The 57,671-nt window shown below is 42.9% G+C and carries 54 protein-coding genes and 2 tRNA genes (1 of these 56 running past the window's edge); 23 read left to right on the top strand and 33 right to left on the bottom strand.

The features are described 5' to 3' along the window. The 3 genes from HOL16_07175 to HOL16_07165 all read right to left on the bottom strand — a co-directional run. Positions 1-215 carry the 5' end (the start) of an ATP-dependent Clp protease proteolytic subunit gene (locus HOL16_07175; protein MBT5390462.1) on the bottom strand. It extends 421 nt beyond the left edge of the window, so the window shows 215 of its 636 coding nt (coding positions 1-215); its start codon is at positions 213-215; its stop codon lies beyond the left edge, outside the window. Positions 216-294: 79 nt separating this feature from the next. After that, positions 295-1,647 (bottom strand): trigger factor, encoded by a 1,353-nt coding sequence (locus HOL16_07170; protein ID MBT5390461.1) that lies wholly within the window; start codon positions 1,645-1,647, stop codon positions 295-297. Between the two features lie 46 nt (positions 1,648-1,693). Beyond that, positions 1,694-1,778 (bottom strand) — tRNA-Leu (locus tag HOL16_07165). A gap of 280 nt (positions 1,779-2,058) precedes the next feature. On the opposite strand from HOL16_07165, the gene HOL16_07160 reads away from it, so the two are divergent. Continuing rightward, on the top strand, positions 2,059-2,556 hold the full coding sequence (locus HOL16_07160) for a hypothetical protein (GenBank protein ID MBT5390460.1): 498 nt from the start codon (positions 2,059-2,061) through the stop codon (positions 2,554-2,556). 29 nt (positions 2,557-2,585) lie between these two features. Here the strand turns inward: HOL16_07160 and hflX are convergent, their stop codons facing one another. The 9 genes from hflX to dusB all read right to left on the bottom strand — a co-directional run bounded on the left by hflX (position 2,586) and on the right by dusB (position 12,226). Continuing rightward, complete coding sequence (gene hflX, locus HOL16_07155) at positions 2,586-3,827, bottom strand: GTPase HflX (protein ID MBT5390459.1); 1,242 nt, start codon at positions 3,825-3,827, stop codon at positions 2,586-2,588. A 72-nt stretch (positions 3,828-3,899) separates the two neighbouring features. Beyond that, a complete protein-coding gene (gene hfq, locus HOL16_07150; GenBank protein MBT5390458.1) occupies positions 3,900-4,154 on the bottom strand; it encodes an RNA chaperone Hfq in 255 nt (84 codons plus the stop codon). Between the two features lie 119 nt (positions 4,155-4,273). After that, positions 4,274-4,957, bottom strand: a complete 684-nt coding sequence (locus HOL16_07145; protein ID MBT5390457.1) for an HAD family hydrolase — start codon at positions 4,955-4,957, stop codon at positions 4,274-4,276. Continuing rightward, complete coding sequence (locus HOL16_07140) at positions 4,954-5,796, bottom strand: D-amino-acid transaminase (protein MBT5390456.1); 843 nt, start codon at positions 5,794-5,796, stop codon at positions 4,954-4,956. Before HOL16_07140 ends, HOL16_07145 begins: the two co-directional genes overlap by 4 nt. 29 nt (positions 5,797-5,825) lie before the next feature. After that, positions 5,826-7,199: a Trk system potassium transporter TrkA gene (trkA, locus tag HOL16_07135; protein ID MBT5390455.1), complete on the bottom strand. Its 1,374-nt coding sequence runs from the start codon at positions 7,197-7,199 to the stop codon at positions 5,826-5,828. A 17-nt stretch (positions 7,200-7,216) separates the two neighbouring features. Beyond that, on the bottom strand, positions 7,217-8,626 hold the full coding sequence (locus HOL16_07130) for a sigma-54-dependent Fis family transcriptional regulator (GenBank protein MBT5390454.1): 1,410 nt from the start codon (positions 8,624-8,626) through the stop codon (positions 7,217-7,219). 3 nt (positions 8,627-8,629) lie between these two features. Next, positions 8,630-10,867, bottom strand: a complete 2,238-nt coding sequence (locus HOL16_07125; protein MBT5390453.1) for a PAS domain-containing sensor histidine kinase — start codon at positions 10,865-10,867, stop codon at positions 8,630-8,632. A 44-nt stretch (positions 10,868-10,911) separates the two neighbouring features. Continuing rightward, positions 10,912-11,211: a Fis family transcriptional regulator gene (locus HOL16_07120; protein ID MBT5390452.1), complete on the bottom strand. Its 300-nt coding sequence runs from the start codon at positions 11,209-11,211 to the stop codon at positions 10,912-10,914. A 25-nt stretch (positions 11,212-11,236) separates the two neighbouring features. Beyond that, positions 11,237-12,226, bottom strand: coding sequence for a tRNA dihydrouridine synthase DusB (gene dusB, locus HOL16_07115; GenBank protein MBT5390451.1), 990 nt, complete (start codon positions 12,224-12,226; stop codon positions 11,237-11,239). Positions 12,227-12,440: 214 nt separating this feature from the next. On the opposite strand from dusB, the gene HOL16_07110 reads away from it, so the two are divergent. The 7 genes from HOL16_07110 to HOL16_07080 all read left to right on the top strand — a co-directional run bounded on the left by HOL16_07110 (position 12,441) and on the right by HOL16_07080 (position 18,309). Beyond that, positions 12,441-12,938, top strand: a complete 498-nt coding sequence (locus HOL16_07110) for a phosphatidylglycerophosphatase A (GenBank protein ID MBT5390450.1) — start codon at positions 12,441-12,443, stop codon at positions 12,936-12,938. A gap of 49 nt (positions 12,939-12,987) precedes the next feature. After that, positions 12,988-13,077 (top strand) — tRNA-Ser (locus HOL16_07105). A 469-nt stretch (positions 13,078-13,546) separates the two neighbouring features. Continuing rightward, complete coding sequence (locus tag HOL16_07100; GenBank protein ID MBT5390449.1) at positions 13,547-13,759, top strand: cold-shock protein; 213 nt, start codon at positions 13,547-13,549, stop codon at positions 13,757-13,759. 128 nt (positions 13,760-13,887) lie between these two features. Then, on the top strand, positions 13,888-14,829 hold the full coding sequence (locus HOL16_07095) for a phosphotransferase (GenBank protein MBT5390448.1): 942 nt from the start codon (positions 13,888-13,890) through the stop codon (positions 14,827-14,829). Between the two features lie 94 nt (positions 14,830-14,923). Further along, positions 14,924-17,386: an AsmA family protein gene (locus HOL16_07090; protein MBT5390447.1), complete on the top strand. Its 2,463-nt coding sequence runs from the start codon at positions 14,924-14,926 to the stop codon at positions 17,384-17,386. Further along, positions 17,383-17,679, top strand: coding sequence for a hypothetical protein (locus tag HOL16_07085; GenBank protein MBT5390446.1), 297 nt, complete (start codon positions 17,383-17,385; stop codon positions 17,677-17,679). Before HOL16_07090 ends, HOL16_07085 begins: the two co-directional genes overlap by 4 nt. A 168-nt stretch (positions 17,680-17,847) precedes the next feature. After that, positions 17,848-18,309, top strand: coding sequence for a hypothetical protein (locus HOL16_07080; protein ID MBT5390445.1), 462 nt, complete (start codon positions 17,848-17,850; stop codon positions 18,307-18,309). On the opposite strand, the gene HOL16_07075 is transcribed toward HOL16_07080, so the two are convergent. The 4 genes from HOL16_07075 to gloB all read right to left on the bottom strand — a co-directional run bounded on the left by HOL16_07075 (position 18,306) and on the right by gloB (position 24,764). Next, complete coding sequence (locus tag HOL16_07075) at positions 18,306-18,890, bottom strand: hypothetical protein (protein MBT5390444.1); 585 nt, start codon at positions 18,888-18,890, stop codon at positions 18,306-18,308. The two genes, HOL16_07080 and HOL16_07075, sit on opposite strands and share 4 nt — an antisense overlap. A gap of 260 nt (positions 18,891-19,150) precedes the next feature. Then, positions 19,151-20,392, bottom strand: coding sequence for an MFS transporter (locus tag HOL16_07070; GenBank protein MBT5390443.1), 1,242 nt, complete (start codon positions 20,390-20,392; stop codon positions 19,151-19,153). Next, positions 20,376-23,870 (bottom strand): transcription-repair coupling factor, encoded by a 3,495-nt coding sequence (gene mfd, locus HOL16_07065; GenBank protein MBT5390442.1) that lies wholly within the window; start codon positions 23,868-23,870, stop codon positions 20,376-20,378. Before mfd ends, HOL16_07070 begins: the two co-directional genes overlap by 17 nt. Positions 23,871-23,987: 117 nt before the next feature. After that, on the bottom strand, positions 23,988-24,764 hold the full coding sequence (gene gloB, locus HOL16_07060; GenBank protein MBT5390441.1) for a hydroxyacylglutathione hydrolase: 777 nt from the start codon (positions 24,762-24,764) through the stop codon (positions 23,988-23,990). Positions 24,765-25,280: 516 nt separating this feature from the next. Here gloB and HOL16_07055 point away from each other — a divergent pair. Together HOL16_07055 and HOL16_07050 are read left to right on the top strand one after the other, a co-directional pair. Then, complete coding sequence (locus tag HOL16_07055) at positions 25,281-26,612, top strand: MFS transporter (GenBank protein MBT5390440.1); 1,332 nt, start codon at positions 25,281-25,283, stop codon at positions 26,610-26,612. 46 nt (positions 26,613-26,658) lie between these two features. After that, a complete protein-coding gene (locus tag HOL16_07050; GenBank protein ID MBT5390439.1) occupies positions 26,659-27,354 on the top strand; it encodes a class I SAM-dependent methyltransferase in 696 nt (231 codons plus the stop codon). A 12-nt stretch (positions 27,355-27,366) separates the two neighbouring features. Here HOL16_07050 and HOL16_07045 read toward each other — a convergent pair whose 3' ends face one another. Beyond that, positions 27,367-28,209, bottom strand: coding sequence for a hypothetical protein (locus tag HOL16_07045; GenBank protein ID MBT5390438.1), 843 nt, complete (start codon positions 28,207-28,209; stop codon positions 27,367-27,369). Between the two features lie 162 nt (positions 28,210-28,371). Further along, entirely contained in the window at positions 28,372-29,979 is a 1,608-nt protein-coding gene (locus tag HOL16_07040) for a hypothetical protein (protein ID MBT5390437.1), read from the bottom strand. 133 nt (positions 29,980-30,112) lie between these two features. On the opposite strand from HOL16_07040, the gene HOL16_07035 reads away from it, so the two are divergent. Continuing rightward, positions 30,113-30,514 carry a hypothetical protein gene (locus HOL16_07035; protein MBT5390436.1) on the top strand — a complete coding sequence of 134 codons (402 nt, stop codon included), beginning with the start codon at positions 30,113-30,115 and terminating at the stop codon, positions 30,512-30,514. 522 nt (positions 30,515-31,036) lie between these two features. Here the strand turns inward: HOL16_07035 and HOL16_07030 are convergent. Then, positions 31,037-31,324, bottom strand: coding sequence for a succinate dehydrogenase assembly factor 2 (locus tag HOL16_07030; protein ID MBT5390435.1), 288 nt, complete (start codon positions 31,322-31,324; stop codon positions 31,037-31,039). Between the two features lie 101 nt (positions 31,325-31,425). On the opposite strand from HOL16_07030, the gene HOL16_07025 reads away from it, so the two are divergent. After that, positions 31,426-32,388 carry a DMT family transporter gene (locus HOL16_07025; GenBank protein MBT5390434.1) on the top strand — a complete coding sequence of 321 codons (963 nt, stop codon included), beginning with the start codon at positions 31,426-31,428 and terminating at the stop codon, positions 32,386-32,388. A gap of 31 nt (positions 32,389-32,419) precedes the next feature. Here HOL16_07025 and HOL16_07020 read toward each other — a convergent pair whose 3' ends face one another. Beyond that, the gene (locus HOL16_07020; GenBank protein ID MBT5390433.1) at positions 32,420-32,557 is read right to left on the bottom strand and encodes a hypothetical protein; all 138 of its coding nucleotides are present in this window, start codon (positions 32,555-32,557) and stop codon (positions 32,420-32,422) included. Between the two features lie 51 nt (positions 32,558-32,608). On the opposite strand from HOL16_07020, the gene HOL16_07015 reads away from it, so the two are divergent. Beyond that, complete coding sequence (locus tag HOL16_07015; protein MBT5390432.1) at positions 32,609-33,127, top strand: TlpA family protein disulfide reductase; 519 nt, start codon at positions 32,609-32,611, stop codon at positions 33,125-33,127. An 8-nt stretch (positions 33,128-33,135) separates the two neighbouring features. Here the strand turns inward: HOL16_07015 and HOL16_07010 are convergent, their stop codons facing one another. Then, positions 33,136-34,476: a TldD/PmbA family protein gene (locus HOL16_07010; protein MBT5390431.1), complete on the bottom strand. Its 1,341-nt coding sequence runs from the start codon at positions 34,474-34,476 to the stop codon at positions 33,136-33,138. A gap of 14 nt (positions 34,477-34,490) precedes the next feature. Continuing rightward, entirely contained in the window at positions 34,491-35,405 is a 915-nt protein-coding gene (locus tag HOL16_07005) for a 4-hydroxybenzoate octaprenyltransferase (GenBank protein MBT5390430.1), read from the bottom strand. A gap of 64 nt (positions 35,406-35,469) precedes the next feature. Here HOL16_07005 and HOL16_07000 point away from each other — a divergent pair, with 64 nt between their 5' ends. Both HOL16_07000 and HOL16_06995 read left to right on the top strand, forming a co-directional pair. After that, positions 35,470-36,192 carry a 16S rRNA (uracil(1498)-N(3))-methyltransferase gene (locus tag HOL16_07000; GenBank protein MBT5390429.1) on the top strand — a complete coding sequence of 241 codons (723 nt, stop codon included), beginning with the start codon at positions 35,470-35,472 and terminating at the stop codon, positions 36,190-36,192. 33 nt (positions 36,193-36,225) lie between these two features. Then, positions 36,226-37,635, top strand: coding sequence for a glutamate--cysteine ligase (locus tag HOL16_06995; protein MBT5390428.1), 1,410 nt, complete (start codon positions 36,226-36,228; stop codon positions 37,633-37,635). Here HOL16_06995 and HOL16_06990 read toward each other — a convergent pair. Next, on the bottom strand, positions 37,568-38,338 hold the full coding sequence (locus tag HOL16_06990; GenBank protein MBT5390427.1) for an NAD kinase: 771 nt from the start codon (positions 38,336-38,338) through the stop codon (positions 37,568-37,570). The two genes, HOL16_06995 and HOL16_06990, sit on opposite strands and share 68 nt — an antisense overlap. A gap of 243 nt (positions 38,339-38,581) precedes the next feature. Between HOL16_06990 and HOL16_06985 the strand changes: the two genes are divergently transcribed. The 4 genes from HOL16_06985 to HOL16_06970 all read left to right on the top strand — a co-directional run bounded on the left by HOL16_06985 (position 38,582) and on the right by HOL16_06970 (position 40,717). Beyond that, the gene (locus HOL16_06985; protein ID MBT5390426.1) at positions 38,582-38,851 is read left to right on the top strand and encodes a type II toxin-antitoxin system Phd/YefM family antitoxin; all 270 of its coding nucleotides are present in this window, start codon (positions 38,582-38,584) and stop codon (positions 38,849-38,851) included. Next, a complete protein-coding gene (locus tag HOL16_06980; protein ID MBT5390425.1) occupies positions 38,848-39,123 on the top strand; it encodes a type II toxin-antitoxin system RelE/ParE family toxin in 276 nt (91 codons plus the stop codon). The genes HOL16_06985 and HOL16_06980 overlap by 4 nt, the downstream gene beginning before the upstream one ends. Positions 39,124-39,252: 129 nt before the next feature. Further along, positions 39,253-39,918, top strand: a complete 666-nt coding sequence (gene rpe / locus HOL16_06975; GenBank protein ID MBT5390424.1) for a ribulose-phosphate 3-epimerase — start codon at positions 39,253-39,255, stop codon at positions 39,916-39,918. A 19-nt stretch (positions 39,919-39,937) separates the two neighbouring features. Next, positions 39,938-40,717, top strand: coding sequence for a methyltransferase domain-containing protein (locus HOL16_06970; GenBank protein ID MBT5390423.1), 780 nt, complete (start codon positions 39,938-39,940; stop codon positions 40,715-40,717). Between the two features lie 127 nt (positions 40,718-40,844). On the opposite strand, the gene HOL16_06965 is transcribed toward HOL16_06970, so the two are convergent. The 7 genes from HOL16_06965 to HOL16_06935 all read right to left on the bottom strand — a co-directional run bounded on the left by HOL16_06965 (position 40,845) and on the right by HOL16_06935 (position 48,916). Further along, a complete protein-coding gene (locus HOL16_06965) occupies positions 40,845-42,440 on the bottom strand; it encodes a hypothetical protein (protein ID MBT5390422.1) in 1,596 nt (531 codons plus the stop codon). A gap of 205 nt (positions 42,441-42,645) precedes the next feature. Next, positions 42,646-42,900 carry a BolA family transcriptional regulator gene (locus HOL16_06960; GenBank protein ID MBT5390421.1) on the bottom strand — a complete coding sequence of 85 codons (255 nt, stop codon included), beginning with the start codon at positions 42,898-42,900 and terminating at the stop codon, positions 42,646-42,648. Positions 42,901-42,927: 27 nt separating this feature from the next. Further along, positions 42,928-44,901: an RNA polymerase sigma factor RpoD gene (gene rpoD / locus HOL16_06955; protein MBT5390420.1), complete on the bottom strand. Its 1,974-nt coding sequence runs from the start codon at positions 44,899-44,901 to the stop codon at positions 42,928-42,930. 57 nt (positions 44,902-44,958) lie between these two features. Continuing rightward, positions 44,959-46,803 carry a DNA primase gene (locus tag HOL16_06950; GenBank protein MBT5390419.1) on the bottom strand — a complete coding sequence of 615 codons (1,845 nt, stop codon included), beginning with the start codon at positions 46,801-46,803 and terminating at the stop codon, positions 44,959-44,961. Positions 46,804-46,835: 32 nt separating this feature from the next. Continuing rightward, positions 46,836-47,312: a GatB/YqeY domain-containing protein gene (locus HOL16_06945; protein ID MBT5390418.1), complete on the bottom strand. Its 477-nt coding sequence runs from the start codon at positions 47,310-47,312 to the stop codon at positions 46,836-46,838. Positions 47,313-47,460: 148 nt separating this feature from the next. Then, entirely contained in the window at positions 47,461-47,808 is a 348-nt protein-coding gene (locus HOL16_06940) for a helix-turn-helix transcriptional regulator (protein ID MBT5390417.1), read from the bottom strand. Between the two features lie 64 nt (positions 47,809-47,872). After that, a complete protein-coding gene (locus HOL16_06935; GenBank protein ID MBT5390416.1) occupies positions 47,873-48,916 on the bottom strand; it encodes a bifunctional nicotinamide-nucleotide adenylyltransferase/Nudix hydroxylase in 1,044 nt (347 codons plus the stop codon). A gap of 341 nt (positions 48,917-49,257) precedes the next feature. On the opposite strand from HOL16_06935, the gene HOL16_06930 reads away from it, so the two are divergent. The 3 genes from HOL16_06930 (at position 49,258) to HOL16_06920 (ending at position 54,264) form a co-directional block, all read left to right on the top strand. After that, entirely contained in the window at positions 49,258-52,539 is a 3,282-nt protein-coding gene (locus HOL16_06930; protein ID MBT5390415.1) for a tetratricopeptide repeat protein, read from the top strand. A gap of 291 nt (positions 52,540-52,830) precedes the next feature. Beyond that, on the top strand, positions 52,831-53,304 hold the full coding sequence (gene greA, locus HOL16_06925; GenBank protein ID MBT5390414.1) for a transcription elongation factor GreA: 474 nt from the start codon (positions 52,831-52,833) through the stop codon (positions 53,302-53,304). A 3-nt stretch (positions 53,305-53,307) separates the two neighbouring features. Then, positions 53,308-54,264, top strand: a complete 957-nt coding sequence (locus HOL16_06920; GenBank protein ID MBT5390413.1) for a hypothetical protein — start codon at positions 53,308-53,310, stop codon at positions 54,262-54,264. Between the two features lie 25 nt (positions 54,265-54,289). On the opposite strand, the gene HOL16_06915 is transcribed toward HOL16_06920, so the two are convergent. Then, entirely contained in the window at positions 54,290-55,531 is a 1,242-nt protein-coding gene (locus HOL16_06915; protein MBT5390412.1) for a sodium:proton antiporter, read from the bottom strand. 123 nt (positions 55,532-55,654) lie between these two features. Between HOL16_06915 and HOL16_06910 the strand changes: the two genes are divergently transcribed. Continuing rightward, complete coding sequence (locus tag HOL16_06910; protein MBT5390411.1) at positions 55,655-55,936, top strand: hypothetical protein; 282 nt, start codon at positions 55,655-55,657, stop codon at positions 55,934-55,936. 257 nt (positions 55,937-56,193) lie between these two features. Here HOL16_06910 and HOL16_06905 read toward each other — a convergent pair whose 3' ends face one another. Both HOL16_06905 and HOL16_06900 read right to left on the bottom strand, forming a co-directional pair. After that, on the bottom strand, positions 56,194-56,733 hold the full coding sequence (locus HOL16_06905; GenBank protein MBT5390410.1) for a hypothetical protein: 540 nt from the start codon (positions 56,731-56,733) through the stop codon (positions 56,194-56,196). 326 nt (positions 56,734-57,059) lie between these two features. Continuing rightward, positions 57,060-57,431 (bottom strand): hypothetical protein, encoded by a 372-nt coding sequence (locus HOL16_06900; protein MBT5390409.1) that lies wholly within the window; start codon positions 57,429-57,431, stop codon positions 57,060-57,062. Between the last annotated feature and the right edge of the window lie 240 nt (positions 57,432-57,671).

Here is a 57,671-nt window from a genome sequence, read left to right as displayed (position 1 = left end):
CCCCCAGGAGAGTTTATGTACAATGAAATATCCTTATTGGGATTTTCAGACTCTAAAAATAATAGCTGAGCACATACAACACTCGCCGTATTTTCATCCATGGCCCCAGGGCTGGTCAGGAAAATAATACGCTCTTTCAATAAGCGTGAATAAATATCAAAGGCCCTCTCACCGCGATTGGTTTGTTCAATAACGGTTGGCACCAAAGTGTTCATAGTATGTGTCATAGAGACTCCCTTTTCTTATGTATTTGTTACCCTATACCTTACCAGGTACATAGAGTTGGTCAACTCCCTACTCTTCTGAAAATCCACTTAGGGGGTCTTCTGATAGTTCCTTTGTCAACTCTGCAACTTCAACTTCACGTTCTTTAAGCTTTGCATTCTTGATAAGGTAATCAATAACCTTTTCTTCGAACAAAGGAGCTTGAAGCGAGGCAAGAGCACGAGGATTATCTTTAATCTTGTCAAAGATTTCCTGTTCCTGTCCAGGATACTGACGCACATGCTCCATAAGAGCCTGCTGCAACTCATTTTGAGAAACATCAATTTTGTTTTTCTTCCCAATATCCGCCAAGACAAGACCCAGCTTCACCCGACGCTCGGCAATAGATCTATATTCATCCTTAAGCTTTTTCTCACCCTTTTCCTTCATCTCTTTCTTAAAGGCATCATCCTCTTTTGCAAGATTTGAGAACTCATCCCAGATGTTCTTAAATTCGGCATCAGCCATAGTGGCAGGAACCTCAATGTCGTAGGTTTCAGACAACTTGTCCAATATTTTACGTTTGAGATGGGATCGGCTCAAGTGATCTAAATCTTTCCCCATCTGAGCTTTCACATCTTCCCGAAGCTTTTTGAGATCCTTGTACCCCAAAGCAGATGCAAACTCATCATTTACCTCGTGGGAGGACATTTCAGAGACTTCCTTCACGGTCACATCAAAGGCTGCTCCTTTGCCCGCAAGGCTCTTTTCCCCGTATTCTTTAGGAAAAGTCACTTCAACAGTTACCTTATCGCCCTTTTTAGCACCCACCAGTTGATCTTCAAAGCCTGGAATCAAGTTTCCAGACCCTATTTCAATAGGAAAATCTTTCGCCGTGCCGCCCTCAAAAACCTTCCCATCGAGGGAGCCGACAAAATCTATCAGCAAATGGTCGCCCTTTTTACTGCTGCGCGCTTTTTTTAAGGGCACAGGCTTTTTGTTTCGCTCGGCCAGCGCCAAAAGCGATTCTTCCACTTTATCTTCAGAAATGGGAACCGTTAATTTCTCCAAATTGAGTCCTTTTAAATCAAAGTCTTCAATTTCAGGAAGGGTTTCCACAGTCACTGTGTACTCCAGATCTTGCTCTGGACTAAAAAGATCTACCTTGATGCTCGGTTGCGTTGCCGGTATAAGCCCTTTTTCCTGAAAAGCTTTCATGGAAGTTTCCTTGATAACGTCTTCCAGGACTTCCGTATTCACCGTGTTTCCGTACCTCTGTTTCAAAAGCGTGAGAGGAACCTTTCCCTTCCGGAAGCCAGGAACATTTACAGACCCACCCAGTCCTTGTAATTTGGCTTCAATTCTTTCTTGGATCTCGCTTGAAGGAACTACGATCTTATACGTATGTTCCAGTCCTTTTGAATTCACCTCGGTAACTTTCATAAAATCAGTTCCATTTCTTCGTTAACTACAATGGTCAAAATATTCGTGGTGCGGGCGGAGGGACTCGAACCCCCACAACTTTCGTCACTAGAACCTAAATCTAGCGTGTCTACCAATTTCACCACGCCCGCGGAAGATCGATTATACCCCCATACCCATGGTTTGCAAACTCTACATAGCACAACAACTTGTCAAGAAAAAGGGATCAATTTGGGAAAACGTTTGTGACACGGAAAGATCCTAAAATTGACCCGCTAGTGGTATTGCTGTTAGTATGAAAGAGAATATTAAAGTAATTCCAGTTGATCAGGATTGAGTAATAAAAAGCTAGGGGATGGTACATAATGAATATATTTTCACGGAATTTCTGCGTAGTAGCAGTGCTAATGCTTTCGTTTTTTGTAACAGGTAGTGTTTGCAAGGCCGAAGAAAGAGATGCATCCTTCCCCCGACACGAGAGCAGCGAGCAGCGAGCAGCGAGCAGCGAGCAGCGAGCAGCACAAATTAGATGAAAGTTATCGTGAGTGCAAAAAATTAAATCCTCATTATACAGCGAAGAGATGTTGCACTAAGACTGCTCGCTTAACAAGCTCCCAAAAATCTCATGAGGAAACAATAAATAACTTTCTTACTGCGCTTAAAAAGATTGATGGTTGTCAGCCTACGTATATTAAAATGGAAGAGGGTATTGCTGAATGCCTCACAGATGAAAAAATTCGTCAGGATGTGGCTCAGATTACAGAAGACATGACAAGTAAAGTGAAGCATTGCTTTGCAAAATATAACCGCGGGAATAACATAAAAAGACACCTGCGATATGCGGGGAAAGTAGACCGATGTCTCGAGGAAGTTCTTCATAAGGAAATAAGATACGACCCACTACTAAGTTGCATAAAAAAGGTGTTATAAAGAGCTCTTGTTACCCACTTACCTCCGCGTTAGCTCTCGCCGTGAGCAACCATTTGGGAAAAGCGTCCCCAGTTTTTGGGGGAAATTCGTACTTTGAGATGCAATTGGGCGCCCTTTTCCTCTCGCTCTAAGACGTGGGCATTTGCATAGAGCCAGGCTAAGCGCTCTCCCTCTTTGGCATTCAGGGTGACTTTATGCACTTTTTCGCCTTTGATCATATGATCATCGATGCATTTTAATAAGTCGGAACAGCCTTTGCCGGTCATGGCAGATAGAAAAATGCGATCCTTAGAGTTAGAAGTCTTGGTTGGCTGTTCAGCCTTTGGCAACAGGTCGATCTTATTGAGCACCGACACTTCGTGCTTGATCATCTCTTGCCCAACGCCAAGCTCCTTCAAAACGTTATCAACATCCTTGGCTTGTTGCTCGGCATCGAGATGGGAAATATCCCGCACATGCAATAATAAGTCGGCTTCTGTCACTTCTTCCAGGGTCGCCCGAAAAGCCTCCACCAACTGGGTCGGGAGCTGGGAAATAAAGCCCACCGTATCAGACAGGATGATTTTATTGCCAGAGGGAAGTATTACTGCCCGCATGGTGGGATCCAGCGTGGCAAAAAGCTGATCCTTTACATACACATCTGAGCTGGTCAGCCGATTAAACAGAGTCGATTTCCCCGCATTGGTATATCCTACAAGGGCCACAATGGGATAAGGCACCTTTTGACGGGCCTTTCTTTGGAGAGAGCGCGTCTTGCGAATGCGTTTCAGATCCCGATCCAACCTTCGAATGCGCGTATCGATGAGCCGACGGTCCACTTCTAGCTGAGTTTCACCAGGGCCCCCCAAGAATCCGAATCCTCCCCGCTGCCGCTCTAAGTGAGTCCAGGAACGCACCAAACGACTCCGCTGATAGGTAAGCGCTGCTAATTCGACTTGCAGCACCCCTTCCCGTGTTCGCGCCCGCTCGCCAAAGATCTCTAGAATAAGCCCAGTTCGATCAATCACTTTGCACAGTAGAAATCGCTCTAAGTTACGCTGTTGAATGGGCGTTAAGGACGCATTTACGATGAGCAAAGGAATAGACTCTGCCGAAATCTGCTCTTTCATTTCTTCCAAGACACCAACACCAAGCAGTGTCGAGGGACGCGGCCTGGACAGTTTCACGAGCCGTGCCTCCTCCACGCGCAAATCAATGGCTTCAGCGAGGCTAATGACTTCTTCTAATTGGGATTGAGCGTCACGCAAACAGGATCCACGTCCACGATCCATATAAGTTGAATAGGAATGAACGACAAGGACAGCCTTATTCTGCTGTCCTTTATCTAATGGCATCTAGGCGTTTTATTCCTGTTCCCCTTCGTCTTCATCAGATGCTTTGTACATCTGAATAGGAACTGTGGGCATGATTGTTGAAATCGCATGCTTATAGACAAGCTGGGCATGCGTATCCCGACGCAATTGCAAAGAGAAATTGTCGAAACTAGTTACAACACCCTGAAGCTTAATACCATTTACCAAGAAAACGGTCACAGGTGATTTATTTTTACGGATGTGGTTCAAAAACACATCTTGTAAGCTTTGTTTTTCTGAAGACATATTTTTTCCCATATCTCCTTGTTATTATACTTACCTGTTATCTTAATATTCCATCATATGAGGGAAAAATCAACAGACTACTACGAGTCTCGCCGTAAAATATACGAGCGAACCCCCTTTTAACAAAAACTAGAGGGGCTTTGCAAGACATTTATTAGCTCTTTTGGAGAATTTATAATAAGTCTCGGGGGATAAACGAATTTATTTAAATCGTCCACCTCATTTATGTGGGAAATTAAAATTGGAGTGCATTCGGCGTTGTGGGCACACTCCAAATCCACGGAACGGTCTCCCACATACCACACAGGATCCTTTTCGGGACTATACCCTACCCCAGCAAGGGCGTAATCTATGGGAACACGGGAAGGCTTGTCCTTGGGCGTATCACAAGATCCAACAATTGACCCAAAATAGGAACCTAACTGGAGATGTTCCACTTCTTTTCGAAGATAATCCCCATTTTTATTGCTTACAATGCCTGTGTATATACCTTGTTCTTTCAGATATTTTAAAAGGGAGTCCGCACCTGGAACCAATTTTAGCTCCTCCAGATGGTCCTGTTCATAGAGTTCATAGAACTTTTTTTCTGCCTGTTTGGACTTATCTTTAAAAACTGTTGGGAAGAAGTCTCTCAGTGAATGGCCCACAACACTCCCAAGATTTTTCCAGTCATGTGCCTCTTTTCCCATGGCAACGTACGTTTTACTAAGAACATCAAAAATGACATTTTCCACATTCACAAGGGTGCCATCCCAATCAAAGAGGATGGCTTTGGGAAAGGGTATTTTTTCTAACAAGTTCATATGGCTTCCATCCATTTAAAATAAGCTTCCCTCAGTTGATGCGTTATGGGTCCCCCTTCTCCGGTCCCGATCACGCGTTCGTTGATCTGAACAACCGAGCGCACAAACTGGCTAGATCCACTTATAAACGCTTCCTCAGCATTTTCGGCCTCTTCCACGGTAAACAGCTTTTCTTCCACTTTAAGGCCCAGCTCCTTTATAAGGTCCAAAACAACTGAACGGGTCGTTCCTTTAAGAATGCCAGAGCTTAAGGGTGGCGTTAGAATACGCCCATCCTTTAGCACAATCCAGACATTACTGACTGCGGCTTCTCGAATATAACCGTTATCGTCAGTCAGCCATGCCTCTCCAGCTTCTTGCTGTGCTGCTTCTCTCTTGGCCATCACATTAGCTAGAAGTGAGATTGACTTAATATCTGTCCGTTTCCAGCGCGCATCGGGAATTGTAATTACTTTGATTCCCGCAACTTCTTTTTCATGAGAGACCCTTTGACTTGCCACAATAATAGAGGGTGACATGTCACCCGCGTACGCATGGTCTCTGGGGGCAATCCCACGGGTAACCTGAAGATACAATCGGCCATCCCTTATTTTGTTGCGCTTTAATACTTCTCGAAAAATATGCTTTAGGGAAGCAACTTTACAGGGGGCTGGTATTTCCAGCTCTTTCAGCGAGTAGGCTAAGCGATCTAAATGCTCCTGTTCACTAATGATCTTTCCCCCGACAACAGCCATCACTTCGTAAACACCGTCGGAGAACTGAAACCCTCGATCAAATACGTGAATCGTGGCTTCGTTATGAGGGACATAACGACCATTGACGTAGACACATCTGGACATATAAATTCTTACTCCCGTTCTAGCCTTCTCTAAAAATAATCTTCCGTCATAAATAGCTTTTCCACATCCCCAATTCCCTTTTGGGTGCTCAATATAACGAGGCGATCTCCTGCATGGATTGTCGTTTTCTCTTGAGGAACTACCACAAGCCCCTCCCGCACAATAGCGCCAACAAAAATGCTATTGGGAATGTTAATGTTACCAACAGTACTGCCCACAATCCGAGATAATTCTGGCACATCGGCTTCGATGACTTCTCCAAGTCCATCTCTCAAGGAATGGACTGAACGTATACGGCCCCTTCGAACATGTTGGAGAATAGAAGAAATGGTTATCATGCGAGGATTAATGACCGCATCTATACCAAGGGATGTAACCAATGATGTATAGGCCGGGTTGTTTACAAGAGTTATGGAGCGTTTGGCCCCATTTTGCTTTGCCAAAAGAGACGCCAATACATTGACTTCCGTGTCATTTGTAACGGCCACCACCGTTTCAGTCTTTTGAACGCCCGCCTCTTTCAAAATATTGACATCAAGGGCATCCCCCTGCAAAACAACGCCTTGAGACAGATTCTGAGAAATGTATTTTGCCCGCTCTTTATTATGTTCAATGATTTTGACACTCACCTCGGGATGAGCAGCCTCAATCCCCCGAGCAAGACTGACCCCTATGTTTCCAGCGCCCAAAATTAAAATATGCCGTGAAGCAATTTCTTCATAACCAAAAGCCAACATAACTCGATCAACCTGACTGGCCACGGTGATAAAATAAACTTCATCCCCCGGCAACATTTGGTCTTCCTGGGTTGGAATCATCAATTCATCATTACGAATGATACCGATAACGGTCACATTCAGATCCGGAAATAGCGTGGTGAGTTGGCGCAAGGGTGTGTACAAGATTGGACACTCTTCCGAGCATTTCACACCAATAACCCGGATCTCCCCTTCCGTGCTGGGAATAAGATCAAAAGCCCCAGGAAGTCGGATATTTCTTTGAATGGCCTTTGCGATTTCAACTTCGGGAGAAATAACGACATCAATAGGCATGTGATTCGTACTAAACAAATCGAACCAGCGGGGATCAAGATAAGCCTGATTCCTTAAATGAGCAATTTTAAGGGGGAGATGGAACAGCGAATGCGCAACCTGACACGCAACCATATTGACCTCATCAACAGGGGTTACGGCCACCAACATTTCTGCTTCCGTAGCTCCTGCACGATGAAGTGATTCTGGATGGCACGGCACACCAACTACCGTTTGAACATCCATACTGTCTTCCACTTTTTTTATAAGTTCGACAGATTCATCTATAACAACAATATCGTTTTTTTCAGCGGCCAGGTATCGGATGATCCCCATGCCAACATGCCCTGCTCCACAAACGATCACCCTCATGGCATATTCTCCATTGGCTAGGCGTTATTCTTTTTCCTCGACTCTGCTTTTTCGCTGGATAGTCCCAAAGCCCGCAACTTTCGATGAAGGGCAGATCGTTCCATACCAACAAATTCAGAGGTGCGAGAAATATTGCCGCCAAATCTATTCACTTGACTACTCAAATAGTTGCGCTCAAATATTTCACGTGCTTCGCGCAACTGAAAATTCAAGACATCTTCATTATCAACTTTTGGCGGCTCTTCTACATTAATTTCTGACATATCTAGGGGAAAAGCTTCCACCCCAATTTTTTCCCCCGGATCATTGGAAGAAGTAATCAAAGCCCACTCCACAACATTCTTTAATTGACGAACATTTCCTGGCCAATCGTGGGCTTTGAGTTTCAATATAACTTGTTCGCTAAAAGTTGCGGCATGCTTCCCTTTTTCCGTCTGAAATTTATTTTTAAATCCTTCTGCTAAAGCTGGGATATCTTCGCGACGATTGCTCAAGGAAGGAATTTTGACAGAAACCACATTCAACCTGTTATAGAGATCTTCCCGAAACCTCTTAGAACTAATCAATACATCCATATCAGCCGCACTAGAAGAAATAATCCGAGCATCAACTGGAATCGCTTGGGATGAATCCACTCGCCGAATCATTTCTGTATGCAATGCCTTTACAAGTTTCGCTTGTACCTCCAAGGGAAGACAATCAACATTTTCAAGAAACAGCGTGCCACCATAGGCCATCTCAAAACAGCCAGTCTTAGAAGGATGAAGAGGACTTTGTGCGCGACCTTCTCGACCAAAAAGTTCTTCCTCGATGGTCTGTGGAGAAGCTTTGCGACAGTTGAGAGAGACAAAGGGACCCGCAGATTTTTGAGAATGCTTATGGAGCAGACGAGCTACCGTCTTTTTACCAGCCCCGTCATCTCCTGAAATAAACACACGGCTCTTTGTGGGGGCCACAGTTTCAATAGTGCTTCTAAGCTGGGTTGCAGCAGAAGATTCTCCGACAAACTCATCTTCTCCAACTCTGTCCCTAAGTTCTATATTTTCCCTAACGAGACGAGAAGCCTCAAGAGCACGTTTTACAACGAGAAGCAAACGCTCTGCCGTAAAAGGCTTTTCCACAAAATCATAGGCGCCTTTTTGAATAGATTTAACAGCTGTTTCAATAGTTCCATGGCCACTAATCATAATAACCGGGGCCAAAGGGTGATCGCTCTTAATGATATCCAAGAGTTCAATCCCATCGAATCGACTATCATTCAACCAAATGTCCAAAATCACTAGCGAGGGTCTACGAACTTTGATGGTCTCCATAGCTGAAGCACCATCGGCAGCCGTATAAGTCTCATACCCCTCATCCCCTAAAATATCTGAGACAAGGCGACGAATATCCTCTTCATCATCAATTATAAGTACAGACTGTGACATGACTTATTGAACCATTTCCTGTTTTTTTCTAACGGAATCCCCATCTTGAACAACAGCGTCCTCAACCCGAAAAAGAAGAGTCACTTCCGCACCACCCCCGACAGAATCCTGCATTACAAGTGTACCCCCATGATCATGCATAACCTTCTTAACAATGGCAAGCCCCAAACCTGTTCCTTTTGTACGCGTTGTATAATACGGCTCATCCAAGCGTTCACGCCCCTCTTTGGGAAGCCCCTTCCCATTGTCTTCAATGGTTAAACGGACCTCATGGCGTTCCCGTGTTAAGGTAAGCACAATATTGCCCTTTGGAAGCGCTGCTCCAGCCACAACTGGCACACGTTCTTGGATAGAATCTATGGCATTCTGTAATAAGTTTGTCAGAGCCTGCCCCACCTGGTTAGCATCACAGTTCACATAAATGGGCTCATCGGGAAACCGACACTTTAAATCAATATCCTGGTGCGCATTATGTTGGAGCAAAACCAACTGCTGACACATATCCCGCAACTCTTCTTCCTCAAAAACCGGGGAAGGCATCCGAGCAAAATCTGAAAACTCTCCAATCAGGTTTCCAATATTTCCCACCTGACGCACGATGGTATCGATACATTTTTGAAAAGCTTGCGGATCTTCTTGAATCTGAGGAAGATATTTCCTTTTCAAACGTTCTGCAGAAAGTTGGATAGGCGTAAGAGGATTTTTTATTTCATGAGCTACACGACGGGCCACATCTGACCAAGCTGCTTTTCGTTGAGCAGCCAATTGTTCGGTCAAGTCATCAAAAGTCACCACAAATCCTTTGAGATCTCCCTTCTTATCCTGCTCACGAGTGACCCGCACCAGAAATATCATTTGATATCCATCATGAGTCCGAGTGATTTCTCCCTCTACCACATTCTGAATGGCACTCTTCGCTTTCTCCAACAATTCGATAGCCTCAGGGAAAACAGAAACCAAATTCTTTCTTAGGAATTTTGAAAGATCAGTCTTTAAGAGCTGTGAAGCCGAACGATTGGGATAATTGATGTTCCCTCCTGCATCTAGCCCAATAACTCCAGCAGAAACGCCTGACAAAACCGATTCGGTAAACTGGCGACGCCTGTCTAGTTTCTGGTTTGCCCTTATAAGCTCTTGCTGATTAATCTGAGTTTGTGCCGCCATTTCGTTAAAAGTCCGACTCAGAATACCCAACTCATCCTTTGCCGAAGCTTCTGGCACTCGAGCCGACAAGTCTCCCTTGGCCAGTTGTTCGGCGGCATTGATCAAACGGATAATTGGGGCCGCCAGCTGGTTTGAAAACACCATTCCCAAGCGAATAGCAGCCAATAAAAGCAAAAGAGAGACAACCACAAAAATAAGGGCAAAAATAATCTGAATTTCAGAACGTTCTCTCTCAAGAATATCGTAATCGTTTACACTTTCTTCGGTACTAGACACATAATTCAAAACCATCGGATCCACTGGACGCCCCACATAGAGATATGCTGGAGGAGTCCCTTCTATTTTTACAATGGCCCGAACACGATCCTCATCCTCACTGGTTAACAGGGCAACCCCATCAGCATTTGCCTTTTCCAGTGCCCAGTCCGGAACAAATTCAAAGTCCAAGGCAAAAGTAAGGACCGATCGTGCCAAAATATTATGGGCTTCATCAAAAACAATAGCTTCCCTCATGGATCTCACTGCAGCCATAGTCGTCAAATAACGATTAAAATTCTCTGCATTATGTAACAGAAAAGGTAATTCCCGGCTCAGGTCTCTGGACATAAGAGACGCATCGTTCCCTATGCCCCTTTGGTGCTCTTTTAGATAAGCTTGAGCCACCTTTACCGAATCATGAAGAGCCGTCTGAACTCGCGTGTTGAACCAAGACTCTACCCCCTGTTGGAAAAACAAAAAGGAAAAGAAGGCCATGAAAATGGTAGGGATAGCCGTCACTAAGCCGAAAAGCATCACTAAACGTACATGTAGAAGAGATCCAGCACTCCCCCGCTTTCTTTCCACCCATAAGGCCACCAAACGCTTTGCTATGACAACCCCAAGCAACAGGAGAATAGATAGATCGACCAATAACAAGGGGAAAACAATTCGATTCCCAGGCTCCAAGAGAGACGCATCATTGAGTTTTAGATAGGTTGCGGTCCCCGATAGAAGAGCCAAAATCGCCAAGCCAAACGCAATTCTCTTTTCAAGGCTTGCTTTGGAAAATTGTTTTTTAAGTCTGGCCTTAATCTTCATTGAAATATTTCCACTCTTTACAAAAGAGTCTTGTGGGAAGCACTCTATGCTGCCTTTGGCATTGTAGCTTTGAGAGAAATACCATATTCCCTAATTTTTTTCCGCAACGTATTCCGGTTCACTCCCAACATCTGGGCGGCCTTGGTTTGATTTCCTTTTGAAAACTCTAAGGCAACCTGAAGGAGGGGTTTTTCAATTTCTTCCTGAACTAATGCATAAAGGCCTGTATACTCGGTACCCTGAGGAAGTTTGCTGAGATATTGAGACAACAGAGTATAAACAGCATCACCCAGCCCAGCTTTAGCCTGCAAATGCTTTGGATGATGGGATATCTTGTCAGTCATTACATCTCTGCCTTAATCGAATTATCTACCCCCCCCCATCGACGATGGGGTTGTAGTACGCAATAATCAATTCCTCAGCTTTTTGCAAGGTCTCACATCGATTAATTTCAGAACGAAACTCTGCAGAGGACGGAAGTCCCTTGCTATACCAGCTCAGATGCTTACGCGCCATTCGGATCCCAACGAGTTCTCCATAATGGGAAGCCATCCCTTGTAAATGCTCTAATATCAACATCTTTTGATATTCTAAAGGTGGTGTAGGGTTCTTGTTGCCCGTCTTCAAATATTCAATTACTTGGGATAAAAACCAGGGTTTTCCGTAGGTGCCCCGACCGATCATAATCCCATCAGCTCCAGATTGTTCCAAGAGAGCATCCACATCCTCATATGTTTTTACATCCCCATTCCCAATAACCGGAAGGCTGATCGCCTCTTTGACTTGCTTGATAAAAGACCAGTCAGCCTTTCCATTATACAACTGACACCGGGTCCGACCATGAATGGTAATCATCTGGATGCCGCTTTCTTCGGCAACTTTAGCCAAAGAAGGAGCATTCCGGTTGTCATGATCCCATCCTGTCCGCATCTTTAAGGTCACGGGGACAGAAACCGCTTTGACAGTTGCTTCTAAAATCTTAGCCGCGTGCAATTCATCTCTCATTAACGCCGATCCTGCGTGCCCATTGACTACCTTTTTGACAGGGCAACCCATGTTGATATCGATAATTGCCGCTCCCAGATCCTCGGTAAGCTTGGCAGCTTCGGCCATCACGTTGGGTTCGCAACCAGCCAATTGGACAGCCATGGGGTGTTCTTCGGGATGCAACTCACATTTTTTAAGAGACTGACGGGTTGCCCTTATCATGGCTTGGCTCGCAATCATCTCTGATATCACAAGGCCCACACCGTGGCGTTTGACCAAACGGCGAAATGGCAAATCGGTCACGCCGGACATGGGCGCGAGAATCACCGGATCTTGAACAGTAACAGGACCAATTTGTAAGGGCTTTAACATCACATCTTCACAAAGTGCGTAATTTAAATGGGGCAGAATATACTCATGCCCAACCATGGCCTAAACATAAGAGAACAATCAACGGGGATCAAGAAGAATCTGTCGTTTACATTCTCTGGCTCGAAATGGTAGATTTTGCAGATCATTGGAGATGACATTAAAATTAGAGTTAGCAGACACAGATAATGCGCCAAGACAGAATGAACAAGCCAGAATGAAACAGACGCATTCCAAATATCCCAACGTACCGTGCCTAATTGCCCATTGGTTTGGCACAGGGTTTCTGCCAAAAGCGCCTGGCACATGGGGTTCTTTGGCGACTTTGCCTCTTGCATATTGCCTGATGTGGATAGGAGGATTTTCCCTCTTACTGATCTGCATCCCGATTCTGTTTCTGTTGGGCACATGGGCCTCTGTGATCATTTTAAAGCGTCTGAAAAATCCCTCTCAAAAAGATCCCTCCTCCATTGTCATTGACGAGGTGGTCGGCCAATTAATTGCCCTCCTCCCTGCTGGTCTAGATTGGCGGCTATGGCTATTGGCCTTTATTCTGTTCCGATTCTTTGACATCGTCAAAATATGGCCGGCCTGTTGGGTAGAAAGAAATATGGGCGGCTCCACGAGACAAGATGCCATCGGCATCATGCTAGATGACGTAGTGGCTGGCGTTTATAGTGCATTGATTGTCATTGGGATTGCATGCATATGGTAACTTTTTCCTCTTGACGGAAAGGGCAACATCTGACAAATCCTAGACTGTTGGATGGGTGGCCGAGCGGTTGAAGGCACCGGTCTTGAAAACCGGCAAGGGTGAAAGCTCTTCGTGGGTTCGAATCCCACCCCATCCGCCATCCGTCTTCGCTTACGCTACGACGTGATAAATCCGTTAGGATTTGTGAGGCGTCGCGTTAGAGAAGCGGATGCCTCGTCGAAGCATCGCGTAGACGGGCTCTCTCAACATCTCTCTCTTTACTCTTCGCTTACGCTACGACGTGATAAATCCGTTAGGATTTGTGAGGCGTCGCGTTAGAGAAGCGGATGCCCCGTCGAAGCATCGCGTAGACGGGCTCCTAGAGATCAGTCATCAGAGTTCAGAGATCAGACCCATCACGTCGTAGCGGAAGCGAAGACGGATGAGCGCGGGATCCAGTCTTCCTCCCCCATCACTCCAACGCTAGACAGTCTAACTTATTATTTTACTTGTATTGCAGCCAAATATATGCATGATAAGGGTTACGTAAAATATGCCACACAATAAAGCGTGTGGTTTTCTATGCTGCATAATGAAGTATGTAGTTCTAACGCCAAGGAGATTTTAGTATGGCAACTGGTACAGTTAAATGGTTTAACCCAACAAAGGGTTTTGGTTTTATTCAGCCTGATGAAGGTGGAAACGACGTTTTTGTTCATATCTCAGCATTAGAAAGTGCGGGCCTTCGTTCTCTTGATGACGGACAACGCCTTAGCTACGATCTAGAGAAAAACAAGGGCAAGACTTCTGCAACAAATCTTAAGTTGGTTGCTGCGTCGTAGAGTTTCCTGTTCCAGAATAACGTCTCTAGGTAAATGTAAAAGCTAGCTTTTACAGATTTCTTGGTAGAGTATTTATGGTTTTTCAGTGATACTTCTGATGTCGTTTTCATCAGAATAAGCGAGTAGTAATGCCCTATGACCGACGCGTTCCTCTGATAAGTATTTCAAAGGAACAAGTCGGTCATTTTCTTTTTAAATGGGAAGTTGGGGCCAAGCTTAAGTCTTTTGCACCTGTTTCAGGTGGTTTTAGCAATACCAATTACAAATTAGAATTAATTGATGGACGCACGCTCCTCCTACGGATCGTTCAGCGCGGGCTTACTATTGCCCAAACAGAAATCTCCCTCCTTAAACTTGTATCAAAAACGGTCCCTGTTCCTAAAATCTATTATTTCGATGAAAAGAGTATTATTGAGGATCTCCCCGTTATCTTGATGGAATTTGTGGAAGGATCGTCCGCCCAAACTCTTAAAGAAAAAAATGAAATTAATTGGACACAAATGGGAGAATCCATTGGAAAAACTTTGGCCGCCATTCATACCTATGAATTTTCTGGCCATGGATTCATTGGGAATAATTTAGAAATCAAGCCCCCACCATTTGGAAGCGAGCCATTCTCTTACATTGAGTTTTGCCTCAAAACAAGAGCACAGGAAAGACTCACCAATGTTTCTGAAACTGAGCTTTGGAAGTTTCTATCACAAAACGAAAAGCTCATTGAAGACTTCAAACCGAATAACCGCTTGGTCCATTCGGATTTTAATCTTAAGAATCTATTGGCTGAAAATGGCCAAATTACGGCTGTCCTGGATTGGGAGTTCGCCTATTCTGGAAATCCTCTAAGCGATTTTGGTAACTTGTTCCGTTTCCCTGATCAATATCCAAACGATTTTGAAGAAGCCGTTACGAAGGCTTACAAATCACATGGGGGAAGCCTTCCGCCAAACTGGAAACATATTGCGAGCATCCTTGATCTCAGCAGCATGTTTGAATATTTGAATACTGAGTTAGAGCGCCCCAAGAATTTTAGAATCGCCAATGAAGTGATCAAAAGAGTCATCACAGGATAAAATAAGAGTAGAATTCCAAAAGACACTCGGGACTTCAGTCCCCATATGCTATAATTGTCGGGACAGATCATAAATAAAGAAGGGACATAGTATCATGAAGAAGAGCCTATATTGGACAGGTGGTATTCTTGGAACACTTATCATTTTGGTCGCAGTTGTCCCGTATTTCATAGATTGGAGCCAGTATAAGGCCCCTATTCTCAAACAAGTTAAGGAAGCCACCGGCCGAGATCTGAAGATCGATGGCCCCATTCGCATTGCTCTTCTCCCAACACCAACGGTGATGGTAAGAGATGTAAAACTCTCTAACCTTCCAGGCGGCAAAGAACAATATATGGTCCAGCTGAAATCTCTGGACCTGAGTCTCTCCCTCTTCAACCTTTTTAAAGGGGAAATAGGCATCTCGTCCCTTGAACTGGTCAAGCCGACTATTCACTTGGAAACCCTGAAAGACGGACGTCAAAACTGGGATCTTATGCCCAAAGCCAAGGATAAACCGGCGCCAAAAGAAATAAGCACTTCGGAAGAAAAAGCACCCCCTCAAGACGCTTCAATGATTGCTGCGGCCCTTCACAATTTGATTATATCCGATGGCACTCTCACCTTCAGTGATCTCCAAAAGGGTTCGTATCAGTCCCTTGAGGGTTTTAATCTGAAAGGAGATCTAGACTCCTTACAAGGCCCTTTCAAATTAAAAGGAAACCTTAGTGTTGCCGGCATGGCTTTATCATTCACATCCTCTGTGGGAAAACTTGATGAAAAGAATATTCCACTTTCCTCTAGTCTATCCATCAAGCAAGGAAAGTTTGATATGGGAACCATGGACCTGAAAGGTACCATCGAGATGGCCTCCCTGACTATGACTGGCACACTTGAGAGCTCCTCATTCAAAGCACCTCTTACCCTTGAGCTTCCAAACAAGACTTTAGATTTTAAAAAAGGCGGAACCTTCTCAAGCAAAATAACAGCAAGCCCTAAAACCGTGGACCTTCCAAATATTGCTATAGCAATGGGAGGACTCAGTATTAAGGGATCCCTCAAATACGGAATCGAATCTAAAAAGGTGTCGAAGGAACTTACTATTAGCGATGGTAATGCGGCCTTAAAAGTCGTGACAAATGGAACTGTTTACCCTGAAGGAAATTTCAAAGGACAAATGAAGATAGCCTCCAAAGATCCTCAAGCCTTCTTAAACTGGATTATTGTGGATAAAGGCTTCAAAATACCTGCGCCATTATCAGTAACGACTTCACTAGATGTGAGTGCGAAACGAATTGCCGCAAACAGTGTATCTCTTTCCTTGGGACAAAATTCTCTCACTGGCAAATTTGGATTTGTACTCTCAACAGGTGATACTAACCTTGGCCTCAAAATGAGCGATGTGGGCCCTTGGTTAAGAATGGTTGGAGCTTCTGAGTACAAAACCCCTCTCAATCTTATGGTCGTACTGAAATCAAATGAAAAGAGCAGCGAAAATTATATGAAAGGGTCCATAGAAGCCTTTGGGGGAGACATCCAAGTAAAGGGAACTTTTGATCCAAACAAGCTTTCCTACGACTTTGCACTTGCCGTAAATAAACTGGCACTGTCTAAGATTACGGGAACCCCCCTAAAAATCGACCGCGTCTCTCTCAAGAGCCAAGTCAAAGGCACGCCCCAATCTGCCACCCTAACCCTCTTAAACAGTGATCTAATGGGGATCGATTTAAAAGGCAAACTGGATCTATCCCTAAAGAGCGGCAAGCCCACTCTGAAAGGCAAGCTTGAATCCTCGCAAGTCAACTTGGATCCAATTCTTGCCTATATGGACCTTGAAGACTTATCCGTAGCCGTTGCTTACAGGTCTGATGGCGTGCCTCTATTTCATCTCACCCGAAATGGGCCACCAACCCATCAGTCACCGTTACCTAGAACGCCTCTAGATCTATCAGCCCTTAGCATTGCCGATGTGGATGTGGATCTGATGTTAAAGAACCTACTGGTCAAAGGCTTTAAACTGACCCAAGTTAAATTACCCATAAAAATTGCCAATGGGACTTTAGGTGTTTCTTCCCTGGACGCAAGTGCCTATGGAGGGTCCGTTGGCGGCAACGTAAAGCTAGCCTCTTCCAATAATAACTTAACAACTGATTTGTCCATCAAGAATGTGAGTCTCCCCGAGGCGGCAGCCTCCTCGTTACCCCAGGCGGCGAGAGAATACATAAGAGGCGGTACTATAAACGCCAGCATGAAAGCTAATGCCAAGGGAAAGAGCGTCTATGATATGGTAGCGGCCTCCAGTGGAGCTGCTGATATCTCAGTAAACAACATAGCCCTTGGCGTGAATGTGGACGCTTTCGTCAGTGCTTTGAAAAAATCCGACGTTATTTCCGGTGTCGTAGGTATATTTGATGCCCTAACAAGCCGTGGAGAAACGAGAATCAGTTCATTGAAAATTGACTTTCTCTTGAAAGATGGCGTCCTAAGAAGCCAGAGGATTGATCTAGACTCCGAAGATGTGTCACTCAATGGGGCAGCAGCATTGTCGTTAATTTCCCGCAATGGTTCCTGGATGTGAAAAGTTCCATTGCCTTAAAGAAGGCCCAAGATCTACCACCCGTCACAGTGCTTGCCCAGGGAAAACTTGATGCCCCGAGATATTCCGTAGATTCAAGCAAACTACAAAATGCCGTTTTGCAAAAAACAGGCGGGAAACTTTTGGATAGCCTTCTCGGGCCTCTAGAAGATATAGGACTTGGAGGAGGCAAAAAAGCAGCACCTGGCGGCTCCAAGGGCACATCACCTTCACAACGTCAAGGAGCTCCCGACCCGGTTAAGGCTGTTGAGGGATTACTAAAGGGGCTGTTCTAAAGTATCCCCTTCAGTTCATTGGGCTTTTTAATTTTTTAATTTATTCCTCTTTCCTTATATGTAGACGTATGCTAGAAACAATAAAAAAAAGATTGTGCATAATTGGAAAAATCCAGCACAGCAATAAAAATGAGATTTAGTAATTGCTCTTATGGGGAGAGAGAAAAAATGGTAAATGATTCTGTAGAGAATTTTGCTTCAGCTGAACATTGTAATTCATACTCAGACTTTTTTGAAAAGTCGCTGGACGATTTTTTGATGAGCAAAAATGAAGAAATTGCTCATGAAATTGAAATCCTCAAGGAAGTTAATAATTTCAGAGAAACAAACGATGACGCCGAAGTACGCATGGTTCAAGATGAGCTCATGCTTCCTCTTTATGCTCCAGGTGATTACGTCGGTGGATTTAAACTCATCAAAAGCGATTTTCATCATGCGCTAGACAATCACTGTATTATCGAGACAAAAACCGGTGAAATCCTTATTAGGACCTTAGAGAAAGCTAATGACAGTGAAAACTTTGTCTTTAATAGCTTCAACCACAACACCCAATCGAAAACTAACTTTAGTGCCTCAAAGATACAGAGCATTATTCCTATCGTCTGGCATCGCAAAATGCACAATTGTTAGTGTAAAATACCAGACTTTTCAGGTACAAATCCATCTTCCTCTAGAAAGGCTGAACTCAAAAGCTTTTTAACGCGTTGGTCACGATGTATACCTTTGATGAAGTCCACACTATCTCTGATGACATCTTTGTGCTTCGCAAGATAATGGGGTAAATCAAAAACCTTTGAATCAGTGGAAAGAGCGAACATAAGAGGTGTATCTGTTTTTATAAGCGAGACAGCTACTCCGTTATACTTTTTATGAACGTTTTGACGTTCATCAAATATTTCCTTTTGCTGTTTATTCATGGCAAGCAGATCCCATGGCACAAATGAAGAATTCTTTGAGAGACAATACTGAACCAGGGCATCTTCCTTATGACATTCGTCATCAATCATACGCTTGCCCCACTTTTTATCATTGAAATAAAACTGAGACGAACCATCTCCATGAAGCAGTGTATACGAAAAGTGCATAATGCCGTGCTTCTCTAGCTGAGAGGCAAAATTTCTTGTAAGTTCATCAACCCGATGATTAACTAATGACGCTTCCCCAGACATTAGTTCAATTTCAGGTTCAACAATATTTAATTTACTATTCATAAATTTAACCTTACAAATACTTTGATTTAATTGAATAGTTAATATATACAACTTTCTTGTCATTTTCAAGGTTTTTTTGATCTGGCCCCACAACCGTCTTCCCGGCCATTAGGAATTCTTGGCAAACCGAAGGTGCGCCTTAGAATTTCTTATGAGCGCGGGATCCACCTTCAAGTGGATGTCAAATGCGAGATGCTAGAGGATAAAAATAGAAACTTCTACAAGATCGGTTCAGTTATATTGCCTTCCCTTTCTGTCGTCTATCTATTCCCATTCAATCCTTTGGAAAAATAAGTCCCTAAAAAACCTAAAAACAATGGAAAACTTATCCAAACGACAGATGACTCTACATACGAGGAACTCTGGGCCGTATAAGTTAAAATGAGGGGGTTAAGACCTGCAAAAATGACAATCCCAATAGAGTATGTAACACCGATCGAACTATATCGGGACCATACTGGGAATAGTTGATTCAAAAAGTTATTAAGGGGGGCTTCAAATACACTGGTTCCGCAGCACCATAGGACTTGGCCCAGGCAAACCCATAGGGGAATTCCCGTTGAAAACATATAAAAAACGGGAAAAGAAAACAGAAAAACGCACGTCAGACCACAAAGCATAACGCGCCGAGCCCCAAGTCGATCGGAGAGACGTCCAATAATAGGTGGCAGTCCTATATAAACAAGGCACCCAAGTCCCACAACCATGACAGCATGAAAGACATCCCAACCCTTGAATATAACAAGAAAGGTGCTCATATACCCCATGGTAGACCCCATGACCCCAGAGGCACAGGCCACAAAAACGCCACACATGAGGGATTTCCGATTGGCTTTAAAAATAGCCAATATGGGGATGCTCTTTGGACGCTCCTTCTTTATATAATCAAGAAACCTGGGGGTTTCCGTCATCCTATAACGAATATACAAAACCATAAAACCATTTAAAAAACCCACCAAAAAAGGGATCCTCCAGCTCCATTCAGGGAACCAAAATTTATTAAATGTGGTAGCAACAATGGTTGCTAGTAGCACGCCCATGTAACAAGAAGCCAAAATCACACTCCCTGCAAAGCCTCCTCGGGATCTTTCTCCGTGTTCAATGACAAAAATCGAGGCCCCATGATATTCTCCGCCCAAGGAAAAGCCCTGAAAAAGGCGGCAAATTGTTAAAATAACTGGCCCCATGAATCCAATTGTCCCATAGGTGGGCAAACAAGCGATCACAAGAGCTGGAACAGCCATAAAGGAAACACTTAGCATAAGAGCCTTACGACGCCCATACCGATCCCCAATATGACCGAACAATAGGCCTCCAAAGGGACGGGATAAATACCCCACCGAATAAACCATGATGCTTCCCATGGCAGAGACCGCAGGGTCTTCTGAAGGAAAGAACAGGGGCCCAATAACCGGAATGAATAAAACATAAACAGCAAAGTTGTAGAATTCTAAGGCATTCCCAGCCATTATGGTCGTCAGAATTCTAGTTTGCTGCTTCATGTTTTTTTTCTTCACTTTTTCTGAAATCGCCTAATCTCTTCAGTAAGGACTCGAGCCCAGCCATGCGTTCTTCTGTACTAGCCCACGCTCGCAACACCCCCAGCTTGTGATCAGGACGCAGCTTGACAGTGCCTTTTTGGTCATTGATGAACTCGACCAACCCCAAAGGATTGTCAAACATATTCTTGTAAAATGCAATGACCACTCCTTTGGAGCCTACATCAATCTTCTCTACACCAGCCCTTACTGCCAAATTTTTTAAATGCACCACATTGAGAAGGTTCTTTACTTCTTCAGGCACGTCGCCAAATCGATCTTGAAGTTCCTCTTGGAAATGCTGAATTGCTTCTGGTTCCTTCAAATGCCCCAAACGACGGTACAACCCCATGCGAAGCCCCAAATCGGACACATAGTTTTCCGGAATCATGATGGAGACTCCCAAGTTTATTTGAGGTGAAAGCCCTTCATCTATAGGTTCATCGGTCTGCGTTTCTCTAAGGCTATGGACTGCCTCCTGCAACATATGCTGATAGAGCTCTACGCCCACTTCCTTTACATGACCAGACTGTTCCTCACCCACCAAATTTCCAGCACCACGAATGTCCAAATCGTGACTGGCAAGTGAAAATCCCGCCCCCAATCCGTCCAGAGTTTGCATCACTTCCAGCCGTTTCTGGGCTGATTTGGTAAGGCTCTTCCCGGCTGTTATCGTCAAATAAGCATACGCCCTCAACTTTGAGCGCCCTACCCGCCCTCTCAACTGGTAAAGCTGGGCCAACCCCCACATATCAGCTCGATGGACAATAAGAGTATTAGCCGTCGGGATATCAATCCCTGATTCAATAATGTTTGTCGACAACAGGACATCATACTTTCCGTCGTAAAACCCTGTCATAACATCTTCCAATTGGCGAGAAGGCATTTGACCATGGGCCATGGCAACTTTTGCCTCCGGTACGATCTTGGACAACTTCATCTTAATGGCCCCCAAATCTTGGATGCGAGGGCACACATAAAACACCTGCCCGTTCCGATGCTGTTCTCTCAAAATTGCCTCTCGAAGGATCATTCCGTCGAATGGCATGACAAATGTCCGCACTGCGAGACGATCAATAGGCGGCGTTGCAATGAGGCTCATTTCACGAACCCCTGTCAGCGCCATTTGAAGTGTCCTAGGAATGGGCGTTGCCGTCAAAGTCAGTACATGAACATTGGGGTAGCGTTCCTTAAGGCGCTCCTTTTGGACCACACCAAAATGCTGCTCTTCGTCTACGACTAACAAGCCTAGATTCTTAAAATTGGTGGATTTTGAAAATATACCCTGAGTGGCCACCAGAATGTCCACGCACCCCTCTTCTACTTCCTTTTTAATTTTGCTTACTTGGGTTTGCGTTACCAAGCGTGAAATTTGTTCCACCCGCAAGCCAAAGCCTACAAATCGCTCTTTAAAAGACTTAAAATGTTGCCGACACAACAACGTCGTCGGCACAACAATAGCCACCTGTTTGCCCATAGCAGCAACCACAAAGGCTGACCGCAAAGCAACTTCTGTCTTTCCAAAGCCCACATCCCCACAGATCAAACGATCCATGGGAACATCTTTGGCAATATCCTCGATGGTTTCCTCGATGGCACGGAATTGATCATCGGTTTCCGGAAAAGGAAAACGTGTGCAGAATTCCTCATATAGCCCAGAGGGTTTTGAAACAGCCGTCGCTTTGCGCAACTGACGCTCGGCCGCAATTTTCATCAATTTGTCAGCAATCTCCTTGATACGCTTTTTGACACGGGCCTTTCGCATCTGCCAACCTGCTCCGCCCAAGCGATCTAACTTGACCTGAGTGTCTTCCGAACCATACCGGGAAAGAACATCAATATTTTCCACGGGCACGAAAAGTTTGTCATCTCCATCATACAAGACCTTCAAACAATCGTGTCGAGTGCCCCCGGCTTGTAAAGTCTCCAATCCCTCGTATTTGCCAATTCCATGCTGAATGTGCACCACATAGTCCCCTTCGGAAAAACTGGAAAGCTCTTCCAATAACTTATCTGCGCTCTGCTTTTTAGTGCGGCTCAGAGGGATAAGCCTTTCGCCAAAAATATCTTGCTCTGTGAGAACACATAGATTGGAAGCAAGAAACCCTTTTTCTAACTCTAAAACGGTAACGCCAATGGATTTCTGGGGCAAACCCATCAAATCTTTGAAAGTCCCTACTGGCATAAGTTGTGCCAAATCTCGTTCCTTAAAAAGATCCTGCAGTCGGCGAGCAGATTTATCACTCAAAGCCGTCATAAGAACACGGCGTCCTTCTTTAATTTGCTCCCCACAAAATTTCAATACTTCTTCCAGAAGGGTCCTTTTTTCTCCCCGGGACTCTGCCAAAATGCGTGCTGTGGAAAAAGCATGTATGGGCCGTCCTCCCATGTCCATTGGGGCAGAGTCCTCCTCCCCTGCAGCAAAAGGTGAAATGGCTATTCCAGGAAGCAACTCGTCAGATTTCAAATAGAGATACTCTGAAGGCAAGGGACGATACGTTGATTCTTCCACCTTTGAAAACTCAACACGTGCCTCGTAGTGATCTTGAATCTGTTCCAAGCGTGCCTGTACTGCCACTTCCCACTGATAGTCCCAAATAAGACAAGCATCCGGCACATAATCAAATATGGTAGACATATGCTGGTAGAAAAGAGGCAACCAGTGTTCTTGCCCCGGAAAATGCTTTCCAGCACTGACCGATTCATAAAGAGGATCATTGGCTGCCTTACTGCCAAAAAGTTCCCCATACTGGGATCTAAATCGAGAAATATCCTTCCGACTCTCCAGGACTTCACTGGCGGGTTTGAGGGTTAGACTCTCCAAAGTTTCCAGAGAACGCTGAGTCATGGGATCAAAGGAGCGAATACTTTCAATGTCATCTCCGAAAAAATCTAAACGGATGGGTTTATCCTGACCCGGAGAAAATAAGTCCATAATGCCGCCCCGAACGGCAAACTCCCCCTGCTCTCGCACTGTTTCCACTCGCAAAAAACCATTGCTAGCAAAAAATTCAATCAATTTATCACTAGAAAAGGTATCTCCTCGCCGAAGACAGAGGCTAACCCCCTTAAATACTTCCTTCGGGGGCACTCTCTGCAAAATCGCATTCACTGTTGTCAGCAAAATAAAGGGCTCAGACAGCTGCCCATCGGCAATCATTGTCAGCGTTTCCAATCGCCGCGCCATAAGATCAGCCCTTGGGGAAACACGATCATAAGGGACACAGTCCCAGGCAGGAAACTCCACAACCCTAAGTTTTGGGGTGAAGAAACTCAGCACACGCTTAACCTCCTCCATGCGCCGATCGTCTCTCAGAATAAACAGAACGGACTTCTTTTGCTCACGCACCAGTTTTTCCAAAACAAAAGGCTCGTACCCTTCTGGAACGCCCCCATGTAAAATGGGGTTCATGGAATGGTTTTCATTTTTCTTGAGAGACATGGTATCCTAGCCGCTGAATTAATCCCGTATTATTAGCCTACTTTGCCTAACAATTTAAGGAAAAAATTGTGAGATCATGCCTAGCTTCAAAATCCATATTGAAAGAGGATATTTGACTCAAAAATCATCCTTCATCTTCCGAAGCTTGGCAAAAGTGCCAATGGTATCTCCTATTTGATGAACCGCCTTTTGAATCTCTGGTGCATCGGCCCGCAAAAAGGGATTAGCCGCCTTTTCTTCACCCAGAAGGGACGGAACAGTCGGCTGGCCAGTTGCTCTCAACGCTTTCACGTCGTGAGCCCTTTTGAGGAGCGTCACGTTTTCATGTTCAATGGTTAAAGCAAAACGCGCATTGGCTTCGGTATATTCGTGGGCGCAGTAAACCATTGTATCATCGGGGAGAGAACGCAGTTTATGGAGAGACTGCCACATCTGTTCTGGCGTTCCTTCAAAGAGCCGGCCACAGCCGAGAGAAAAAAGTGTATCAGCACAAAACAATGTCTTGGCATCACGAAACCAAAATGCAATATGTCCCAAAGTATGCCCCGGGATTTCTATGATTTTAGCCGTATGCTTCCCAATGTGAATTAAGTCTCCCTCAATGACCGTCTCATCAAGCCCCGGAATACGATCCTTATCATAGTAAGACCCAATAATCATACAGCCGGTTGCCTTTTTGAGTTCTAGGTTCCCCCCCACGTGATCCCAGTGATGATGGGTATTTAAGATTTTGGTAAGTGTCCAATTTTTTTCAGTCAAAAGTTTTAAAACTGGTGCAGCTTCTGATGGATCAATTGCAACTGTTTCTCCGCTCGCTTCATCATGAATTACGTAAATATAGTTATCTTCAAGGGCTTGAAGCTGAAAAATGATCAACGTATTAGCAATCTTCATTACGGAAACAGGACATTGTTATAGTTCCTAACAGGAAGATATTGGCAAAAAAACACAGGAAATACAACACCCAGAAAGACATTACAAAACAAAATTAAACTCATGCCTATTTATATTCTTTATGCAGAATTTTGATCCAGATGTAGCCCTTTACAAAGGAGATTTCCTGAGATACGATTTGGGTGTATATAAAGTACGCGTGGGAGCGACGAGAATCTGATGGGGGGTTAGCTAGCTTGGTTATCGTTGGGTTAATTTAAATACAGAACGCAAAATCGTCCCACATGAGTTTTACGTATATAGTTCGAAAACAACAGCAGAAGTTAAATTCATCAGGGCCTCCTTGTGAGACTGGTTTAGCTCTGCTACTCAAAACCACATGTGACAAGAAATCTCTTCCCCTTGCAAAAATTTATAATTTAAATGTCCTCAAATCATTTAGTTCCTCCCTCCAAGATCAGAATCTCAACTGTGTAAAAAAAACATCCACTCCCACACAAGAAGGAGACGCATGTTATGTCTAATAATATGAATAATAAAAAAATATTACGCGCTGCAATGGTAGGCAACATTCTGGAATATTATGATCTGGGATTGATTGGTTTCGTAGCGCCTGTGATGTCATATCTTTTTTTCCCGACGGATATTCCGATCCTATCTATCGTCGCAACCCTGGGAACGTTTGCAGTAGGATTTCTAGCACGCCCTATAGGGGCTCTTTTATTCGGACACATTGGAGATAAACTCGGAAGAAAAAGGGCTTTGTTTCTATCCGTTTTCTTGATGTCTATTCCAACTCTCCTGATTGGAGTTCTTCCTACTTACCATAGCATTGGCATGATGGCGCCTATCCTGTTAATCACCTTTAGATTCATGCAGGGGCTCTGTACAGGGGGAGAATACAACGGCTCCGCAATATTCTTTATTGAACATAATACAGATTCTTCAAGAAACGGTCTCTACAGCTCCCTCATAAGTGCTTCTGCCCTTATTGGTTTCTTTTTAGCTGCTTGTTTGGCGTATCTTTGTACACGCTCAGGGCTAGACCCCCACGGATGGAGAATTCCTTTCTTCTTTGGAGTTGCTATCGCTATTGTTGGCATGTACATAAGAAATAATCTGGACGAAACACCAGCATTTAACCGCTTAAAAAGCGAACGGCGCACCGTTAGTGTTCCCATAAAAAATGTTCTACTTGAAGAAACCACGACATCTTTATGCACCATAGGAATTGGGTGGTGTATGGGATTTCTGTCCTTAACACTCGTGGGGCTAAATGCCTTTCTAACGAAAGTGCTGCTCATTCCGGAAAACATAGCTCTCATCACCAACATGGGGGCTGTTTTCTTATATATGCTTATAACGCCTTTTATGGGGATGCTAACCGATCGAATTGGGCCCTACAAGTTGATGGTCTCTGTTGCCATATCTAGCATAGTCTTAGCGTATCCAATATTCTACCTATTGTCTCTGAGGACCACTGCCGGTGTGTTTTTTGGTCAAGCAATACTTGCTACCCTAGCTGCTAGCTTTATTGCTCCTTCCAATCTTTTGACCTTTTCGCTGTTTCCCACCAAAAGTAAATACACTGGGATTTCATTCAATTTTTCATTTGGGCTCGCTGTATTTGGAGGCTGCTCTCCTCTGGTGATTTCCTTACTTTCTTATAGAATAAACACCCATTTTGGCCCCACTCTTTATATGCTGGCAAGCGCCATAATAGGGCTATTGTCCCTTATTGTAATCAAAAAGAAAAATCTATTGCGTTTCTTCCCCGAAAGTACTGACGTAACGGAGAGAGAAGAAACGTCTCTTGTTCAAGGAGAGCCTTATGATAAAATTGCGTAAAATTTATAGAAATCGAGTGAATTATTTTTAAAAAGGGATCTTATACATGTTCGTTAATACATTGAATAAAATGGGATATATGACTACGGAGCCAGATGCCTACAGTAAAGAGTTCATTGAGTATGCTAGCACCATTAACTTGCCGGTTTTAGAAATTGGGGCAGCTTATGGGGTAACCACCCAATATCTCGTAGAAAAAAATGATAACGTTTTTATGAATGATTTGTGTCACGAACATCTGAAAATCTTTAAAGATAAACTATCCGATCGCTCGAAAGAAAAAGTAACATTGTGCCCTGGCGCTTTTCCTGAGGAATGCAATTTTCCTGAAGATTCATTTGGCGGCATTTTGGCCTGTAGGGTTCTCCATTTATTACCGCCTGAGAAACTGCAAGGAGCCATTGAATATGCCTATGCTCTCCTGAAACCAGGTGGAAAGTTCTTCTTTGTTGCCGATACTCCGTACTTGAGTATCTTGAAAGGATTTCACCCTATTTATGAGGATCGAGTAAAGCAAAACACTCCCTGGCCTGGATATATAGAAGATACAGCAAAGTATGTTGGCGCACGGGCTAAGGAGATTCCTACCAAAGTCAATTTCCTTGATATCAATACTCTCGGAAAAGCCTTTGAAGCTAGTCAATTTAAAACTGAAAAAATAGATTATATTGCCCAAACCGCATTCCCGGAAGATGCTCAGTTTGATGGGAGAGAGAGCGTAGGCATCATAGCCGTAAAATAGTGCCTCCGAATCCTAAATACCCACGAGTTGTGTATCACCTATGAAATAGTTCTGAAGCTTATTTTTCAGGAAAACTTCTATTAGCTCAGACTTGGAAAAACATTCCAGACGCGATCTAACATTCTCTAAGTACTTTTCTACGGTTCTAGGAGATAGACTCATGCAGAACGCCGTTTCCTTCATCGTCCGACCTCGAGAGAGGAAGTAAATTGCTTCTGCTTCTCTGTACCTAATAAATTTGTCCTTTTCAGGAATTGCCTTTGCAATACTTATTTTCAAGGTATCAACCTTAGTACGTTCAGCAAATACATCCTTTTTCGGAACCTCTTCCACAACTTTATTCGGTTGCTTTTTCTTCCCCTTTGAAACGATTAATTTATCCTCATTTGAAACATCTAAAATATCCTGACATCTATTTTTAAAATACAGGACAAATCTCTCTAATAGATCTACGTTCTTCAAATAATGATTTGCAACATTTTCATTTTCTCTTTTTGTTGCAAAGCTGAATATTTCATTCCCTTCATATATTATAAATCCGTTCCACATACCGAAAGAATGGCACGCACTAAAAACCCTATCATTTTCATAACTGTCCCAAAAAGCGTACCTAGACCTGTCGCCAGGTTGAATGGCAGCTACTTCATGTTTACGATCTTCATACAATTCATGCTGCAGATAGTTCTCAATCCACTCATGATCATTGGAAAGATATAATCTTTTTTGAGTATCAACTAAGTTAATATAGATAAAGTGGGTAAGATTTACAGCCTCCAAAATAGGCGCAGCAGCCTCAGAGAACCTCTCAACAACGGACTTACTGTAATGTAAAGGATCATTCTTTCTCAAATTCATTACAACCCGATTCCTCCATCACATACCCTTCCCAGACTCTTCTCACACGACTTCCTACTATCTCAGAAAATATTACGCCTGTATAGAATATGTAAATATCGTATTTTTTACGATATACAAAAAAAATTCATATATCTAGGTCTATTCCCCAGATTTAAGGGTTTATCTATTAACCATACCAGAAAGAGCTTGGCGTGAAACAAATTTTCGAACTTGTTTCCACCGGTGCCCTCTTTTGAGTTTTAATCTGTCTATTTCTTCACCACTTGGGCCCGTTAGATAGACAACTTCTGTGTATTTCATAGCCGCTCTTTTCTGCCCGTTTGTTGTCTCACGTATCTTTTTTCTCAGTTCTACTCTTTCCCTTGGATTATTTCTGACGCCAGGAATATTTTGCTTCTTCTTTCTCTTCTTTGGCCTTACTTCCCAGACTCTTCCATCGGAATAATCTGCTGCCACACTAAACTTACCTATTTTTTCTTTAGGTACCTCTCTTTTATTAACAATGCTTCTATTACCTCTAGCCGTTTTAAATACGTACAAGGTGTGAGAATCCTCTTTTTCCTCATATTTAGCCCGTAACAGCTTTGCCTGCACTACACCCACGGCATCCACAAGCTTCTTCTTTTCCTTTTTCTGAATTTTCCTAACCACCGCTCGGAACTGTTGGATAGGTTTTCTGCTGCGATCAACAACCAAATTTACATAATGTGGAAACTTTCCACTCGCTTTTAAATCCGCTAATTTTTGAGAATGGCTTGGGGCATTAGGGTTTAGAGGTTTTTCGGCACTCCCATCAGCATCTAGAGGCGCAACAGCATTCTCTGCCTCTTTCAAGAAGAGAACTTCTCCGGGAAGTTTGGTGAGTATACCTTCCCCTTTATTATTAGACTTCACCACAACGATATCAACATCTCGAACGATAGGGCGATCCATGAGTCGATCGACGCTTGTCAGCTTACTCTTGGCAACATCACCTAGTGGAACCGTAACACGGACGCCTGCAAAGTATACGGCGTTACGAATGTTATCTGTCTGAGCATCTCCTTCAAGTCGAAGCCATTCCGTAACATCATAAGTAAGTCTCGTTCGTACACCTGTTATGGAAGGTGCATCTTTTCCTACAAAGTGGTATCCACCCCCATAAAAGCGCAATCCCTCTATAAGCTGGTAGCCTACCTCTGCATCACCACCCCCCAGAGGCACATCGTATGTATTCTCGTCTGCTATGGAAATGAACTGATTAAAACCGATGAATCGGGTCTCGCCTGTCTCAACCCGAGTCGTATTCACGAGTTTACGGCTCGACAAGGGAATATAGCCATTAAGGCGCCCTTCCCAAGTGGTGCTCAAGGCTTCAGCCCCAACGGTTATCTGTGAAAAATATTTTCCAAATTGTGATTTTCGCCGATCGAAAAAACCATACCCTCCATAGATCCAGTCGCCCTGTATAAATCTATATCCGAGGCCAAAGTTTCCTTCAGCTTCATCTTTCGTATCAGCTACAAATCTAAAATCCGTAAAAAGCATAGAATTATTATTTTGAGTCAAAGGCATCCTCAGGCCAACCTGGCCTATATTCCTTTGAGTTCCTGCTTTTAAATCCAATATTGCTTGAGCCGTCCATTTTTGCCCTTGGGATTCATTGGCGCGCCCCACCTGGGCACCAATACAAGTCACCATGACCAGCACAAAGCAAACTATAAAGATCCAAAAACGGAAACATTCCGTATACTGCAGGGCTTGCCTGCGAAACTCCCAGATTTTCACGTGATCTCCCAGATCGATTTATTTTTATTATTGCCCATATTTTAATCAATTTTGGGCGATGAGACAAGATGGATTTTGTTTAACATCGAAGCAAAATGATGTTAGAAAGAATACAAAGTATGGAGAAAATAAAATGACTGATTCTGGTAAGAGTGTCTGTGTCGATGAAAGAGGCACTACAAAACGTATAGTTCTGTATGTAGCACTAGCTATGGGAATTTGCCTGGGGACAGCACCATCTCCGGCCCTTTCGGATTTTGCAAACAACGAACATAACTCCTCAGAGCTACATAAGGCCTTACAAACTTTCGTGGCAAACTGTGCAAAAGTGAAGAAGTGCAGTACTGAAGCGGATCCCAAACCGGTTACTCGCGAGCAAATAGATTGTTCGGCCCAATGCAATATGGAGCTAATGCACACAGTACTCGAGTGGATTGAATCTTTCCTAAAGACACGTCCAATGGTGAAGAAAAAGTTTAATAAAATACGTCTCAAGGAGCAGGAATCCCTTGGACTTATCAAAACACAACCATAGACTTGCATGGGTGCAGTCCCGCCTCCTTTAAACATCCGGAGTCGTCATCTTACGTGATGAGTCATCATCTTAAACCGATTGCCCTGTATTATATGGGAACTTAAATCGCAGCAATGAATTCCTGATAAAAAAACCCAAAACTGCCTAGCGGCTCATATATGCTTGCAACCCTATAACGTAAGAACGATGAAATTGCCATAGAATGACGCACGAGAGATCCATCCCGGACGACTCGCACCACCGACCTAAACGCCGCTCACCAGTATCTTCAGATTATTGAAACCATGCAATGAAGAGTACTTAACATATACTCCATCCATTCGCTCTAGCACTCAACCACTTCATCAAAATAGATGAAAAACATTTAAAAAATAAAGGCCCAGCGCGGATACTATCCGCATATTGCAGGATACACCTGCACAAAACTCCCAGATTTCTATACCTTACTCCCGGAACATTTTATTTTTATTCTTCTTTTTCTTATTCTTATTGTTTAGATCGTAATTCAGGTTGTTACGACTTTCAATATAGTTTTTTCACCCCCCCTAATTTTTGATTAATAAAGTGGCAAAACTGTTGCAAAACTGCACCATATTTCGGCTCTGTTATTTTGCTCTGATCCATAGCCCAAGCTAATATTTCCACATCCGATTCATCCAACAGTTTGTCGAATTCTGAGAGCTCAGATTCTACCATTTTGTGGATATTTTCCTTTGCAAATGCACCAATAAGTACATCGGCTTCTCTGATTCCTCGATGAGTTGCTTTATACAAAAGTCGCTTTCTAAGGATGGATTGGTTTTCTGACAATTCTTTTTCCCTGTTTAGAGTACATTATTCGCCCTGAGCCTTGACAAAATCGCCGTGGAAGGCCACAAACACAACAAATCAACGATAGTGTGAGCACTTAAATGGCACAAGCAAAAGTTTTAGCAAGAGACTCCGTTCAACGGAACTCTCCGTCAGGATCAACTTCAAACAATTCTACTTTGGGCATTGTGTTCATGTCGCTTGGGATATTTTGTTACGCTTGTTCTAATGCCTTTGTAAAAGAAACTGCTCCCAATTATCCAATTGGAGAAATTCTTTTCTTTCGCAGTTTGTTTTTCTTTATTCCTTTGAGTTTGTACCTTTTACTTTCAAAAGGAATAAAAGGGACAAAAGCGACCCTTAAGACTGTTCATATGCGCGTATACGTAATCAGAGGGTTCTTAAGCGCCATCTCCCTTTTCTTTATCTTTCTCGCTTTTAAATTGCTTCCCTTTGCTGAAGCTTCAGCCCTTAGTTTCTCTGGCACGTTCTTTGTGACACTTCTTTCAATCCCTCTGCTAAAAGAACACGTAGGATGGCACCGATGGGGAGCACTCTTTATAGGATTTGCAGGGATCTTACTTATAGTACAGCCGACAAATGGCGTACTTGCTTTAGTAGGTGTTGGTGCCGCAGCAGCCCTCCTTGGTGCTTTCATAGATGCTATTGTCATGATTTATGGAAGAATACTCAGTCGATCGGACTCTAATACAACAATTGTATTCTACTATGCTCTGTACTCCCTTATCGCAAGCACCTTTGCCCTTAGTCTTGGATGGGTTACTCCAAGCCAAGAAGATCTTTTACGCCTCATAGGTGTTTCTGCTGGTAGTGGCATCGGACAAGTGTTTATCACCCATGCCTTTAGAAACGCCGAAGCCTCATCACTTTCCCCCATGATCTATACGCTCATGCTATGGGGAGTCCTATTCGGCTATCTATTCTGGGGAGAAGTTCCCACTTCTGATGTACTCACGGGATCTGCGATCATCATTGCAAGTGGTCTCTATATATTCCAAAGGGAATCCAGGGCTAGGAAAAAAAGTTTGGCCGCAGCAGTGTAAAGTTTGGATATAAAGGCTTACTCGCGCGCTTCTATTCCTGCGAAGGATAGTTCCGGGGATAATCTGTCTCAACATCTGCAGGTTGTTCTAAAGGTCCTTTTTTCCCACAAGCCACCACAACTGCAAGTAATAATCCCATTAGAATCCATTTGTATGCAGGCCTTTTCATAGATATACTCCGCTCGGTCATCGTTCCATTATCATTAAAGAGAGATGCAAAATGTCCCTCATAAAATATGTTTATTCCGTCGCCATTATACTGAGCCTTTTCCCCATTGCCAGCGTTAATTCTGAGTCTTTGCTCTCGAAGAAGATCATCAGCTTTGCCCCAAAAGAACTGCCCATAACGAAAGTTCGAGATCTACAGGGCCATGAGGTTGCTTTGCAAACCCTTAAGGACCAACCAACAATCATCCATTTTTGGGCCACGTGGTGTCCTTCTTGTCGCAATGAGCTGTCTTCCTTCCAAAGCTTTTGCGCATCATCAAAAAACATACGGGGAGTCCTGATATCTGAAGATTTCAAACCTGAGATGATCGCGCCCTTTCTCACAGAAAATAAAATTACGCTCACCTCATATCATGATCTGAAAGGCCAATTCATGGCCGCTATGAAAATTCGAGGCCTTCCGACAACTGTTTTCCTTAACAAAGCGGGAAAAGAAATTGGCCGCCTGGAAGGTCCCATCGACTGGAATGACGGGGGGATAAAAGACTTTTTGGAAAAACTTTCCGCCTAAGAAAGCCCTTATTCTCCAGCGATCATCATGTTTTCAATAAGGACCGTCGGCGCATCGATGCCATACCGGAAAGATAGATCGTTACAGGGCAACATAGTTGCAAACATCTCTTTAAGATTTCCTGCGATGGTCAGTTCACTTACGGGAAAAGCGATCTCTCCCTTTTCAATCCAGTATCCGCGCATTCCCTGGCTGTAATCTCCCGTGATACCGTTCACACCGTGGCCCATTAGATCTGTCACATAAAGAGCCTTATCCAGACTCTTGATAAGATCTGAAGGCTTAATCTTTCCAGGATTCATATAGAGATTGCTAACAGAAGGTGATGGCACACTGCTTGGCCCACGGGAAGCATTTCCAGTCGTTTTCAACTTTAGCTGGCGTGCCGAACGCAAATCCAAAATCCAGCTTTGTAAAACGCCATCTTTTATTATGGTGCGCTTTTCCGTCCCAATGCCCTCAGCATCGAATCCCTTTGACCGCATTCCTTTTTTTCGATGGGGGTCATCTATTATTTGGATTGCCTCGTGAAAAATAGGCTTCCCCATCGCATCCCTTAGAAAACTCGTTCCTTTTGCAATGGCGGCTCCATTAATAGCGGCTGCAAAACTGCCCAAAAGAGTTGAACTCACCGCTGGATCAAAGACAACAGGGGCTCGGGTCGTTGGTATGCGCCGAGGATTTAAATGCTTAACAGTTTTCTCTCCTGCCCTTTTTCCCAATAATGAAGCAGACTCAAGGTCTTGCCCATATACAGCCGATGAGAAGTCATAATCTTGCTCCATGCCCGTTCCTTTTCCGGCAATTAATGCCGTAGAAAGGGACCAACTGGATCCTCGCCGCTTTCCTACAAAACCGTTGCTGGCCAATAGAGTCACATAACTTGTTCCCCAACTAGCGCTCGCTCCCTCAGATCCGGTAATGCCCTGAACGGCAAGTCCGGACTGTTCACATTCTTTCACAGCCTCAATAAGTTGAGCTTCAGTTGGGACCAAAGGATCAAAGCTGTCCACATCGACAAAGGTTTCGACAATTTGTCCTGAATCAGCGAGCCCACAAAACATATCCTCTGGCACCACCTTTGCCATTGAAACAGCCCGTGCTGCCAAATCAGTTAATCCAGACTCGGAAAAGTCACTAGAGGATACGACAGCCTGTCGCTTGCCTACGAAAACACGCAGTCCAATATCATTTCCCTCAGCTCTCTCTAGCTGTTCTAATTTCCCATTTCGGTACTGTATTGAAAGGGCATCCCCTTGGGCATAAATAGCATCCGCTGCAGTCGCTCCAGCCTTTGTTGCCTTTTCAATTAGGCTTTGTAGCGTATCAAGTGATTGGCTTTGTTCCATACTATTCTATCATCCTATATAAACTGTGAGAAAAGAATGCCACCAAACATCATAAATCCAACCCACTTGTTAGACTTAAATTTGTTCAAGCAATCCTCAGGATCTTGCATATCTAATGTATAAATTTGCCACGCAAAGTGGATGCTACAGGCTAACACTGCCACATAATACAGTGCTCCAAGAGGAGATAGAATCCCCACCCCTAAGAAACACAAAATGCTAAACCCGTAGAAAACCCACAAAAACTGTGGGGTATCTTTTCCAAGTTTCAAAGCCGAAGATTTTACACCTATTCTCAGATCATCTTCTTTATCCTGATGGGCGTAAATAGTGTCATACCCCAAGGTCCAAAAAATTCCGGCTAAATACAAAAGGATACTTACCCAGGAAAGTTCTTCTCTAATTACTGCCCATCCCAAAAGAGCACCCCAATTAAAAGTGAGCCCCAAAAAGGCCTGAGGCCAATAAGTTATACGCTTCATCAGAGGGTAAAGCATGACGAACACAAGAGCCGTAAAACCGAGCGCAATAGAGAAAAAGTTAAACTGTACTAGAATTAATAAACTCACAGACAAAAGGAATGCTAAAAACAGCATACCTTGACGCTCTAAAAGCTGTCCCGAGGCAATAGGGCGTGTATAGGTCCGTTGAACTTGTGCATCATAAGTCTTGTCCAATAGGTCGTTATAGGCACACCCAGCTGCCCGCATCAAAAAAGCGCCCATAAAGAAAAGGAGAAGGATTTCTCCATCAGGCAACCCTGGATAGGATGCCAATGTAATGGACCACAAGCACGGAGCTAATAGCAACCACACACCAATAGGTTTATCAAATCTACCCAAATAGGCATAAGGCTGAAACTGCTCAGGCAAAAATGCGACCCATGGGTTTTGAGAAAGACGATTCGCCTTAGAATTTATACTATTCATTTCTTCGCTCTTACTTTACTGTCTGTGGTTAGTCTCAGCCTTGAATAAACTGAAGCCCAAAAACATGTCACTATTTCATACTTTAGCCCGTTTATATACCCCAGAAGACCTTTCATCTCAAACAAATATTCCGCTTTCCAGCCAACAAGCCCACTATTTATGCCATGTACTACGACTCAAATCTGGAGATCCCGTACGTCTGTTCAATGGCCGTGATGGAGAGTTTCTTGCAAAATTAAAACTGACAACGAAAAAAAGTCCTCATCTAGACGTCGAAAACCGCCTTCATCCTCAATCGCCAGAGAAAGGACCTGCATTAGTTTTTGCCCCCATTAAAAATGATCGCATGGGGTGGATGATGGAAAAAGCTACTGAATTAGGGGTTCAAGAACTATTCCCTGTGATCACAGAACGGACAACTACCCGCAACTTCAATAGAAAACGCTTAGAGGCACGAATTATAGAAGCGGCCGAACAATGTGAACGACTTACCATACCCACGCTTCATGATTCACTTCCTCTCCATGATTTCCTCGCCACTTGGTCAAAAGACATTCCTATTTTATGGGCGGTGGAACGGACTAAAGCCCCCACTTTTGTTGAAGAACTTAAACGCCAGCCCACCGCTATGACTTTTCTGGTAGGACCAGAAGGAGGGTTTTCTAATAGTGAAAAAGAGATCCTGAAAGAAACTTCTTTTATGAATCCAGTAACACTGGGTGCCAAAATTCTGCGCACAGAAACTGCAGCACTTAGTGGACTAACCCTTCTACAAATGGCAGAATAAGAACACCGTAAGAAAATAAGAGAAAATCTGTTTATGCCGCCAAAGCAACCTGTCACCTCTCAGCAAGATCTGATCCGGTTTTTTGAATCAGGCTGCAAGAAGCCTGAGGATTTCCTTATCGGGACCGAACATGAAGTGTTCATGTTTGAGGTAAGTGATTTTCATCGACTGTCCCATGGAGAGCCTGGAGGCATTCAAGATATACTCATATCTCTCCAAGAGTATGGATGGACGCCAATCAAAGAAAATGGCAGCGTCATTGCTCTCAAGGAAAATGGGGCCTCTATTACCTTGGAGCCTGGTGGTCAATTCGAACTGTCCGGAGCCCCCCTCAAATCAGTCCACGACACCCATGAAGAGTTGTGCCGGCATCAAGCACAGCTATGCCAGACTGGAGAGCAATATAATTACTTTCCTCTAGGCATCGGACTAGATCCTGTGCACACATTCAAGGAAATCCCGTGGATGCCCAAAGAGCGCTATCGTCTGATGCGCGCCTACATGCCCACTAAAGGGAATCTGGGCCTGGATATGATGACTCGCACGGCTACTATTCAAACAAATCTCGATTTTTCCTCAGAACAAGACATGGTGAAAAAGTTTCGGGTGGGCTTAGCCCTCCAACCCATAGCGACGGCATTGTTTTCCAATTCCCCTATTCTTGAAGGCGTCCCAAATGACTATCAAAGTTACCGTGCTCATATTTGGCAAGATACGGATCCAGATCGATGTGGGTTTTTAAATTTTGTCTTTGAAGAAGGCATGGGTTTCGAACGATATGTGGACTATCTCTTGGATGTCCCCATGTATTTTGTGCACAGAAATGGACAATATTTGGATGCCACGGGAAAATCCTTCCGAAATTTTTTGACAGGAAACCTGGAAGGACTCGAAGGACAGTTGCCTTCCATGGACGACTGGAATGATCATACGACAACCGTCTTCCCCGAAGTACGCCTCAAACAATTCCTGGAAATGCGCGGAGCTGACGCAAATGCTAATCCCCTGGTTCCCGCCCTCTCAGCTTTTTGGACAGGGCTCCTTTACGACCAACAAGTACTGGATGAGGCATATGATCTTATCAAAACTTGGACGCAAGAAGAACGACTCTCTCTTTATCAAAACGTTCCAAAAACGGGACTCAGAACTAAATTTCGCAAAGAGACTGTCCGTGAACTTGGAAAAAAATGTCTTACATTGGCTCAAAAGGGATTGGAAAAACGTGACATAAGAAATAAGGCTGGCCACAACGAAACGATCTATTTGGCCCCCTTAATAGAAATCGTCGAATCGGGAAAAACACCAGCGGACGTCTTATTGGAAAAATATAAAACAGTCTGGGACAAAGATGTCAAAAATATGCTGCTTGAGGTTGCTAAACGACAAACTGCTCATCCAGAATGCGTCTCTCCAAATTTTGCTCGGGATCAAAAAGAAGGGTAAACTTTTTTTCCCGAGATTCTGACACATGCACTTTAATGACATTTCTGACCTCAGAATGGTCTGACACAGCACTCACAGGACGTTTCTGGTGGTCTTTGATTTCGAAAGAAACCACCGTGTCATGGGGTAAAAGAGCGCCCCGCCATCTCCTTGGACGAAAAGGACTCAGGGGTGTTAATGCCATAATGTTGCTTCCCAATGGAATAATGGGACCATGGGCCGAAAAATTATAGGCTGTACTGCCAGCAGGCGTCGCCACAAGTACGCCATCCCCCACGAGCTCTGGCAAACAAACACGGTTATCAATCTTGACGCAAATCTTAGCCACTTGGTGGGATTCGCGAAAGAGAGAAACCTCATTAATGGCATAAGACTCTCGCGTTTTTCCTGAAGCCATTTCCGCAACCATTTTCAACGGAAAAAGGGGAAACGAAATAGCAGACTTAAGACGATCGTCAAGGTCCTCTTCTTTAAAGTCATTCAATAGGAACCCCATGCTGCCACGATTCAATCCATAAACAGGAAGCTTAATATCTTCTGCAATAAATCGGTGAAGGGTCCTCAACAGGTATCCATCACCCCCAAGAACCACGGCCACATTGGCCTCAGAAATGGGATAATTCTTATGAGTTTTGAGAAATCGTTCGTATGCTTCCTTAGCTTGCGGAACATCTGCAACGAAAAAGGCTATTTTGTTTTCCATGTGAATATTATGACGGTAAAAAAGGCATCAGGTCAATTCTTCGTGGGGTTAATCGCAAAAGTTGGTCATGAACAAAAATAGAGAAGTGGCGTACCATGTTGGCGAATTTCGCAATCATCAAAATCCAAAAGAAGGGAATGATATGGCATGAAGGAAAATACCGTAATAAATCTAAATTTGACAAAAGTGTATGGATATGTCACGCTTAAATGTACATTAAAGACATTTGAGGCATTTTATAAGATGGAACATGAACACTTAACCACTGTTGAAGCGCGCAACAAATTTTCTGAGGTTGTTAACCGTGCTTCTTTTGGAAAGGAACGCATCGTTTTCACAAGACGTGGGAAAGATATTGCAGCACTTGTGCCTATGGAAGACGTAGATCTCCTTGATCAACTTGAAGATAGAATTGACGTTCTTGAAGCCCAAAAAGCTTTGAGTGAGACTAAACCCGAAGAGTACGTCACGCTCGATGAGTTAGCTGAAGAACTTGGAATAGACCTGAAATGAGCTATGAAGTCGTTATTGGCCCCAGGGTCCGTAAGAGCTTCAAAGCCATTCCTAGGAAATGCCAAACGTTAATACTTCTGAAACTGAATAAGCTTAAAGAGAATCCGAGGCCTTCTGGCTGTAAAAAGCTCAAGCCTCAAGAAGATTTGTACCGTATTCGAATTGGGGAATACCGAGTCATATACGAAATCAAAGACAGCAAGCTAATCGTAATAATTGTCAAAATCGGTAATCGTAAAAACATTTACAAAGAATATGGACGTGCTGTTTAAAATTTATTCTCAAAAGTTGGTGATGGTCAAAAATAGAAAATTTATGTTAGCGTACCAATGAAAATGATTTACGCCACAGCTTCGTCCTTTGGACGCGCGGGCTTCTGTTCCAGTAAATAGAGGGATTTCATAGTGTCAGTCAAAATTGCTCCTTCCTTGCTTGCCGCCGATTTCTCTCGCCTAGGAGAGGAAGTTAAAGCCGTTGGCAACGCCGGGGCTGATCTATTACATCTGGACATTATGGATGGGCATTTTGTCCCCAATCTGTCGTTTGGTTCCGCGGTTGTTAAGGCAATGCGTCCCCTTTCTAAGCTTCCCTTTGACGTTCATTTGATGGTTGCCCCTGTGGATCTTCATATTGATCCCTTTGTAAAGGCAGGCGCCGATATTATCACTTTTCATCCCGAGGCCAGTCCCAATGTGGAAGAAACCCTCACAAAAATTCGCTCAAAAGGCGTCAAAGTGGGCTTAGCGGTCAACCCTGAAACGCCCCTTTCCCTCATCGAGCCCCATCTGGAACAAGGGATCTTGGATCTCATACTTGTCATGACCGTCCAACCAGGATTTGGAGGACAAGCGTTTATGGATACTCAGCTCTCCAAGGTGGAAAGCCTCCGCAATCATATTGATAAGTCCTCTCAAGCCGTTGCCCTTTCTGTTGATGGCGGCATCAATGCTGAGACTGCCAAAAAGGCTCGAGAGGCTGGTGCCCATATCCTTGTCGCAGGAACTTCTGTGTTTAAAGGCGACCATAAAACCTATAAAGGAAACATCGACGCTCTGAGAGCCTCTTAGAACGTAGTAGTCTCACAACATGTCATCCCCCCTTCTCTTTGACCCAAAAGCCCTCAAATTCCATCGCCTCCGTGCCATCGGCAAGCACCACCCATCGGAAAATATAAGACTCCTATCCCGTGAACTAGACACAGAACTCTTGGATCGCCTCCAAGATTTTAATCGGCCTTTCCCATCGGTATTGTTTCTAGGGAATCCTCCAGAAAAGTTTTCTGACAGAGTGCGCGCAGAGAATCATACAGATAGCTTCATCCATGCCCAATTTCCATTTCAAAAATCCTCCACGCCTTCCCTGATTGGATGGGAGGAGTCCCTTCCCTTTGGCCCTCAATGCTTTGATCTCATCATCAGCAATATGAATATTCACTGGATCAATGATCTTCCTGGCGCTCTGATTCAAATCCACCACAGTCTAAAACCAGATGGCATTTTCATGGGTACGTTCTTTGGGGGAGAGACCCTCCAAGAATTGCGGGAAATCTTTACGGAGGCAGAAACGAAAATCTGCAATGGGGTTCGGCCCCGCTTTTCGCCTATCATGGAGATAAAAGGCGCCACGCAATTGCTTCAACGTGCAGGCTTTAAAAATCCAGTGGGAGACAGTCATAGCTATCAACTTCCCTATAAGAGTGCCCTGCAAGTCATGAAGGATCTGCGATTTCTAGGGGAGACAAACACCCTCCTCACACGGCCCAAAAGCTACTCGTCCAAAAAGCTATTCACAGAAGTTGAGAAAACTTTTAAACAAAGTTTCGATCACATAACCTTTGAAGTGATTACTCTGACGGGATGGAAGTGATAAGTAAAAATGATGTCGAGTGGAAAAATCCTAACTAGAAGAACACAGGCTGAGTAGGTAGGTCGACTCAGCAACCCACCATAATTCTCAGGGCCTAAGACACGCTAAAAATATTCTCTTGGTTAATCTAGGGACTATAAAAACCTGCTGAGGTTAGAACTTCATTAAAGGTACTACGCCACCAAACATTTCTTCTGCAGGTTGTATCTTTTTGATGGGGTTCATGGAACAAGGCAAGAGCATCTACATTTCCAAAATGTTCTGAAGCTTCAAAAACAATAAATCTAGCAGACCCAGCCGTTTTTCCTTTTGTTACAATTCTACCGCCAAGGGATTCAATAAGTGCAACACCCTCCCTATACTTGAGGGTTTTTGCTTTAATAAAAGTGGCTGCCTCATTTCTAAACTTATCAAGTCTACTTGTCAGTGAATTGGCATCATCAATCTCTGCTCCCGCTTGTTTGGACGCTGCAGAAATCTCAACTCTACCTTCTGTAAAAGCAGGGTTCACGGTAGTTGTTGTCGTCGTAGTTGTGGTAGAGGAAACAGTTTGCTTCTTTAGTTCCCGTTCTTCCATCATTTTATCCCATAGACTCTTCTTTGCAAGCAAAGCGCGTTTCTCTTTTTTGATCTCTCGCTCAGCCTTTCTTATCGATTCTCGTTCAGCCCTTTCCTCCTCTTTTTTCTTCCAAGCAGCTTCTTTCTTAGCCTTTTCTATTTCAACTCTTTTCTCAAAGGCCCATTCCTCGAATGTCTCTATATCTTTTAACTTTGCAAAAACTTTTGCGACAGCATTACAAATTTTTCTGATGCGGACCAAATCCTTTGAAAGGGATCCTCCTGGTATATCTTTCATGCAAGAGGATACATTCATTATATTATCGTTGTAGGCAAGCCTCGCCTCTGAGCTAAGTTCACAAAGTTCGCTCAATTGTTCGACAATAGTATAATCAAAGCGGTCCACACTTGTTCTAGTTTGGCCCAAATATTCGTGTTGGAGTCGCTTCTCTCTCTTTTCAATATCGTCATACATATCATGTGAAGCAAAACGATCAAGATTCAGGTTATTTGTGTAACCCTCCGCAGAGTGTTTCACCTCTACCTTAGCGTAGTCATTGAAGACTCTAGCTCCTCCTGAAAGAATTCCTGATACTAGATCATTAACTTCGGAAATAAAAATAAATTCATTCAACTCATTTGCGGGGGCAACATACTGTTGTCTATTATTTCTACCAGCTTTTCTAGAAATTTTCTCCCTTTGTTTAAACAGGTTCCGCTCTTCAGCCAAGAAAACCATTAACCTTTCATTAATCAGAAAAATGGTATCTTCTAATAGCTCTTTCTTTCCAATCCCTAACACTATTTGTGCAGTCTTAAATAGATTTGCGAATGCCTTAAAACGATCTATGTCTTCATCAATAATAGATTTTTTATAGATATAATCCTGAAACGCCTCAGAACCGAAAACTTCTGATAATTCTTTTTTTGCTTGCTCTGTATTTTCTATTTCCTCTCTCTCTGTAGGTTTTTTTGCAGCTATCACACACATACCGGCTAGTTTTTCATTGTAATCAAGACGGGCCTGAACAATCATAGAAGCTCTGGCAAGCACCGCCTGTCTGTCTGACCTATCTATTTCAGTTTCAAAAAAGGAACTATTCGCCTTAGCAAGGGTAGACAACGACACAACAAATAGAAATAATACTGATACTATACTTTTCATTTTAAACAATTCTCTTAAAACAACTATAATTTGCGAGATAATTAAAATCTTAAGAAATAACATATACATGAGAAATAAGTTAAATACAAGTTTTTTGTATGTTGCAAAGCAGCATAAGATAGAGACCATTCTTTAAGTTACTTATGCAGACACTCGTTGATTACTTCCAGAATGCTCGTTCTAGGACGAATTTTACAGTAAATAGTTAGCCTTCACGAGCCCGAATAACCAAGGCGTGGACACGCTCTTCCATTTCTTCCTGGATGACCGCATAAATCATACGGTGGGCTTCAAGGCGGCTTTTCCCTGCGAAGGCGTCTGAGACGATCTCCAGACGAAAGTGGGTCTCACCAGCAGGGTCTGCCCCTGCGTGTCCTGCATGAAGATGAGACTGATCCTTTATAATACATATAGATGGAGAAAAAGCGTCTCGAAGCTTTTGTTCAAGACGCTCTTTAATGATTCCCAAAACTCTCTCCCCAAGCTATCAGGTATCTATAAAGCTACGAAGCTTACGGGAGCGACTTGGATGCTTAAGTTTCCGTAAGGCCTTTGCTTCGATCTGACGAATACGCTCACGTGTCACTGAGAACTGTTGCCCCACTTCCTCCAACGTATGATCCGTATTCATGCCAATGCCAAAACGCATTCTAAGGACCCGCTCTTCTCGGGGCGTTAGACTTGCCAAAACCCGAGTGGTTGTCTCGCGCAGATTGGAATGAATGGCTGCATCGAGGGGAATAACAGCATTTTTGTCTTCGATGAAATCGCCTAAGTGGCTGTCATCTTCATCCCCTACTGGGGTTTCAAGACTGATAGGTTCTTTTGAAATCTTTAAGACCTTACGCACCTTATCGAGGGGCATCATAAGGCGCTCTGAAAGCTCTTCTGGCGTAGGCTCACGACCAACTTCATGCATCATCTGACGAGACGTTCGGACAATCTTATTGATGGTTTCGATCATATGTACGGGAATACGAATGGTCCGTGCTTGATCAGCAATAGATCGAGTAATTGCCTGACGTATCCACCACGTGGCATAAGTCGAGAACTTATATCCGCGCTGATATTCGAATTTATCAACGGCCTTCATTAACCCAATATTTCCCTCTTGGATCAAATCCAGGAACTGGAGTCCACGATTGGTATATTTTTTGGCAATGGATATAACCAAACGCAAATTAGCTTCAATCATTTCCTTCTTTGCTCGCACAGATTGCCGGTCACCTTTCTGTACAAGGGACACCAAGCGTCTGAACTCACCAACATCAAGACTGGAATGCTCGCTTACGTCTTTAATTTTTTCCCTAATTACTTTAATTTCAGAAGCGCTTTTGTCTGTGAATTCCTTCCAGCCCTTCTTTGTGCTCTTACCTACTTTCTGGATCCAATCTGTACTGAGTTCTGATCCAAAATATTCCTTTAGAAAATCTTCACGATTAACACCAGCTTCTAAAGCCAGTCTTAAAAGCTTTCCTTCCTGATTCATAAGACTTTTGTTCAAAATATAAAGCTCTTCAACCAGACAATCGATACTTGCGTTATTAAACTTTATCTCTTTAATAATCTGAGAAATTTTCTTTTTAGCTTCTTTGTATTTTTTCTCGTCCTTGTCGCTTATTTTTTTAGATTTTTTGGCAAGAGCTATGATGTTCGTCTGAATTTTATGCAGCTCTTTTTGCTTCGTTGCAATTTTCTTGAAATCTTCTAAAACTTGAGGGAGCATTGCTTCCTCAAGCTCAGATAATGAAGTGCTAGTCTCTTCAGAAGCTTCTTCAGCCGAAGCCTCTTGCCCCTCAGAAGCTTCCTTAGCCTCTGTTCCTTCCTCATCAGCTTTTTTATCGGAATCTTCTTCCTCACCGTCTTTTTTATCGGACTCCTCGTCCTCCGATTCTTCTTCCAGCTCCTCTTCTTCCTCTTCCTCCTCTTCTTCCTCCATCGTATTGGTATCAATTGCTATGATATCCCGCAAAAGAAGAGACCCTTCCTCAAGACCCTGGAGCCATTCCACAATGGACTGGGCTGTCAGAGGACTTTCACAAATCCCGTCGATCATCATATCACGACCAGCTTCGATCCTTTTGGCAATTTCAATTTCCCCTTCCCGAGAAAGAAGCTCAACATTTCCCATCTCACGAAGATACATTCTAACAGGATCATCAGTTCGTCCTACGGCTGCTTCGGAAACATTCCCTGACTCGTCCTCCTCAGCCTCAGCTTCCTCGGCTTCCTCTTCTGCTTCTGTGATCGTAATCCCCATCTCAGATAAAAGCGTCATAATATCTTCGATTTGTTCCGATGACATTTTGTCCTGTGGAAGGGCAGCATTTAACTCATCATAAGTGATATGGCCACGAGTTTTTCCCAACTCCAAAAGTTGTTTAAACGTTGCTGAAAGCTTCTTCTTAAAAGCTTCAGGTTGATTTTCTTTTGATTTCCCAGAATCTTTATTTTCCGACATACACTGTTTCCTTTGTCAAAAACGCAATTTCAATTGCCCTTCGCATGGGCAATAACTCTAAACAACTCCTGTTTCCTTTTTCAAGGCTTGGTATCGTTCCCACGCATCAGAGGACTTACTTTTTTTAAGGTCATCACTTGCCTGTTTTAACTCTTGTTCAATCCACCGACGCCCCTTGTGAAGGCTCCAAACATGATCCCAACCAGCTTTTACCTCGTCCACTGGGGTCTCTTCACCTATGAAAGCTGTATGCACTAGAACCCTTTTATCAAAAAGTAAATCTAGCACATTTGAAAACCCTTTTGTATTCAGATGTGTCTTTAACTCCCCTTTGTCAAGGTTTTTCCGTGAAGAAAAGAGAGAGAGTATCTCTTCTCGCATATCCTCCAGCTCTTGTGATGGTAGATCCAATTGTACGAACTGCTCTGATACATCATGCAAAAGTTCAGGGTGATTGACAATAGTTGCCAGTAAAATCCTTCTATGAAGGGACGATGTATCCAAGGAAGTTTTTACACCCGCCGTTGCCCCAGTACGCCAAATATGTCCCTGTCTCCCCTGAGTTGATCCTCGGTGCATATAACTTTTTAAGGCTTGTCTCTTTTGAGTCTCTTTCCGCTGGCCATACCTTCCAAAGAACATATTCATGCGCTGAGTCACCTCTTCCTTATAGGCAGATCGGACCGAAAAGTCTTGAATCTCTTTCACCTTATCGTAGAGACTCTGTTTAAAAAGAGCACGATGTTCGGGCGTATCCACTCTTTTATTCCCTGGGGCAATCGCCCAAATCATATCAAAAAGCGGTGCGGATTTTTGCAACAACGATCTGAGAATATTTTCAGATCCATTCTGAATTAGGCTATCTGCATCTTCGCCGGAAGGAAGTTCAGCAAAAGACAAAGTATGCCCTGGCTTTAACAAGGGCAACACGCGTTCAGCAGCTCGGAAAGCTGCTCTTTTTCCGGCTGCATCCCCATCAAAACAAATCACAGGTTCGGGGCTAAGCCGCCATGCTTCCATCATCTGGGATTCGGTCAAAGCTGTTCCTAGTGGCGCCACAGCCCTCAGGCCAATCCCATAAAGTGCAATCACGTCCATGTAACCTTCTGTTACTACTAATGGTGCATCTTTGTAAGGGCTCTCTGCTCGTTTTTGAAGACAGTGATGGAAACCGTATAGTATCTTTCCTTTGTGAAAAAGATCGGTCTCAGGGGAATTTAAATATTTGGGCTGGCCCTCCCCTAAAATTCTTCCTCCAAAAGCAATCACCCTCCCCCGAGGATCAGTAATAGGAAACATGAGTCGCCCCCGGAAACGATCATAAGTATCTCCACGACTTTCAGAATGAATCAAAAGCCCTGCCTCCACCAAATCTTTTTCAGAGACTCCTTTTTCCATGAAGAATTTCTTAAGGCCATTCCCTGTTGCCGGTGCATAGCCCAACCGAAATGTATCAATGAGATGTGGGCCTATACCACGCCGATCCAGATATTCTTTGGTTTTCTGGCCAGAAGACTGACTCAAGTTCTCTTGAAACCACTGGGCTGCCTCTTCCAAAAGATCGCCCTGCTTCTTCCATTTTTCGACTTGACCCTTATCTGCCTTTTCTTCTTTGGGCAAATTGACCCCAGCCATTTCAGCACCACGTTCTAATGCTTCAGGGAAACTTAATTTCTCCGTTTCCATTAAGTAATCAAAGATACTGCCGTGTGCCCCACATCCAAAACAATGGTAAAACCCTTTATCATCAGACACCGTAAAAGAAGGAGACTTTTCCTTATGAAAAGGGCAAAGGCCAGAGAACTCCCGACCTTGAGCACGCAATTTTACCCGCTGGCCGATCACTTCTGAAAGGCGTATACGATTACGGATCAGCTCAATGTGATAATTAGAAAACGCCATTCTTTAATCACCTTAGACAGAAGGATTAGTTGTTACGAAGCAATCAGTTTCTGCCGTACAATCCCGGAGGCTTTTGAAAAATCCATCCTACCCACATGACGCGCCCTCAACTCGGTCATCACACGGCCCATATCTCTGACAGATAAAGATGCCTCAGCTTCACTGGTCAACTCTTGGAGAAGCGCCTCAATGGCTTCAGTGGTTTCTACCTCACTCAACGGTTCAGGCAAAAAAGTCCTTATAATATCAATTTCCTTAGCTTCCAAATTAGCTAGGTCCGGCCGGCCACCTTGATCATAAAGAGAAATACTCTCATTCCGTTGCTTAATCATTCCTTGAAGAAGCATGAGAATTTCATCTTCGCTAATACCTTCATCTAAACCTTTCTCTCGGGCAGCAATATCCCGATCCTTTAAGGCCGCCATAACAAGTCTTATGGTAGCAACTTTTATACTCTCTTTTTTCTTTAGGGACGCTTTCAGTTCGGATTCAAATTGTGCTCTCAGCATGGTATTCCTTAAAAAATAATAATCTGATGTATCGTGCCTGCTATTATGAGCATGTTAAAACAGATTGCAACCAACTTGATAGCCTTAAATCCTGATAATGTCTAAATATCAACAGCGGCGTTTGGCTAACACCGCTGTTGATGTCTATTTAAGCAGCTTTCAACTGAATATCTCTACCAGAATCATTAAAAGTCAGCAGACTCAGAACTTCGTCTGTTCGAAGAGTCAGAATAATCCTTAGAATGCATGGCTCTATGTGCTTGAAATAGTATAAAATGAGCTCTGATTTATAATTCAGACTGAGCTTTTCTTTTATCCGAACTATGTAGGTTTCAACCGTTCTATGAGAAATGCCGAGCAATCTCCCCGTTTCTTTCATAGAAAAACCTCTAGATAAGAAATATAAGCACTGAATTTCTCGTGGACAGTGTTTGTATTTTAGCGATTGCGAAATCTCATCTGCATGAGCTTTCAGGTACTCTATCATCTTTACCATAATGAAAATCCTCCATTATCTTATGGAAAGAAAAGGTCTATCCCTTTCTTTTTCAGTTTAACTTTTAAGTCATTTGCATTCCCAAAATGTCTTGGATAATACTGAAGTGATCCTCAAACAATTGAGAGGAATCCAATTGACTTAACGGTAGCCAAAAAGCTTTTTTTGCGTCATCGCCCCCTTTCACTTTCGGTAAGTTTGCATCTTGGGTTAATTCGAAATAAAAAACGTGCGTAATTGTTCGCCCCCGAAGAGACCTGTTAGGATCATCGTAAACCTTTTTAGCTTTAATGGAGCCCCTTAGAACAGGTTCTGGCACTTTAAGTCTCGTTTCTGTTCTTAATTCTCTCAGACATCCTTCTAGAATCGTTTCATCCTGATAAAGGAACCCTCCCGGCAACGCTAATAAGTCCTTCCCGGGATTGGCCTTCCTTTTTACAATTAATATGTGGCCAGATTGAATAACGACGGCATCAGTCGTGATAAATATTGGTGCATAGGGAGCATTCTTCCATCCACTCTTGTACAAATCTAAAAACTTTCTTTCTTCTCTTAGCTTCTCAAATTGCTCAGACTTTTGAAACGATTCGTAAAATTTAAGAGACTTAGATGAAAGATGGGGAAGAATTGCTTCAATTCCTTTATCAGAATCAAAGGTCATCTCTCGCAGAGTCGATGCTTTTAGCTCTGAGTTATGATCAAGAGGAACTTGTTCCCATTGCGGAAAAGCGGTAGCATAATTGATCTTGGTCTCTTCATCAGCAATGGCTATACCTACTTTTGGCTCACGTTCACTCGAAGTAGACGCCCTAACCACATCACGCACTTTCTTCTGTAACGACCAGATCCAAGCTTCCTGATTATAGGGAGAGTCTAACATAGGAATAACAGAGATTGTTTTTTCTGAATCGGGGAAAACTGAGCGAATCAAATCCCGGCGTTCATCTATGGTCCAAGGATTCCGGAGAGATCTAGGCTTATCGGCCCCAGTACAAACAACAACAACGTTCCTAGAGCGATCCAAGCACTCTTGAATTGCTTCCTCGTCGGCTTTCCTGAAAGGCTGAAAATTCTCTACGTATACAATAAAGTCAAGTCTATCATCCATCAGCAAGCTCCTTGCTGTCTTTAACTAATTCGGTCTATCCTTAGTGGATAGTCATCCAATTTTCCCCAATTGTCAATCCCACTTCCCATAAACGCCAACCTCCAGTGCAACTCCCGTTTATTACAATAACATTCAGTATTTAATTACTGCCCCTAAAAACTACGGACTCTCCCGTTTGTACTTGCCAAAAGTTTTAATGATAAAATTAAAAAATAATTTTGTTCTATAGGGAGAAAGTTTAGTTGCTTTTCGTATACACAAATGTTTAGGATTGATATGAAAATGCAAAATAATTATATTGAATCACTTCCTTAAGAATAAATTTGTTGTGGAGATTTTCATTGGAATATAGTTCTATTTCTAAAATTCACGATGATCTTATTAAGGTTGCATTTGAACGAATTCTGCATGATATTTCCACAAAAATTGATAAGAAGAAGCCCGTTTGTTTCCTTGGATATTGCTGGGAAAGTAGCTTAAACGTTTCCGTTGTCCGTAAAATTGAAGAATATCTTAAGCTTGCAGGCATTAAGACATTAATCGATATAGCTGACGCTCACAGTTCAATCTCAAAACATATTAATAAAATTGATACTGACGAAGTAGATTTTGTTGTTTATGCCATGTCTGAATGTCTCATGAAGAGACTTAATTCGGATAAAGAAGGAACGGGTATTAAAGAAGAAATCCCACGGGTCATTAAAAAAGCTAAAAAGAGACCAAGTTCCGTAATACCGTTGCTTTTGGATGGGGATATGAGGCTATCAATCCCCGCAGAATTAAGAGATATAGCCTATGTGGATTTTAGGGATAAAAAACAACTTTATTTAAATGTACTACACATCTTGAAACGGGTGCTGCCTTTTATCCCACTAAGTGGGATCATTGCTAATTTTAAGAAAGAATGTATCGCAATCAAGAAGCTGACTCAAAGCAGCCATCCACGCCTCTGGAAAAAGCTCGAAAAAATAAAAAGAACAGAAGAAAAATATACACAAGAAATCCAAAAGAAAACCATAGGTATTTTAGCTAAACAGGTGCGATCCACGGGGAGAATGTCTGCAGCCTCTATCGTGATGTTGACATCCCTTTTTATAATAGTTCTAGGTTGTACAACAACGATGCTATCTATGTGGTATTTTGACACAAATAATTTTTCTTCTGACGTCGAAATTATTCGTTCAGATCTTCATGTTCCCAACCAAGAAACATCTTTGGCTCGTTCTGAAATATACAAAACTATAGATGAGAAATTAAATACAGGATCTGGCATTCAAACTGTTGCATTAGTGGGAGCTGGCGGTGCTGGCAAAACAACCATTGCCCGCACCTATTTAAGTGAACAGAGTGCTTCCCTAATATGGGAAATCAAGGCTGAAAGTAAGACTAGCTTTTTAGGATCATTTGTAAATCTTGCCTACGCGCTTGCAACAAATCAAGAAGATGGGGATCATCTTAACTTAATTGAAAAAATCGATAATGCGAAAGTGCGAAGAAAGAAAATTCTCTTATTTGTCCAGTCTAAACTAAGAAAATGTAAAAATTGGTATCTACTGTTTGATAATATAGGTTCTTTTGAAGAAATTAAGTACCATTTCCCCTATGAATCAAAGACCTGGGGAGACGGTAAGGTTATCATTACGAGTCGAAATAATAATCTACAAAATAGTTGCTTCTTGGAAAACGATAAAATCATCCGCATTCATCATCTAACAGAAGTAGAAAAGCTTGCTCTACTGAAAAAAATTATAGGTAAGAAGAAGTATGAAAAGGATAAAATTGAGGAACTAATCAGTTTCGTAGAAAACATCCCCCCGTATCCTTTGGATATCTCAATTGCTGGCAATTACATTACTGAGTCTAAGATATCACTAAAAAAATACCTTGAATATATGCACATATCTAGTGAAGAGTTTTTGGCCAGTCAAGAAAGGATCCTCTGTGATATTGGAAATTATCGTAAAACCAGACATGCTATTGTTTTATTGTCCATCGACAGGATTTTAAAATGCAATCAAGATTTTAAGGATCTCCTGCTCCTTATTAGTCTCTTAAACTCACAGGATATTCCCAGAGAACTTCTTGAAAAAGTGAAGTCTCCCATTGTTGTAGATACATTTATACATGAGCTAAATAAACATTCTCTCGTGGAACTACCCTCTGCAAAATCAAACGACTTTCGTAAATTTTCCATTCATAAAAGAATTCAGCAGATAGCTCTCAGCCATCTGGAACGACGCTTTACCGTTAAACATTTCAGGGAACCTGTTAGAAAGCTTTCATCCTCTATAAATGGAGCTACCCTTCACGCAATCGAAAATGAAGACATTGCAAAAATAAGACAGCTACGGGGACACTTTCAAGAACTGTTAAAACATAAGAAAGTTTTGTCAGATGCAGATCTGGCCGGTTTGACTGAGAAACTAGGGAAAATTTACATTTATATAAATAAATTTAAGCGTGCAAAAACCGTTCTTTTGGAAAGCCTTTCAATACATAAAAGGCTTTTTGGAGCGAATCACATAAAAACGGCTTCCGTTCTAACGAATTTAGGTGAGGTATATCTACATATGGGGCAAGCTGGGAAGGCCATTGAAACGATAAAAAACAGTTTAAAAATCACTGAACAAACCTATGGAAAAGAAGACGTAAGATTTGCCAAAGTTGCTTTGCGACTAGACTCTCCTTACAGGCTGTTTTCAGACAGTCTAAGTGCTTTCAAATATGGTAATATGGGCTACCAAATCTTGAAAAAACACCACGGAGAGGATCATATTGATACAGCTTATGCAGCTGTTAAACTTGGACATATTCATAAAAACTTGGGTGAATTTGAAAAAGCACTAGAGCTATTAAAGAAAGGGAGCAGCGTTCTCGAAAAAACATATGGCCCTAGGCATATTCGAACAGCTTGGAGTTATATTCGTTTAGGAAATCTGTATGAAGTTTTGGGTTACTATGAGAGAGCAAATGAGTTACTGCAAAAAAGTTATGATATATATAGTAAACACTATGGAAACCATCATTCTTGCACCGCTTGGGTACTCGCATATTTAGGAGAGATTTCCGATAAGTTGGGGAATCACGAGGAAGCCAAGACCTATCTTGAAGCTAGTTTTGCTATTTACAAAAAAATTTACAATGAAAAACATATAAAAAGCTCCTGGGTCTTACGCTACCTAGGAAATACATATAAACATCTAGGGGATGTTGAAAAAGCAGAGAACCTGTTAACGCAAGCTTTGAAGGTGTATTTAGCAGAAGATGGGAATATATTCGATGTTACAAAGTTACATATCAAACTAGGCCTTTGTTTGATTGAAAGTCATAAATTTGAGCAAGCTGAGCAACATTTGCTAGCTTCTGAGGCAATTCTCAAAAATGAGAAGCATTACACTTATTATAGACCGTTAGAAGCCTTGTCTGACCTTTATAAAAAGAAAAGTGAGATAGCTCTTAAGAATGGAGATAAAATAGAATCTTATAAGTTTTACAATAAATCTATCAAATATTTAGAAGATGCTTTGACATGTTCACAAGACAGATTCCCAAGCGGGACTCCGGTCATTCAAGAAATAGAAGTAAAATTAGAAAAATTAAAGCTGGACTTAAGAAAGGCCTAGCGTAGCCAACAGCTAGCCAGAAACAAATCTCGGGTCCGGATGTATCTGTCCCTGTGTATGATCTTCCCGCTAGTTATGATATCCAATTGTAATACATTGCTTTTACAAACTTCATCCCTACTACTTCAGCTTTCTTACTCAAATTCATACAACGACTTTAATAGAAATAAAACCGTTTACAAACTCATAGTATGTCTATAAAAAGACACGTCGGCAGTAAGAATATGCTGGTTTCTATTTTTTTTTGGGTGTAGAGTAGCCCCTTCAAAAGACTTAAAAGGAGATTCTTCCATGGACAAAGTGCCAATGACACAAAATGGTTTCAACAAAATTCAAGAAGAGTTGAAGCACTTGAGATCTGTAGAGCGACCAGAGGTCATTCAGGCAATTTCTTCTGCACGTGAGTTGGGAGATCTTTCGGAAAATGCCGAGTACCATGCAGCGAGGGAGCGACAGGGCTTTATTGAAGGCCGGATTGCTGAACTTGAGGATAAAACTGCTCGTGCCGAGGTCATAGACATCTCAAAGCTTTCCGGCGACACTGTCAAATTCGGAGCTAAAGTCACGCTCACCGATGAAGATACTGATCAAGAAAGCGCGTATCAAATCGTTGGAACAGACGAGTCAGACATCAGCCTGGGGCTTTTATCGATTACATCTCCTCTTGCAAGGGCTCTCATTGGGAAATCAGTTGGTAACTCCATTGAAGTAACCACACCCAACGGTAGCCGCGCCTATGAAATCAATGAGATCCGTTACAGCTAATCGATGTCAGAGTCCCTTTCGTGCTGGATTGTTACAGATGGAAAAGCGGGGACAGAGAACCAGTGTCTTGGTCTCGCTGAAGCCCTTAACCTTTCGCCAACTGTAAAGCGTGTCACGACCCGTTTTCCCTGGACACATCTTCCTGCCCATTTGTGGCCAATTCCCTTGTGGGCACAATCTCCAGAAAGAGATCAACTCAAAGCACCTTGGCCAGATCTTCTCATTGCCTCTGGACGTCCAAGTGCGGCACCTGCTGCTGCCATTCGCAAAAAATCTAAAGGAAAAACCCGCGTTATTTTTGTTCAAGGCCCCCGACTCTCTCCCAGCCGTTTCGATGTGGTGGTTTCACCTTTTCACGATCAACTGAGTGGAAACAACATCCTAACGACCCACGGCGCTCTCCACAAAGTCACCAAAACAAAGTGTGATCAAGCGATTAAATCCCTCAAGCCCAGGATTTCCCATTTAAAGCCTCCTTATGTAGCCGTTCTTATAGGAGGACCCAATAAATACTACCAATTGGATGACAAAGTCATGAACTCCATTGGACAACAATTGGCCGCCCTTTCCAAAAAACATAATGTGAGCCTTCTTATTACAGGCTCCCGCAGAACAAAAGATTCGGCATATACAGTTCTGCACGAATGTTTGAAAAACACACCCCATATGCTTTGGGATTGGTCAGGAGAAAATCCTTATCTGGGTTTCTTGGGAATCGCCGATCACATATTACTGACCCAAGATTCAGTCTCAATGGCCTCTGAAGCAGCCTCCACAGGAAAGCCTGTTTACATCATCCCGCTGCCCGGAAAGTCTGATAAATTTCAACGATTCCATAAACATTTTCAAGAACTGGGATACACCCGCCCATTTCAGGGGAATTTGGAAAACTGGACTTATCCACCCCTGGATGAACCAAAAAAAATCGCTGAGAAAATTAGAAAAATCCTTAATATCTGAAGAAGTGCTTTTAAGTAATATCTCTCTACGCCTTTCCCGGTAGCTTTGTGCTCTTAAGATAAAGGGCCATCAAAGGAGGCTGAACAATCAGGCTAAAAAAGATCACACCAAAAACAAGGCAAAGAAAGGTTTCTCCATGAGCGTAGTCATGGGGTAACAGCAAGATAAGCGCAGCCGAAACAGCACCACGCACTCCCCCAAGAGTTAATACGTTCATCCAGGAAAGAGGCAATTTTGTTCCTACTGCCCTGAGGGCCCCACCTCCAACGTATACTAGAATTGCTCTAGATAGGATTACAAATATCAAAGCACCCATTAAAAATTCCAAAGGAAGATTATAAGGATGAGCCCCTGTAGAAACACCGAGAAAGAAGAACAGAAAGCTATTAATAAGAGTACTTATATAATCCCAAAAGGATCCAAAAAGACGCGCCTTATCCGTATGCTTCTCATCTTGCTCTCTCAATCGCTGTTTTCTGGCAAAAACGATTGCAGCCATGAGCACAGCAACGACGCCAGAAACATGCAACAACTTTTCAGCCACCAGAAAGGTTCCTAGTGCCAAAACAAGCGTCAAACTTAATGGAAAAAAATTATGATGCTCGTGCCAAATCTTAATAATAAAAGAGGCACACCAACCAGTCACGACTCCCAAGAAAAAAGCCCCGACCAAAGACCAGGTGATAGCAAAGATTGTATTTCCTAGGTGAAACATACCACCCTGGAAAAGGAATCCTGCGACAAGAGCAAAAAGAACCATGGCGGTCCCATCATTAAAAAGAGACTCTCCTTCCACAAGAAGTTTAAGTCTTTCGGGCACTGTAAATCGATTGAAGATAGCTGTAACTGCCGCAGGATCCGTGGCAGAGATGGCTGCTCCAAAAAGCAATCCGTGCATAAGAGGGATATCCAGCATATAGGCTATAGGTAACCCAATGAGAAACATGGTTATCACAACACCAAATAATGAGAAAAATCCGATAGGAATTGCCTCTGATTCTAAAACCTGAGGCTTAACACTTCGCCCTGCTGCAAAAATTAATACAGGTAGAATTAAGAGAATCACCACATCGTGTCCCAGTGAAATCAGAGGAAGATAGTCTCCAAAGTACCGAGATAAAATCCCATAAAAAAGACCGCCAAGAAGGATCCAGCATTCTGGGGGCAAAAGTGATTTACGGGTGTAATGCTGTATTCCCGTAAAAAATAGCAAACAAAGACAAAACACCACAATCCAAATTGGTAACCCAGCGTCCAGTATATTCATCCCGCCTCCCTTTTTTTATTTATTATAAATAACTCTTTACCAAAGGTCATGCTCAAAATGTTTGGAATGAGGCAACAAAGAGACTATAATCAAGGGTAGGTGTTGGCTATAGGAGAATTAATCATGGCCATGGAAGAAGTTAAAAAGATTCTCGAAGAAACGGGACTGGCTCACCACAAGGCCTTTATTGAGGCAGGTGGCGTAGATCCAGACTGGTCCCAATGGTATGCAAATCATGCTCTAAAGCCCCTGAACAAAGCTCTGGAGACCGATTTTACCGATCAAAAACTCGCAGAGATCTTTAGAGATGCCGCCCAGGATCACGATGAAGAAGCCCCTGACATCCCCTGGGAAGTTCACTACAGCCTTTATTTATGGCAACATATCCATCAGGAAGAAGAGTAGAAATGAACGATGGGAGGAATGGAGCGGGTTATGGTCTTTTTGAATTGCCCAGAATCCACCACTTCTGAGAATTTTTCTAAAGGATAACCAAGCTCGAATAAGGCTTGCAATCGACTCTCAACGTTAAGAAATCCTGGTTGTGATATTTATAAAACGTCCAAAAAACCACTACAGTTGCATCAAATGGTTAAGTTATGTCTAGATGTTAATAGAGGCGTCCAGTTGCCCGCCTCAGACTCAGAGTGCTTCAAGTTTTATTAAATATCACTTTCTTCATTTTGAAATTTACGCCATCTATCTTCAATTTCATTCCATTTGCCTCGCTCTCCTTCAAGTTCATCTGAAAGCTCCTGTACACCTCGTCGAGTGTTCTTCAAGATAAGACTATTATCCTCAAATCTTTTTCTTAGCTGACTATAATCTTCGTCTCTCTGTGTTTTAGAGTCTTCCATTAATTTATGCATTTCCTGTTTTTCTTTTTCAATTCCTTTTAGTGTTTCTTGTTCTGCTTCTTCTATAGATTTCAGATTTTCTTCTGTTTTTTTAATGGCTACTTCCCGCAGCTCATTAATTACATTCAGCGTGTGCTCAAATCCCTCTTGATCTTGTTTTTCTTGTAGCTCTATAGCATTTAGGGCTCTCTTCATTGATTCTATATCTGCTCCCTCTAAATCATCCATAGCCTTAACAAAATTAGGCGTAAAGGTTATCACGCAAAAACCCACAAATGACGCCAGAAATAATGACTTCATAAATCCTCTCTCTTTCACTTCATGTTTTAAATTTTTAATACTCATCTAAAATTCACCAACTCAGCTATACATAAATTTTGCATGAGATTACAGGGTCATCGTCAGATTGTCAAGTATTACTTGGGCCCTCTTTACTTGAATTTAAGATTTATAACTTTAAAAATCAAAATATAGCTCTATATCTATACTTTAATTTCAAACTTACCTCGGACTTCGACGTTAAAATTGCCCTAAGAGAAAGTCATACCTCATTCTGAATGCACCCAGGAGGAATTCGCACTTCGACGTTAAAAATACCTATCTGAGGTATGAGAACTCACTCTAGAATTCTGCCACTATTTGCCCACAAGCTGGTAAAACAGCCTACGGGCCTAGTCTCTCTTTTGAAGCTCTCTCAATAATACACTCATTCTCTCACATGTTTGAATGGTGATCGTCTCCTTAGGAGTAATGAGGACTCTTTCCCTGTGAGCATCCTCTTGTTGAAATCGACTTAAAGACTCGCCAGATAATAATTTAAAGTTGTGCATTCCAGAGAGATCTAAGCGGCTCAACAAGTACGAAGCTCCTATGAAGGATCCCCCAATTCCGGTAAGGTTCTCTGCTCCCGATAGATCTAACCTTTCTAGGGCAAGAGCATAAAACATGCCACACGTTATCTCAGTAAGTTTCTCTAATCCTGATAGTTGCAAGTTTTTTAGTTGTAAATTAGCCCATCTACTTAAGTACTCAAACTTGTCCATGCACTCTAGCGCAGTAACGTTGCGATTTATGTTCATAATCACTAAGTTTTGTACACGTTCCAGCCCATCAACCAAAAGCCTGTCGTTATCTATATCTACCTGTAAATAGCGGAGTAATAATGAGCCACTGAGCAGGGTGGCTCCGTCGTAAAAAGGCGGAGAAAAAGTGAGCCACCCAAAGTATTAACTTCAGATAGTCTTTTTCCATTTAAGGAAAGGCTAGAAAGGATGTACACAGTG

This window comes from Alphaproteobacteria bacterium, from assembly GCA_018662925.1.
Lineage (GTDB): Bacteria > Pseudomonadota > Alphaproteobacteria > 16-39-46 > JABJFC01 > JABJFC01.
This window is presented reverse-complemented; position numbering and strand designations above follow the sequence as displayed.

What these genes read in the sequence shown, in the direction of transcription:
- HOL16_07170 (MBT5390461.1), bottom strand. Translation starts at nt 1,647, where the DNA reads ATGAAAGTTACCGAGGTGAATTCAAAAGGACTGGAACATACGTATAAG.
- hflX (MBT5390459.1), bottom strand. Translation starts at nt 3,827, where the DNA reads ATGGATCGTGGACGTGGATCCTGTTTGCGTGACGCTCAATCCCAATTA.
- hfq (MBT5390458.1), bottom strand. Translation starts at nt 4,154, where the DNA reads ATGTCTTCAGAAAAACAAAGCTTACAAGATGTGTTTTTGAACCACATC.
- HOL16_07145 (MBT5390457.1), bottom strand. Translation starts at nt 4,957, where the DNA reads ATGAACTTGTTAGAAAAAATACCCTTTCCCAAAGCCATCCTCTTTGAT.
- HOL16_07140 (MBT5390456.1), bottom strand. Translation starts at nt 5,796, where the DNA reads ATGTCCAGATGTGTCTACGTCAATGGTCGTTATGTCCCTCATAACGAA.
- trkA (MBT5390455.1), bottom strand. Translation starts at nt 7,199, where the DNA reads ATGAGGGTGATCGTTTGTGGAGCAGGGCATGTTGGCATGGGGATCATC.
- HOL16_07130 (MBT5390454.1), bottom strand. Translation starts at nt 8,626, where the DNA reads ATGTCACAGTCTGTACTTATAATTGATGATGAAGAGGATATTCGTCGC.
- HOL16_07125 (MBT5390453.1), bottom strand. Translation starts at nt 10,867, where the DNA reads ATGAAGATTAAGGCCAGACTTAAAAAACAATTTTCCAAAGCAAGCCTT.
- HOL16_07120 (MBT5390452.1), bottom strand. Translation starts at nt 11,211, where the DNA reads ATGACTGACAAGATATCCCATCATCCAAAGCATTTGCAGGCTAAAGCT.
- dusB (MBT5390451.1), bottom strand. Translation starts at nt 12,226, where the DNA reads ATGTTAAAGCCCTTACAAATTGGTCCTGTTACTGTTCAAGATCCGGTG.
- HOL16_07110 (MBT5390450.1), top strand. Translation starts at nt 12,441, where the DNA reads ATGAAACAGACGCATTCCAAATATCCCAACGTACCGTGCCTAATTGCC.
- HOL16_07100 (MBT5390449.1), top strand. Translation starts at nt 13,547, where the DNA reads ATGGCAACTGGTACAGTTAAATGGTTTAACCCAACAAAGGGTTTTGGT.
- HOL16_07095 (MBT5390448.1), top strand. Translation starts at nt 13,888, where the DNA reads ATGCCCTATGACCGACGCGTTCCTCTGATAAGTATTTCAAAGGAACAA.
- HOL16_07090 (MBT5390447.1), top strand. Translation starts at nt 14,924, where the DNA reads ATGAAGAAGAGCCTATATTGGACAGGTGGTATTCTTGGAACACTTATC.
- HOL16_07080 (MBT5390445.1), top strand. Translation starts at nt 17,848, where the DNA reads ATGGTAAATGATTCTGTAGAGAATTTTGCTTCAGCTGAACATTGTAAT.
- HOL16_07075 (MBT5390444.1), bottom strand. Translation starts at nt 18,890, where the DNA reads ATGAATAGTAAATTAAATATTGTTGAACCTGAAATTGAACTAATGTCT.
- HOL16_07070 (MBT5390443.1), bottom strand. Translation starts at nt 20,392, where the DNA reads ATGAAGCAGCAAACTAGAATTCTGACGACCATAATGGCTGGGAATGCC.
- mfd (MBT5390442.1), bottom strand. Translation starts at nt 23,870, where the DNA reads ATGTCTCTCAAGAAAAATGAAAACCATTCCATGAACCCCATTTTACAT.
- gloB (MBT5390441.1), bottom strand. Translation starts at nt 24,764, where the DNA reads ATGAAGATTGCTAATACGTTGATCATTTTTCAGCTTCAAGCCCTTGAA.
- HOL16_07055 (MBT5390440.1), top strand. Translation starts at nt 25,281, where the DNA reads ATGTCTAATAATATGAATAATAAAAAAATATTACGCGCTGCAATGGTA.
- HOL16_07050 (MBT5390439.1), top strand. Translation starts at nt 26,659, where the DNA reads ATGTTCGTTAATACATTGAATAAAATGGGATATATGACTACGGAGCCA.
- HOL16_07045 (MBT5390438.1), bottom strand. Translation starts at nt 28,209, where the DNA reads ATGAATTTGAGAAAGAATGATCCTTTACATTACAGTAAGTCCGTTGTT.
- HOL16_07035 (MBT5390436.1), top strand. Translation starts at nt 30,113, where the DNA reads ATGACTGATTCTGGTAAGAGTGTCTGTGTCGATGAAAGAGGCACTACA.
- HOL16_07025 (MBT5390434.1), top strand. Translation starts at nt 31,426, where the DNA reads ATGGCACAAGCAAAAGTTTTAGCAAGAGACTCCGTTCAACGGAACTCT.
- HOL16_07020 (MBT5390433.1), bottom strand. Translation starts at nt 32,557, where the DNA reads ATGAAAAGGCCTGCATACAAATGGATTCTAATGGGATTATTACTTGCA.
- HOL16_07015 (MBT5390432.1), top strand. Translation starts at nt 32,609, where the DNA reads ATGTCCCTCATAAAATATGTTTATTCCGTCGCCATTATACTGAGCCTT.
- HOL16_07010 (MBT5390431.1), bottom strand. Translation starts at nt 34,476, where the DNA reads ATGGAACAAAGCCAATCACTTGATACGCTACAAAGCCTAATTGAAAAG.
- HOL16_07005 (MBT5390430.1), bottom strand. Translation starts at nt 35,405, where the DNA reads ATGAATAGTATAAATTCTAAGGCGAATCGTCTTTCTCAAAACCCATGG.
- HOL16_07000 (MBT5390429.1), top strand. Translation starts at nt 35,470, where the DNA reads ATGTCACTATTTCATACTTTAGCCCGTTTATATACCCCAGAAGACCTT.
- HOL16_06995 (MBT5390428.1), top strand. Translation starts at nt 36,226, where the DNA reads ATGCCGCCAAAGCAACCTGTCACCTCTCAGCAAGATCTGATCCGGTTT.
- HOL16_06990 (MBT5390427.1), bottom strand. Translation starts at nt 38,338, where the DNA reads ATGGAAAACAAAATAGCCTTTTTCGTTGCAGATGTTCCGCAAGCTAAG.
- HOL16_06985 (MBT5390426.1), top strand. Translation starts at nt 38,582, where the DNA reads ATGGAACATGAACACTTAACCACTGTTGAAGCGCGCAACAAATTTTCT.
- HOL16_06980 (MBT5390425.1), top strand. Translation starts at nt 38,848, where the DNA reads ATGAGCTATGAAGTCGTTATTGGCCCCAGGGTCCGTAAGAGCTTCAAA.
- HOL16_06970 (MBT5390423.1), top strand. Translation starts at nt 39,938, where the DNA reads ATGTCATCCCCCCTTCTCTTTGACCCAAAAGCCCTCAAATTCCATCGC.
- HOL16_06965 (MBT5390422.1), bottom strand. Translation starts at nt 42,440, where the DNA reads ATGAAAAGTATAGTATCAGTATTATTTCTATTTGTTGTGTCGTTGTCT.
- rpoD (MBT5390420.1), bottom strand. Translation starts at nt 44,901, where the DNA reads ATGTCGGAAAATAAAGATTCTGGGAAATCAAAAGAAAATCAACCTGAA.
- HOL16_06950 (MBT5390419.1), bottom strand. Translation starts at nt 46,803, where the DNA reads ATGGCGTTTTCTAATTATCACATTGAGCTGATCCGTAATCGTATACGC.
- HOL16_06945 (MBT5390418.1), bottom strand. Translation starts at nt 47,312, where the DNA reads ATGCTGAGAGCACAATTTGAATCCGAACTGAAAGCGTCCCTAAAGAAA.
- HOL16_06940 (MBT5390417.1), bottom strand. Translation starts at nt 47,808, where the DNA reads ATGGTAAAGATGATAGAGTACCTGAAAGCTCATGCAGATGAGATTTCG.
- HOL16_06935 (MBT5390416.1), bottom strand. Translation starts at nt 48,916, where the DNA reads ATGGATGATAGACTTGACTTTATTGTATACGTAGAGAATTTTCAGCCT.
- greA (MBT5390414.1), top strand. Translation starts at nt 52,831, where the DNA reads ATGGACAAAGTGCCAATGACACAAAATGGTTTCAACAAAATTCAAGAA.
- HOL16_06920 (MBT5390413.1), top strand. Translation starts at nt 53,308, where the DNA reads ATGTCAGAGTCCCTTTCGTGCTGGATTGTTACAGATGGAAAAGCGGGG.
- HOL16_06915 (MBT5390412.1), bottom strand. Translation starts at nt 55,531, where the DNA reads ATGAATATACTGGACGCTGGGTTACCAATTTGGATTGTGGTGTTTTGT.
- HOL16_06910 (MBT5390411.1), top strand. Translation starts at nt 55,655, where the DNA reads ATGGCCATGGAAGAAGTTAAAAAGATTCTCGAAGAAACGGGACTGGCT.
- HOL16_06905 (MBT5390410.1), bottom strand. Translation starts at nt 56,733, where the DNA reads ATGAGTATTAAAAATTTAAAACATGAAGTGAAAGAGAGAGGATTTATG.
- HOL16_06900 (MBT5390409.1), bottom strand. Translation starts at nt 57,431, where the DNA reads ATGGACAAGTTTGAGTACTTAAGTAGATGGGCTAATTTACAACTAAAA.